This window comes from Thalassoroseus sp. (assembly GCF_984380535.1).
Window position 1 is genome coordinate 57,672 of the sequence record NZ_CFHRBF010000010.1, and the last position, 57,671, is coordinate 115,342.

Here is a 57,671-nt window from a genome sequence, read left to right on the forward strand (position 1 = left end):
GATTTTGCAGTTCTTGCAAAAGCCCAAGTTGATCCGTTTAGGGGGTTACGGCGACGAGATTCTAAAAATTATCAGTGAACATTCCGGCGTGCCGATCGACGGTTTTACGAGGTTATGACTGTTCGGTTGTTGTAAGTTGTTTACTGACAATTGTTTGAGTAGATGTGCTTCGTTGCAACTTCTGTTGGCAGCCCTAACGGGAACTCATGAACGTTATGCGGTCGAAAATTTGAAGATAATTGTAAGATTTTCTTTGGCGCGCTAACTTTTTGGCTCGAAACCTCGATTCTCTGCAAGACATATGGACACATGACCTTAAACTTTGTCTATATGCTCAGGCAGTTGCAGCTTACCTTCGTTCACATATTTGCAAGGTCTGATTCGATCGATGCTACCAGTTCGCTGGGCAACCAGCCGTCGGGAGTCCAACCTCGTTGCGTGTTGTAGGTTTCGATCAATGCAGCAAGTTGATCCGCCTGCAATTGGGCGCCTGCACTGGCTCCGTCTTCCAAAGGTTTTGTTAAGAATCGCGCGGGGAGCGTGTCCTCAGCGGGCGTCCAGCCTTGCCGAATGTTGTAGAGCTTCTTTGCACTCACGATTCGTTGCGCGATTTGCTTCAGCTCGTCGGCTGAGATCTTCCATCCAGTCACAGGACGTAGCAGTTCCGCAATTTCTTCGAGCCGATCTTCGAAGATTCCTCGAATGAACTTGCAAAGAATTAGCGAGTCGAACACGGCAGCTTCGTCTTCTGTTTGAATCGCCGGTTCAACCGCTTCTGAACCGATATGCATTCGTTCGACCTGCGTCGAAAAGTCGACTTGATATGCCCCGGAACGGTTGTGGTCGGCTCCCCGTGTGCCGACTGCAAATCCGAGCGCCATCGTTTGCATGGCTCTGGGCTCGTAACCGGGAATCTCCAAACCTTTCACGTGGGGAGCAAATTCAATCGCTTCGGGACCGATGGATTCCGCAAGGTCTCGGGTTCCTCGTCCCAATTCCTGACCGATACCGGTTTGCCGTCCGATGTCGTGAATAGCGGCAATTAAAGCCTCTCCATTGCCGAAGCGAAGTTCCGGATGAGTCCACAATCCGCGTTCGGCACACTCCATCGCGAAGGCGATTGTGCCGCCGGTGCTAATGGTATCTAAGCCGTATTCATCACATAGTCGCGAAGCTTGAAGCACAACTTCCGGGTCGGAAATTCCGCACAATGGACCCAAAGCAAACAGGTTTTCGTACTCCATGCGGACACCGGGATCTGTGTCTTCATCGCTCTGTGTGCGGTAGATATGTTCGCAGCCGATCGTGCATGCCGCACAACTGGCCTGAGTCTTTTGACGGGTTGCGTTGATCGTTTCCGGAGCGAGTTTGACGGATTCAGGAAACGTGCCCGATTGAAAATTCCGCGTTGGCAACATGCCCAGTCGATTGAACGTCAGCAGATTGGACACAGTTCCCAACTCCCGGTATTTCGCGGTTGCCGGGCCAAACGATCGTCGCGATAGTTCCCGACTCAACTGGATTAGTTCCTCCGAGTTCGCCCACGTGGTGAGCCGATTTCCACGAACGCCGATGGCTTTGATCCGTTTCGAGCCCATCACCGCGCCGAGTCCGCCACGGCCGGCATGACGGCCTTCATTTGAGATCGTTGCAAACGGCACGAGGTTTTCACCGGCCGGACCGATGGCAGCAAATCGCCATGTGGTGCCGAATCGGTTAGCAAGCATCTTCTGTGTATGTGGCAGTGATTGCTGTGTAAACTCTGGCACGCTTTCGAATCGGACGCCAGATGAGTCGATCAAAATTGTCGAAAGCGATTCCGCCTGCCCGACAAGCACAATGGCATCGTACCCCGTTTTCTTGCCAGAGATCGCAAAATGTGAGGACGATAGAGAGTCGTTGATTCGATTCGTCAGCGGCGATTTAGCGAGAACCGCAAACTTCGCGGATGTCGTCAACGGGCTGCCCACCAACGGGCTGAAAACGAAGATCAACGGGGCGGTCGGCCCGAGGGGGGCTTGATTCGGCTGCGACTCACGCAGGAGTAACCAAGTTCCCAACCCCACTCCGCCGATATACCGTCGCAGCACAGCCAAGGGGATTGGAAGAACCTGCGTAGATTGTCGACTTACGTCAATTCGCAAGTATCGACCGTGATAGCCAGGGATGCTTGATGTCATATGACGATTGTAGCAGATCGAGGTCATCTGCACGCCAATGACGCAACGCGCGAAACATGTACCCTCGACTTTTCGATGGTGCGACTTTTCAGATGCGGAGCCTCGGATGGCTTGCAGAAAAAGCCATCCTGTAAAGATCCGCGGGCAGTTTAAACGACGTTATTTCTGTGGTTTTCTAGTTTTGGTGACCTGGTAAAGTGACTCGCCTTCGTCGTTTCGAAAGTCGATTGTCAGGGCTGGTGTCGGGGCAATCTTGACGTAGAGAAAGCCGCCTGATGGTTCCGCGTAGTGAAAAGGTTGCTTGATCTTGCCTTCGGGATCCGTGCTGTTCTTCGTGCCCGGCCACGAACCGCTAATGGCGTTTTCATCGTTAAGGGCCCCGCATGAGAACTCTTCGATTCCTTGCGGGTGAATACTGTGGTACTGCCAATGTCGATCGCCACAGAATACCATCACGTTTTCAAGTCCGTTGGACCGTAGCCATTCGAAGAACGAATCTGCTTCATGACGGAAACCGCCTAAGTTTGCATGATTGTCTTTTTTGTTTTTCGAGTCTGGGCCAACCATCGGCGTCGGGGAGATCAGGATTTTCCAGGTGGCATCGCTTTCCAGCAGTGTTCGCTGCAGCCAGTCCCGTTGTTCTTTGCCCCAAATGGATTTCTCAGGGCCATCCTCCATACGGTTGGGCGAACGATAGTCACGTCCTTCGAGAAACCAAAGTTGCACATGTTGATGAACGCGGTGAGTTCGATAGGTCGGTGTGTCTAAGTCGCCAGCTGGCAGGATCGGCATTTGTTCGCGGAACATCGCAATCCCCGTCTCTGGCGTTGGCTTGCGATCGGACCTCAAGTCGGAGTCGTTAAAGCGGTAGTCATGGTCGTCTTTGGACCAATACGCCGCTGTCTGACCATAAAAGTCGACGAGTCTCGGCAAGCGAAATTGTTCGTGCCATTTGCGTCGCAACTCCGGTAGTGTTTTCGCAGCTGTCGTTGCGGGGTGATCGTAATAGACAATATCACCCGTCCCGATGAAGAAGTCCGGCTTGAGTTTTCGCATCTCTGTATAGGCTGGGTAACCGAGCTTGCGGTCTTCCGCAGGAGCAAGCTGACTATTCGAGTTTTTGCCGTACATGAAGAACGCATAGTTCTGACAGCTCCCCATGATGAACGAAGTTTGCACATTCGAGTCGACTGATGGAAGTGTCTTAAACTCGCGAATCTCACCGATCTTAGCCGTGGATTCATCGGACCCGAAATGCAGTCGGTAATAGTATGTTGTTCCGGGTTCCAACTGTTTGAGCTGTGTCCGGATAATATAGTCATTCTTAGCGGTTGCTCTTAGCCATGGTGTGCGTTTCGAGGGTTTGAAGTCACGGGATGGGCTCCACTCGAAACAACCCACACCGCTAGCACCTGGGATGTCTCCGGTTGGGTCAAGATCTGGTCCTGGAATGGCAGTAAGACGAGACTGCAATAGGACGGTTGTAGTAGTAGGCTCACCGGCAAACTCGCCTTGAGCGTGAAACACGTCCGCAGCAAACGCAACTGATGTCTCAAACCCAAGCAAAATTAGTAAGTAAACAATGTGCTTCATTGATGTTTCCTAGTTGACTCGTTGTTTCGAAGATGTATCGAGTGAAATAGAACTAGCAGATCGCGTTTAATTGATTCGTTCGACATAGACGTAATAGGCACCAATGAGCGGGTTGTCGTCGGCATCTAGTAACCAGGTTTGCAAGGTCGTTGGTCCCGCGTTCAAGTTGAGACGGAAGTTCACAGATTTGCCATCAGGTTGAGGTTTTGCACTTTGATCGACGCCTCCGATCTCGATTCTAGCAGATGCAATCGGCAGGGCTTGTCCTTTGATATATTGTCCGTCGGTCACTTTGGTCGCCGGGACGCCGGCGTCCAGTTGCAGGCCACTTTCGCGTGGCCAACGTCTAAGCTCAAACTGATAAGTACCTGGTTCTGCGACCGTGAGTTCCCAAGCACCGTTCTTGCGAACCCCACGCCGGATTTGAATTTGCTGATCGACAAAAACATCCAGCCATTCGCATGCAGTTAGCATCATCGGGTTCTCAGCTTCATGACCGATGATGACCCGTTGCGGTTCGAGCACATCGTCCTTAACTTCATCCCACCATTTGTTGAGATGCCCTCGCATCTTTGCGACCACTTCGGGATGTTCGGCAGCAACATTGACATTCTGGTGCGGGTCGGTCCGCAAATCATAAAGACGTTTGTTTTCTAAGAATCGCCAATGCTTCCATAAGACCGCTGCACCGTCCCGGTGCGGAATTGCCGGGTTCCCTCGTGTGTATGACACCCGAAACTGCGGCATTCGACTGTAGTTGATTACTAACATACGGTCTTTGATATTGTCCTGCTGATTTCTGAATAACGGTGTCAGAGTGACTCCATCAAGTTCGTGAGGAACAGACTCGATTTCCGCGAGGTCTGCTAGTGTCGGCAATAGGTCTTGCACATGCGTTAGTGTATCGATGTTGCGAGGATTACCTAGATCACCGTTCGGCCAACGAATGAAGCATGGCACTCGATGACCGCCTTCCCACAGTTGAGTTTTGTGTCCTCTCAAACCGGCATTGAAGTAGGAGTCGCCGAAAGTGCTGCCGTTGTCGGTTAGGAAAACAACAATCGTATTGTCTAATAGATTATTCGAAGTTAGAAACTCATCGAGTTTTCCGACATTGTCATCGATGTTCGCACCCATCGCCAGAAAACTAATCAGAGATGCTCGTCGATCAGGTGTTAGATCTTTAAGCACCTCAGGATTACTAGCCAGAACTTCGCGAACAGAACTCCGATAATGGTCGGGAACGAAGTGCGGCCAATGGGCTGCATTTAACGGAATGTAAGCGAAGAATGGTCGGTGCTGATCCGACTCGCTTTTGATCCATTCCATTGCTTCGCGGAAAAAGACATCGGTGCAATACCCTTTGAATTTCTTCCGTTTGCCATTTCTGATGTAGGTGTCGTCAAAGTAATCGTTGTTCCAATAGTCTGGCACGCTATTGATATGCGATGATGCAAACCACAATGCCTCCTCGAATCCGCGATCTTCGGGGCGGAATGGGTAGTTGTCGCCAAGGTGCCATTTGCCAAAGATTCCCGTTCGATATCCGGCAGACTGAAAAACATTCGCGATAGTTTTGAGTTCCGGTCGCAATAGAGTCCGTCCACTACTCACGTTGATGGCACCGTTGCGAAAGGCATCCAATCCGGTGAGTAGCTGGCCGCGCGTAGGGGTACACATTGGCGAGACGTGAAAGTCCGTCAATCGGATGCTTTGAGAGGCCAGTTGATCAATGTGAGGCGTCTGGGCGATCGGATTTCCATGACAGGAAAACTCCCCGTAGCCTTGGTCATCCGTCATGATCACGATGACATTCGGACGACCGTGCCCATCGGCAGAGAACACGTCATTCGCAGGAAGCGCGAATAGCACGGTCAACGCAATAGCGGAAGCGAGCATAACGAACCCGTATGACGATCGCGGTGTTAGGGCCGATTTTGGCGGGCGTTTACTGGGACACATTGGCGGTTCTCCGTGGCTGCGTAAAGTGTGGGACCACAGTATCAACGGAACCGAACGGGAGTTCAACATCACCCTCTGATCAGAGTGACGGCACGAACCGGTAAGCCGGCGAAGCGGCATCTTTGATCAGTAAGCGCTTGAAGAAGTCGCGCAAACACACTTCATTTTGGAAGTGGGGCGGGATCTCCAAGAATCGACAAGGTCTCGATGCGAGCGATTAGTCGTCGCTGGGAAGTTCTTCGATGATAATGGATTCGTTCGTGAATACATCGATCTCGGCGGCGATACGCAGGCCTTCGCGAACGATTTCCGCGGCTGGTAGTTCAGTGTGACGATCAAGAGCGCGGGCGGCTGCGGTTGCGTATTGTCCACCAGAGCCAATTCCGACGATTCCATCGGTTGGTTGCACGACGTCGCCGTTGCCGGAAAGCAGGAGAGTCCGTTCCTTATTCGCGACGATCATCAACGCTTCGAGACGCCGCAGTGCGCGGTCGGTCCGCCAATCACGGGCCAATTCGGTGGCAGCCCGGGTGATGTTGCCAGGATAATCTTTCGCCTTCGTTTCGAAACGTTCCAATAACGCAAACGCATCGGCAGTCGATCCGGCGAAACCGACGAGGACGCTTCCATCGAGCACTCGGCGGACTTTCCGTGTGTCGGACTTCATTACGGTGTTGTTAAATGTCACTTGACCGTCTGCGCCGAGTGCGACCACTCCGCCGCGTCGAACCGACAGGACGGTCGTCGACCGCCAGATATCTTTTTGTTTCCGCCGTGAATCGTAAGACATGAATGTGTCCTGCCGGTGCGATGCGATTTCGTTTGTTCCAAACTAGCGATTTGCATGAGCCTCGGCAACTAACGAAATTCAGCCTGCAAGGCGATCGGAGGGAGGAAAATCGTTCGGACCGGCGATCGAGGAACGACTGGCCCTTGGACCATACCGTCAGCCTGCCTAGAATGCAGACATGCAGAACAATCAATTAGCGAATCCTATTGAACGAGATCGAATTGCACCCATGTCGGATATGACAATCGAGGAATTAATCGAGGAATTCGAATTCCTGGGTGATTGGGAGGAGCGGTGCGATTACCTCATCGATATGGGGTTCGAACTGCCCGAAATGCCTGCGGAAGCGAAGACCGAACAAACTCGCGTGCACGGGTGTCAGAGCAACGTCTGGTTGATTACCCGAGTCCGACCGGATGGCGAACGCAAAATTATCGATATCATCGCCGACAGTGACGCGATGATTGTCAAAGGCCTAATTGCCGTACTGTTGACTCTCTATTCCGGCAAGACCGCAGAAGAGATTCTTGCGATTGAGCCCCGCGATGTGTTCCGTCAATTGGGTTTGGATCGTCATTTGAGTTCGGCTCGAAAAAATGGATTGAACGGAATGGTTCAGCGAATTCGCGAGCTGGCTACACAGGTCGTGGCATAGTTCGGTTGCGAGTGTCAGGCGACTTTTTCTCCTCAATGTCAATAAATATGTCCTCAATTACGTCTGCTGATCTCGATATTGATTCGATTCGAGCCGAGTTTCCGATCCTGGGAAAGCCGCTGCCGAAAGGCATGTTGCCGGTCTATCTCGACAATGCTTCGACGACGCAAAAGCCGCGATGCGTGATCGAGAAGGAACGAGAAGTCCTAGAAAACTATTACGCGAATGCGTATCGCGGCGTTTACAAGTTTGGGGCTCTTGTCGATGACGAATTGGAAGCCACGCGCGAGAAAATTCGACAGTTTATCGGGGCAGACGATGTTTCGGAGATTATTTACACCTCCGGGACGACCATGGGAATTAACCTGGTGGCCAACGGATGGGGGCGGAAGTTCCTGAAGCCCGGTGACGAAATTCTGCTGACAGAAATGGAGCATCACGCCAACCTCGTGCCTTGGCAATTCGTTGGTCAAGCAACGGGAGCGACCGTCAAGCTGGCGTCTTTGACAACGGACGGCCGAGTCGATTTGGACTCGTTCACAAACTTGCTTAGCGAACGCACGAAGGTGGTTTCCATCACTGGTATGTCGAACATGCTAGGGACGATGCCACCAATCGCGGAAATCACAAGGAAGGCTCATGCGGTCGGGGCGGTCGTCTTGGTTGACGGTGCCCAAAGTGTTCCGCACGGAGCAACTGACGTGCAGGCATTGGGAGCCGACTTTCTGACCTTCTCCGGGCACAAGATTTACGGTCCTACGGGAATTGGCGTGCTCTATGGGCGACGAGAGTTGCTCGACAGCATGGACCCGTTCCTCTGTGGCGGACACATGATTTCCCAGGTCTTCGACGATCACAGCACTTGGGCCGAACCCCCGGCAAAATTCGAAGCCGGTACCTGCCCGATTACGCAGGCAATCGGGCTAGGGGCGGCGATTGATTTCGTTGAGAAGATTGGTTTCGACGCCATTCATGCACACGAGCAGGCCTTACTCGAATACGCGACCAAACAACTGAATTCGATTCCTGGAATGAAGATCTACGGTCCGTCACCAGAACACAAAGGCGCGATTTGCAGTATGACGGTCGATGGGATGCATCCCGAGGACATGGCCAATCTTTTAGATCGGAAAGGCGTGTTCGTCCGACATGGGCACCACTGTACGATGCCTCTGCATTCGAAACTCGGTCTGACTGCAACGACTCGGGCGAGTTTTGCGATCTACAATACCAAGAGCGAAATCGACGCGTTAGTCGACGCGATTCACTTCGCTCGCAAACGCCTGCGATTGACCGACTAAACCGTGTGCCGCACGTTCACAAGCCAGACACGCTAACACGTCAAACACGAGTTGCGACGTCTTGGCTTGTGGTGGGAACTCTCAATTTCCGATCGTGTTGGCCGGTACTTGATCCACCGTCTTCGGTGGTGTCGGGATGGCTTCGAATGTGTCGAAGCGATTGTCGTCGTTGCGATTATCCGAACGCCGATTCTTTGGTGGAGTGGACGGTTGGAAGTCGTGAGTTGGATTGTCCTGTGGTGGAAGAGACTCGAAAGTACGACCATTCGGGGCAGCGGGTCTCGGGGAATCATGACCAGAGGTCGCCGGAGTGTCGTCCTGATAGGTGGGAGTTCCACTTGGGGGAACCGGTGTGAGCCTCCCTGGCGGATGCGGACGATGTGCTCGCAAGTTGCGGATTTCTTGTCGTAATTGTTCGACTTCATGTCGCAATTCTCGGATCACTTCGATCAACTCACGCTGCGACTGTTGCGGACCAGGGAAGTGTTCCTCACGAAATTCTGGGCGAGGATGATCTCCCGTATGCGGCCGGTCCGCACGTGGCGGATGTTGATCGTCCCGACGTGGCGGTTGTTGATCGTTCCGACGCGGCGGATGTTGACGGTCAGCGGAACGCCGCGGACGTCTCTCCCGATTTCCGCGTCGGCGTTGGTCTTGGCGGTTTCGATCTCGACGCGGCTCACGATTGCGGAACTCTTCCGCCTGGAGGGAACGGGTATTCCCGCCACTCAGCGGCAGAACACCCAATGTCGTTACCAATCCGATGGAAATCATCACTGTCAGCAGGAACGACCACGAACCCATTCGTCCGTATCGTCGACTCACCAAATTCGAACGCAGAATCTGCTGTGTTGAGTTCATGGTCTCTCCGGTTACTAGAAATGAAGGTGGTTGTGTTCCTGAAGGCCCAGTTACGATCGCATGTGGGCGATCAATGACCTCCGGTGGAATCGGTTGCAGGTTCCGCAGCGGTCGTCGATTCCGCGGATGGCGTGGGTGCAGGTTTCTTTGGGTGTGGGATGTTCATCGCCACAATCACGATGGAAATAATCACGCCAAGTGTGCCGATCCACATCATCGGGCTGGGTTCGGCTTTCCCTCGATAAATCCAAGCGCTGACCAAGGCGTTGATCGAGACGGCTCCACCGAACACAATTGGCATCACCAATCGAGAGTCACCCTTGGAGATCACTAACGCACTCGTCAGACACAAAGCTCCGAAGGCGCCCAAACAACCTGCCAGAAAACCCCATTGCAGCGAGGGCCATTGGTCCCCTTTGAAGGAGAAGTTGTCGCCCTTCATCGACATCACAATCGAGCCACCAATGATCGCGATGACTAAGTAAGCCAAACCGATGCCCAAGTAGGGTTTGAATCCGCTGTATGCACCGATCGGGCTCCTGGCTTTGCCCAAAGTCGGCCCATAGATCCCCCAGAACAAAGCGGTTCCCATAGCGAAAATAATCGGGTACTTCATCGAATGTGTTCCTTCGGTGTCCGGTCAGGCGGGAAGTCCTGAGTCAAGAATCATCCCGCCAAGTTGAGTTTTTCCGCGATATCGTATCGGTTTGCAAGGGGATCGACTAGTGTCCTACGCACTCGGACGCCAGTCCGGTTCGAGCGATTGATTGGATTTTCCGGGATTTCCAGAATCCGCATGAGGTTTCCCGTTCGCCACACGCGGTTTCCTTTTGACAACGACACGTCGGCGTGTAGGTTTGCGCAACGACTTCGAAATCGGTGTGACCGGTCCGACAGGAAACGGTTACGTTGCCCCGCCAGGTCTCTCGGAAGGATTCCATTGATGGCTACAAGTCCATCTCGTCGACATCGCGGATTCACACTGGTGGAGGTCCTGATGCTCACGGCGATTTTCGGTGTCTTGGCTGCCGGGATCCTGCCTCAGGTCGCAAGTCGAAAGTCCGACGATCTCGAACAAGCCGCCAGGACGCGGTTGCGTGTGCTCCGGCAACAGATCGAACTGTATGCCCAAGAGCATCACGGGAAATACCCCGCACAGTCCCGCGTCCGTCCAAGCGATTTCGAAGACGCTCTGCTCTTCTCGAGCGATGCGGATGGAAATCTGGGAGCGGTTGGCACAAAGCCATTCGGTCCGTATTTTGTGCACCACGTGCCCGCGAATCCGTATACGGATTCCAGTCGCGTGAAGATCGTCGACGACGTTTCGGCAGCACGCTCCGACGATAGCCCGCTCTACGGTTGGTTCTACAACCCCAAAACCGGCGAGATCAAAGCCAATACCACGGCCACGGCCGACGATGGCACACCGATCGACGAACTATAGTTGGTGTGCGGTGGGGCGAGCGTTAGCCGAAGGCTTCGTCGGCAGTAATGATACTGCTTGCGACCTCAGCGAGTCGCTGACGTTTGCTGCTCGCGAGCTTTTGGAGTTTGCGGTAGGCTTCTTCTTCCGAAAGCTGACTGCGACGCATCAAAATTCCTTTGGCCCGTTCGACGGTTTTTCGATCGACAAGTGCTTGCTTCAAGTCTTGAACTTGGCCTTTGAGTTCCTGAAACTCTCGAAACCGCCGGATGACCAAGTGGATGGTCGGCTTGAGCTCTTCCTTGCAAATCGGCTCAACGAGATACGCCATCACATGGTCTTGCAAAGCCCGTTCGACGTCTTCCACACCCGTTCTCGGAGTCACCAATATCGCCGGAAATTGCTGGTCGTTGACTTCATTGCATCGAATGAGGGCATCGACGCCGTTCATGTCGTCCAACTCGAACCCGGCAAAAACGACATCCGGGGCCTGAGAGGACTCTCGGCACAATTCGATGAGTTCGCTGCCACGCGTGACAACGCCGATACACTCATGACCCGATTCCCGTAAGCCGGCGTCAAGGAGGTCTCGCGTGTCACCATCGGAATGGGCGACCAGAACTTTGAGCGAGCTGCTCGTTGACTTTGAACGGTCTTGAGTGAGAGTTGTCATGGGCAACCGGAGTAAGGGCTCATTTTTTGACAGATAGTAACAATTCCCGCCGCGCTTGGTATAGTACCATGAGAAAAATCCAAGCGGCAATGTTACCGTGAAAAGTCATTCCGCCAGATTGCGGTCGGTTTTGTCCTTACCAATTACGAACTAAGCGATCTTTTCGCACTCCCGCAGGACCAGCAATATATGTGGGACATTTTGTATCATGGTCTGTCTGAGGTAGACGCCAAAGCTGTCCAACGGAGTGTGGCGCCACCGCAGGGGCTTCCGGTTCGGTTGGAGTATTGTCGGACCTGGGAGGCGGTCGAAGCGCTTTGCGAACGTGAGTTCGAGTTCGACGTCATGATTTTGGACAGTCGCGTTTCGGAACCGAAAGTCATTTTGGAGCGGCTTCTTCGTTTGCAGCCTGGTTCCTCTGTCGTTGTCGTCAGTCATGAGACCGATCGGAACCACGCGGCCGAGTACCTGCGAATCGGCGCTCATGAAGTAGTCCATCAATCGGAGCAAACGGGTTCGTCGTTGCAGCGGGCCATCAATCAAGCGATCGAACGCAGTCAACTCCAACGGGAATTGCAACATCTTTCTTCAATCGTCGAGGCGACTTCGGATTTCGTCGGGACCTTTGATCTTTCCGGCCGCATCATCAGTTTGAATGAAGCGGCGAAGCAAATGTGTGGGATCGATCGTCAGTGGAATGTCGCGCGAATGCGGATTGAGGACTTTTATCCGCAGTGGGCATTGGATCAACTTTTGGAGGTCGGAATTCCAACAGCGAAGAAGACCGGGCTTTGGCAGGGAGAATCGGCGTTGAAGCGTCCGAACGGTTCCGAACTGCCGGTCTCGCAGCAGATCATCGCCCACCGGTCCGCGAACTGTCAGGTGAAATACCTCTCCACTGTGATGCGTGATGTCAGTCAATTCAAGGCGGTGGAAGCCGACCTAAAACGGGCCAAGGCACAGGCAGAAGAAGCGGACAACGTCAAATCGCAATTCCTCGCTCATATGAGTCATGAGTTACGCTCTCCATTGACGGCAATTCTTGGGTTTTGCGATGTGCTGCAATCGCAAACCGATATGAGTCGCCAACAGGAAATTGCCGCGACGATCCGTCGGAACGGAACGCATCTGCTCGAGATCATCAACGACATTCTCGATCTCTCGCGGATCGAAGCCCAGATGCTGACAATTCGAGTCGAAGAAGTGTCGACGGTCCGACTGGTTCAAGAACTTTGCAGTCTGTTGGATATTCGTAACACGACCTCGCAGGATTCGTTTGCGGTCGTGATCGAGAACCCGGTTCCTGGCCGATTGAAGACCGACCCGCTCCGACTGAAACAGATTCTCGGGAATTTGCTCGGGAATGCCTTCAAATATGCGGCTGAGGGACGGAAAGAACTTCGCCTACGAACACTCGAAGATGGTCAAATTGCGTTTGCGATCCGCGACCACGGGCCAGGTATCCCCGAGGCGGAGTTGCAGCAGATTTTCGTTCCGTTCTCTCGGCTTGAGCAACACGAGGAAGGTTCGGTGTCGGGCACTGGGTTAGGACTTGCGATCGGTCGTCGACTGGCGACTCTATTGGGAGGCGAACTAACGGTCGAGAGCCAAGTCGGCGTCGGGACGACTTTTACGCTGGTCTTGCCTGCCTCGTGTGTGGGAGAAGGTGAGACCATTGATCATATTCCCACCGAAGTCGCTCCACCTCGGGAACAACCAACGCCAGCACCAACGATCAACGAAAGTCAGGCGATGAGCAGAATCCTCGTCGCCGACGATCGACGGGATGTCTGGCGTGTCGTCGAACACTTCCTGAAAAAAGCCGGTTTCGAATCGGTGATAGCGGCGAACGGTCGCGAAGCGATTGAGAAAATTACAGTCGCTATGAGTGAGAATCGCGGCTTCGATGCGGTCCTGATGGACATGCAAATGCCTGTGCTCTCAGGTTACGACGCCGTCCGCGAGTTACGGTCACAGGGCTTTCGCCAACCGATTATCGCATTGACTGCCAGTGCCATGAAGGGCGATCGCGAGAAGTGTCTGGAAGCCGGTTGCGACGACTATCTTGCCAAGCCGATCGACGGACCGGCTTTGATGGAGAAAGTCCGTCAGATTCTCGATTCCGCACGTGCCGAATAACGTCGCTCAACATTCGCGACTCGGTGTTTACTCGCATTCGATTTGCAGAAGTTTTCGACAGATCCCAGCGACATCCACCGACCGGGGTAATTCTGGAAATTCAAAGTCAGCCGGAGCACCGGCAACGATCAGCGGTGAGGTCGAATCACCGGCGTGAAGGGTTCCATGGGAACCACCGGCATGTGGCTTGACGCCGGGCACCGTGAATTCCCACCCCGGGCTGGCGGTCACCCACACATCGCCGGTCTGCTCGAAAAATGCTCCGGCGATTCGTTCGAATGCGTTGGGATAGTCGCGGAACCCAAGAAGACCATCCTCACGGACCATCCCATCAACGGCGGTGAGGTCGCCTTCCCAACTCCACTCGCTACCACGCTCGTCCTGTCCGGATTCCTGGAACAGCGACGGGTCCGGTGAGAAAACAAGTGGATCGCACTGCGGGCTGTGAACATGATAAACCCATCCATCGTTCTGCGACGTTCGCCATAAAATTTGATCGATTTTGGGACACTGCTTCAGCGAACGGACAACTTGGGCGAGGTGGATGTCATCGTCATGGTGAGGTTGACGAAAGTAAATCTGGGCAGCGCGAAGATTCGTGCACACCATCAGATCTTCATGAGACTGCCAACTTCCGCCGGCCCGCACGAGCGAGAAGTCTTTGAGGACGTCATCGAGGTCGATTCCCGCTCCATCGGTTGACAGCGTGGACTGTGAGTGGTCGCCGGTCACTACGACAGCAACTTCTTCAAGCATTTTCTCCATGTCACCGTACTGAGCGAAGACCTGCCCGACCAATTCGTCGACGCTTTCTACGGTGTACACGGCCTCCGCAGGACCGATGGTGTGACTCTTGAAATCATTCTCCGGGAAATAGGCCAACGTAAAGTCTGGTAGACCAATCTCGCAAAGTTGGAGCAGAAATTCCCCGGTGGTCTCATCGCCCATGCCGAACTTATGCAGCGGGCCACTTGGCCCCGTCAATTTGCGATCCGTGTTCGGAATCGGTGATTGGACAAAATCCCCGAGATAACAAATCGTCGGTCCCGCAATCCGATCTTCCGGTTTCAATCCTGGGACGAGATTAAACAGAAATGGCGTGGCGAACTCGTGCGCAACGTCGCCGTGGAACCACATGTAATTTAAGCAAGCTGCCGTCAGGCCTTTGCGTTCGACTTGCTGATAGAGAGTTAGCGACTTGAGATGCTCGTGGTTGAGACGGAACTGGAAGTCTCGGAGGTATGTCGCCATTCCTTCCTGCCAAATCGCTTCGATATCGGAACCGAAGTAATTGATCTGTTCCGCCTCGCGGTCGTACCAGTACGCACCGGATATCTGATGTTCGCTCGGATACTTGCCTGTGATGAGGCTTGCCGTGGCCGCAGGTGTGATCGACGGAAAAATCGAAATCGACTGCCGATGCCAGCCGACTTCCGCAAGCCTCCGGAGGTTTGGCAACCGATTGTCTCGCCAAGCATCTTCGACAATGTTCGAACTCAAGGCGTCGATGACGACAAACAAGACCTTCTTTCGCATTGTTGAAAATCGCATTCTGACGAGACAGTTGAATGAAAATCAGGAAACAAGAAGCCCAGCCTCCGGTTTCCTGATGAAGGTATCAAACAGTCGCAGTCGTTGCACGTCCTACTGCAGATCGCGGATCACTTCCGCGACTTCCTCTGGATGAACGATCCCACGACACATGATTTCCAAATCATCTTGACCGGAACTTGAAATTGCCAAGTCCCCGACACCGGCGAGGCGTTCGTACATATTTTGGTCGACTTGGATGTTCCTCACATCGTCATGCTGAACTTCCGAGGTTTCTCGTGAGACGATGCCTTTCCGCATGATGGTTCGCTTGCTGGTTACGATCAGAGTCGTATAACGAACCTCCAACCACCATTTCAGGAACAACACTAACCCCGCCAACGTGATGGCCAAACTGATCACCCATTGGAACCAGTGAGTGAAAGTTAGCCAGCCACCAGCCGCAATCAAATCTCCGTTGAATAACGTCGTATTCACAATCCCAAGCGTCCCGACGACAACGATCGCAGCGTAGAATATGTAGCGGATCGGGTGTCGACGAAACATCGCCGGGTGAAGTTCTCGAAGCACGTTTTCTTCGCGTTCTGAATAGTCGACTCGCGGTGCCTCTGGAGTCGGCACATGGTCGACTTGGTGGGCTACCGGAACTTCAATTTGAATGGGGCTATCGCAACTGGGGCAGTCGACCACGGTTCCAATGACGTTATCGGCTACGGTAATTTCGTGGTGACAGACTGGGCATTCGTACGCGAAATCGGTTTGCATATCTATGGCTCCTGGTGCCGACTCAGGTCGGAAACGGCTCGAAAGTGCATAGGGCACTCAGCGAACTCAGCTTGTTGGCATGTAGTCAAGGCCACCAGTAGCGAATCCCGCGCCAAACCCTTGATGCGTGAATGTGCTTTTAGCGTTACCGGTTTCACAGTAACGGCTTACGGCGAATGATTCAGCGTCTCGCTTTGGTACGGCACAGGATGTTTGACCGAGTTTCGTTCGGGCTGGTCGATCATCGACCGTGTCGATCTACGACACGAAAATGCATGGCCGGCGGCTTAGAAGCATGAGAATCGTGGACCGACCGTCAGGACCCGACGTTCCACAACGGCTCAACATCGACAGAGACCTTCAAGGTATGTGGCCCACCGCCAATGTAGACACCTTTGACGGGCGTGATATCGCTGTAGTCGCGACCGTAAGCGATTGTGACGTGATCGTTTCCGACAAACACATCATTGGTCGGGTCTGCATCGACCCACGCCAATTCCTGGCCACACCACACGGAGACCCATGCGTGCGAAACGTCCGCACCCACAAGCCGTTGTTCTCCCGGAGGAGGAGCGGTACGCAGATACCCGCTCACATAGCGAGCCGGAAGTCCTAACGAACGTAGAATAGCCAGCATGACGTGAGCAAAATCTTGGCACACACCACGACGACTTTCGAAGACTTCATCGACTGTAGTACTCACGTGGGTCGCTTTGGTATCGAAGGTGAACTCTTCGAAAACGCGGCTGGTCAATTCCCGCAATCCGTCCCATAGCGGACGATTTGGTGTGAACGTTTTGGCTCCATATTCCCGAAACTTGTGGGCCTTAGAAACACGGGGCGACTCGAACACGAATTGGTAAGCCTCCAAAGCTTCCGGGGACTCCGCCGCCGCAACTTTACGCACCACCGCTTCCCAAGTTGGTGACGGAATCGGCGTCTGGGCGGCCGGTCGCATGACACGCACTCGACTTTGTGCTCGCACGGTCAATTCTTGGAAACCATCATGAAATGAAAAATGATGAATTTGATTGCCGAAGAAATCGATACGCTCGCTCATCGTCGCCGGGGGCGGATAAACACGCAGCCGACTCGATTCGCACGTTTGTACCGGCGAGGTTCGTGGAGTCAGGCACGCTTCGTTATGGCAGACCGACACCGACTGCGGATACGAATAACGCGTGATATGAGTGATTTGATATAGCACCGTACGGCTTTCCGAAGATGACTGACGACTTAAGACACAGGGCCCACGAATTCCTGCAGATGACGTGGCGGACCGGAGTGCACCAGGTACCGCCGAGTGAGCAGTGTCGACAGCGTCATCAGCTCATGTTCGACTCGCAAGAGCAGTTGGTTCAGTGAACGAGCCTGACCATCCTTCGATTCGCCCAACTCGTGGACGTCGGCCATACGGATGTGATGCAAAGCGGAAAGCACTGATTTTTGCTCCGCCGTTCGCGTCGCCTGTTTCCGATCTTTCGGAAGGTGGTCGACGTGTTCTTCGAGCATCATCAGCTGAAAGCCCAAACTACGCGGGTTGGTCTCGTCCGTCATGAGCAAATCGAGCACCGGCACGCGACGGATTCGCGACAGGTAACGTGTCCGATACGTCACGGAACTGTCTGCGACATCCAACACCGATTGCAGCAAGGGAACGAATTCTTCGGTGTGGTGAGCAAGCGTTTCTCGCAGGAGGGTCACCATTTGCAAACCGCGTTCGATCCGCCGCCCGATGTCCAGAAACCGCCAGGCTTGGCCACGGGTCATGCTGTCGGTCGCCAGACCGTAACACGATGCAATGTCGAACACCAATTGATTGAGATGGCTTAGCACATCGCCCAAGTCACGATCGGAATCAGTCGGGACACGACGAAAATGATGTTCCATGCGGTTCACCATTCGCCATGTATCGAGAGAAACACGATCCCGAACCAGTGACGCCAACCGTAACGTCCCCCGGACCGTCTGTCGGAGGCTCATGCGTTCTTCGTCCTCGTAGACGGCATTGAGCAAAACCTTCTGCAGAGCCGGCAACGTGTGGCTAAGCTCTTCGACGGCATATCCGGGTTCGATGAGTCCACGTGTTGCTAAGACTCGGACCCAGGCCGAAATTTCGATGTCGTTTTCCACACTGGCTTCCACTGTCAGCCGGTCGACAAGAAATCGAACGATTCGCGCGGAACTGTCGACCTGTTCGAGGTGCCGACCGAGCCAGTACAGATTGTCGGCAACGCGACTCGGCAACGCCGCACCGATACGTTCAAGCGGGATCTCCGTGTCGAGTTGGGGCAGTAGGGAAACGTGGGGCACGGAATGATCCGACAAAACCCAAGCGTCTTTGCTTTCATCTCCTGCTGCGATCGAAAGTTCGATCGGGTCGGGTGTGGACGATACACGAATAAGCCCGCCAGGCATGACGGAAAAGGAGTCCTCCGTCCGCACACCGAAAGTCCGCAACGCGATGTGTCCTTTGGCGAGTTGGCCGTCCCGCCATGTGGGAGCCGTCGATCGGACAATAGTCTCCTGAGCGACGAACTTGGCCGGGCTTTTCTTGATGCGATCGCGGAGTTGTGACTTCTCGGTCTCGGAAAGCCGGTTGACAATGATTTCCTCTCCGCCGCTCGGATCGAATGCCGGCTTGATGACAAGATTATCGAAATGATCGAGCACGTATTGGCGTTCTTTCACGCCATTACACCACCAAGTTGCGATTGATGGGAGCTTGAGTTCTTCGCCAAGCAACTCTCGGCACAACTGCGGTAGAAATGCCATGAAGACCGGCGACTCGACCAATTCGCTGCCGATCGGATTGACAATCGAGACGGTGCCTTTTCGGACACACTGGAGAAGTCCCGGAATGCCGATCGTTGACGTCCCGTCGAGTTCCAATGGATCGAGTTGCCGCTCGAAGACTCGACGAAAAATCACATCAACCGGCATCAGGCCGCCAAGAGTCTTCAGCCACACCTTATCGTCGCGGACAGCCAAATCGCCGCCTTCGACCAACGTGTACCCGAGATATCTTGCGAGAAACGCATCTTCAAAATAATAGGGGTCATTCGGGCCGGGGCTTAGAAAAACGACGTGGGGATTGTCGAGATTTCGCGGCGAGAGTCGCAGCAGTGTGCTTTGAAGTTGCCGAAAGAATGAGGCCAACCGTTGTACATGACAGTCTTGAATAAGCTGCGGCCAAGTCTGCGAGATAACCGTTCGGTTTTCCAAGGCATACCCACATCCGATTGCGGAAGCCGTTCGATCGGCCATGACCCACCAATTGCCACCAGAACTCCGCGCGAGATCGGCGGAATACATCGGAAGCGTCCAGGGGCGTGCGGCGGTGGCCATTCCGACGGCGGGACGTAGAAAATTTCGGTTGGCATACACGATTTCCGGCGGAAGGAGCCGACGATGCAGAAGTGAGCGCGGCCCGTACAAGTCCGCTAAAATCAACTGTAGTAGTTGACCACGTTGCTCGAGTCCGTCGCTCAGGGCGGACCAATCACTCTCGGCAAAAACCACCGGCAAGACGTTCAAAGTCCACGGCCGAATTCGGTCGTCTGAGTCGGGACGCACATTGAACGTCACGCCGTTCTCGTAGACCAGTTGATCTGCCAGCAGTTGTCGGCGGTCCAACTCTTTCAGCGGTTTCTCTTGCAGCGATTCCGACAACCGCTCCCAGTGGAGACGCAATTCCGCGTTAGCCGTCATGAACTCGTCATAGACGCCCGCTACGGATCGGTATTCACGAGACAGAAGGTCTCCGACAGCCGAATGTTCTGTCAGAACCGGCGAATTCATCGAGGTCTCATTTGCTCTGCGATTTTTGCTGGGCATGTCTTCGAGAGCGTTTCACACCAATGAGACCGGAGGTCAGACCGTTCGGCGAAGATCGAGCGTCAGCGGGAAATCCGGTGTACGTTCTACCGGAGGTACAGTGATTATACCCGGTGTGTGTCCGGTGCGGAAGAACCGGGCGCCCCGCCGACTTTCTGCTTCGAGCGCGTTGACGGGGAACGTGGACGGATTCAATCCGCCAGGGTGATCGACATGATAACGACACCCCCCTAACGAGCGTCCCGTGCGAAGATCGACAATGTCAAACCGAAGTGGAGTGTGTACTGGAATCGTGGGATGCAGACAACTCGGCGGTTGCCACGCCCGATAACGCACACCGGCCACGGCCTCTCCCGGTGAGCCGGTTGGATGAAGTGGGACGCGTCGACCGTTGCAAAGTATCGCATGTCGCGATTCCACCAGTCCCGTGACTTTGACCTGCAACCGTTCGACCGAAGAGTCCACATACCGGGCGGTTCCGCCACCCCCGGGTTCCTCGCCCAACACGTACCACGGCTCGATGGCCTGACGCAATTCGAGATGAATGCCCTCGTACTCGACATGCCCTAAGACCGGACAACGGAATTCAAAGTGCGTGACAAACCAATCTGGTCGCATTTCGAATCCCGAGTTTCGCAGTTCCCGAATGACATCGTCGAAATCATCCTTCAAAAAATGTGGCAGCATGAAACGGTCATGAAGTGCGGTGCCCCATCGAACCAACGGTTCATAGGAAGGTTGTTCCCAGAATTTCGCTACTAACGCCCGCACGAGGAGTTGTTGAACCAGACTCATCCGGGCATGCGGCGGCATTTCAAATGCACGGAACTCCAGCAAACCCAGACGTCCGGTGCTGGAATCGGGGGAGTAGAGTTTATCGATACAGAATTCAGCTCGGTGTGTGTTACCCGTCAGGTCGGTCAGCAAATGCCGAAAGACACGGTCAACCAACCACGGCGGACATTCTCCGAACGAGCGATCAGGAATCTGTTGAAACGCCAGTTCCAACTCGTAAATCGAATCGCGACGACCTTCATCGACCCGCGGTGCCTGACTCGTTGGTCCGATGAACATGCCGGAAAACAGATAAGACAATGCCGGGTGATTGTTCCAAAACCCGAGTAGACTTTTCAGCAAATCGGGACGACGTAGGAACGGACTGTCACTCGGCGTTCGTCCGCCTAGCACGAGGTGATTTCCACCGCCCGTACCAGTGTGCCGACCGTCGAGTTGAAATTTTTCGGTACCGAGTCGAGATTGGCGGGCGTCTTCGTAGACGTTCGTCGTAATCTCGACGAGTTCATTCCAGTCGTGCGCTGGCTGGACGTTGACTTCGATGACGCCCGGGTCAGGTGTGACTTTAATGACTTTGATGCGGGGATCTTCTGGCGGTAAATATCCTTCGATGACCAACGGAAGATTCATCGACTCCGCCGTGCCTTCGATAGAAGCCAGAAGTTCCAAGTAATCTTCCAGCCGTTCCGTCGGCGGCATAAATACATGAAGCCGCCCGTCACGCGGTTCGACACACAACGCCGTACGGATTGTGCCCTCTGGCACCGCATTCGGTTGCAGTTTCTGTCGACGTTCGGCTCGCTGCTCCTCGGTCAATGTTCGTTCGCCGTAACGTTGTTGAACACGCGGACCGTCCACGCCGGTTCTCTCTTCCGCGGACGGCGGTCGAGAGTGGAACATATCTTCGTGTCGCGGCAGCGGTTCACGATCTTCAAACGGGTCTTGCTCGAAAAACGTTGGCGGTGCCGTGCTGGGCACAACCGGGAGCGTGTCCAACGGTAACCGCAATCCGACAGGCGAATCTCCCGGAATCAGAAACATGCGATTGGAACGTAGCGGCCACGGACCGCTCACCCAACGGCCAATCGCTTTTGCTTGCCACCATTGCCGACGCAACGGCAACACGAATCCGGTCGGCTTACCGACTTCGTTATTCAGAACACGTGCGAGCCGTCGTCGTTCCTCGGGATCATCGACATTGGATTTCAACGGATCGACATTGACCGGTACGCGTTGCTCTTGACGAATCGTTTCCCAAATGTCTTCATAGGCCGAGATCACCCAACAGGGATCGACGCCTAAGTTTTCTGCCAGAGTCTCAGTGAATGTTTCCGCATCTGCAGATGTCGTCGATTTGGGCGCGGCATCGTCTGCCAGTAACTTTACGTTCTTCCAAAGCGGTTCGCCGTCGGTTCGCCAGAAGCATGACAACGCCCAACGAGGCAGCGATTCCCCAGGGTACCACTTCCCTTGACCGTAGTGCAGCATTCCGCCGGGCGCGAAACGTCTTCGCAGGCGACGAATCAAATCTTCGGCCAATTGACGTTTCATCGGACCGACCGCGGCGATATTCCATTCATCGGCTTCCATGTCGTCGATCGAGACGAATGTGGGTTCGCCACCCATTGTCAGGCGGACATCACCGGCTTTGAGTCGTTCATCGACCGCATCGCCAACCCGCAGAATCTCTGCCCATTCATCGTCCGAGTACGGTTTCGTCACACGGGGATCTTCATGAACCCGTTGCACGTCCATCGAAAAGTGGAACTCGGTTTCGCACGGTTCGACTCCACCTTCAATTGGTGCCGCGGAACTCGGAGCCGGTGTGCAAGCCAGCGGTATGTGCCCTTCCCCAGTGAACAACCCGGAGGTCGGGTCCAACCCCACCCAACCGGCACCCGGAAGAAAAACTTCGGCCCATGCATGTAAATCGGTGAAGTCTGCAGGCGGTCCGGCCGGTCCTTCCAACGGTTTTTCGTCGGCTGTGAGTTGAATCAAATAGCCCGATACAAACCGCGCTGCCAATCCACAATGCCGCAACGCCTGTACCAACAGCCAACTCGTGTCGCGACAGGAACCGGATTTGAGGGTGAGTGTTTCCTCTGGCGTTTGCACGCCAGGTTCCATGCGAATCGTATAGCTAATAAGATCTTTAAGTTGCTGATTCAGGTCGACCAAGAAAGTCGCAGTTCGACGCTTCGACCGATCTACCGTCGTCAAGAACTCTTGCAATCTCGGGCCGGCTTCCTCGGTTCGCAGAAAGGGACGGAGATCCTCGCGAAGATGTTCTTCATACTGAAACGGGAAATTCTCGGCGTAGTCTTCGACGAAAAAATCGAAAGGGTTGATGACGACCATTTCGGCTTTCAGGTCGACCTCGACGGAAAACTCCCGCGTCTTCTTTGGAAACACTAGGCGGGCTTGGTAGTTTCCGAATGGATCCTGTTGCCAATTGATGAAATGATCACTTGGTTCGATCTTGAGCGAGTAATTCAAGATCGGCGTGCGACAATGGGGAGCAGGTCGCAAACGGATCACTTGGGGCGACAATCCAACCAACCGGTCGTACTGATAGACGGTTCGGTGATTGAGCGAAACGTGGATGGGCATGGCCGAAAAAATTCGTACGTTCAGAGGGAACTGGAAACTATGGTGATCAACCGCGAATATCAGCTTCGTTAGGGTTCGACATTGAAGAAGCTCTTCTCCACTGCTTCGCCAATTTGATTGAGTCGCGTTTGGAAGTCATCGATGAATTGATGCATTCCGTTTTCGATCACATCATCGACACTCGTGTAACTGAGTTCGGCCGTAAGTCGCCCGAGAAGTTGCTCCGCGGAATTGCAGTACACTCCTTGCGGCGAACCAGTGATCGAGTGAATCGATTGTTCGGCTCGGATCAGGCAATAGCCCATGGACCGCGGAAACTCTCGGTCCAAAATCAGAAACCGAGCGACCTTCCGAGGGCGAATGCGACCGTACCGCTTGCGGTACATCTGCAACGCACTCGTCGACTCCAGCAATGCCGACCATTGCACCACATCGAGTGGCGTGCCGACGTCACTCGGATCGGGGAGTAAGATGTAATACTTAACGTCCAACATCCGCGAGGTTTTATCGGCTCGTTCGAGCATGCGGCCGATGCTGTAGAAATGCCATCCCTCGTTGCGTGACATCGTGGAACGTCCAACACCGCCAATCAAATGGCTGCGTCGTTTGACTTCATCGAGAAAATCGTACGGTTGCCGAAGCATATGGGGCCGATCCGCTGCTTCTCGAACCATGAGGTAGAATTTGTTGATCTCTTCCCACATCAAGGCCGGCAAATTGTCGCGAACTCCACGGGCGTTTTCCCGTGCCAACGTGAGACACGACAAAATCGAATTTGGATTCCGTCTGTCGATTGTGAGAAACTTCAGGACGTTCTCTTCGGTGAAGTACTCGGTACTCTGTCCGACTTCTTCTTGGCTTTTTCCTTCGAAATACAACTCGGCGAACTTGGCATCGTCACCGGTTGTATAGACGAGCGGAGCCCATTGGGGAGTCAACTCGCCTTGTGATCCCAACGTGAGCGTCTGGTTGACATCGACAAACCGTGCGACGTTCTCGGCACGTTCAATGTAGCGACTCAACCAATAGATGTTTCCGGCAGTACGACACAACATGCGTTAACGCTTCCGATCAAATATCCAACAACCGATGATGTCTCTGTTTCAAACCGACCGTCTAGTTCTGTGATTGGCTCATACCGCCCATCGTTTGCGACTGTGAAGGACTTGGCAGGTCCGGATCCGAATTATCCACGTCATCCGTTTCTTGCCATGCAGATGTTGCAGTCGCTGAACCGATCACCCAGGTGTCTTTACTCCCGCCACCTTGCGAGGAGTTCACGATCATGGAACCTTTTCGCAACGCGACCCGGGTCAATCCGCCTGGAAGCACATACGTGTCTTTGCCGGTGAGAATGAACGGTCGCAAGTCGACATGGCGTGGTTCGAGTTGGTCACCGATGAGTGTCGGCACGGTCGATAACGTCAGCATCGGCTGAGCGATGAAGTTGCGTGGATTCTCTAGGATTGCGTCGGCACAGGTTTCTTGCTCGCTTTTCGATGCTTGCGGCCCCAGCATAATCCCATAACCGCCGGATTCGTTCGTCGGTTTGACGACCAACTCTTCAAGATGGTCCAGCACATATTGCCGCTGCTGCCGATCGGAGCAGAGATATGTCGGCACATTGTTCAGAATGGCGTCTTCACCGAGGTAGTATTTGATGATTTCCGGCACATAAGCGTAGATCGCTTTATCGTCGGCAACTCCGGTTCCCGGTGCGTTTGCCAAGGTCACACGCCCCGCGCGACAGACTTCCATCAGCCCGGGCACACCCAATGCAGAATCGGCTCGGAAACACTTGGGATCGAGAAAATCGTCATCGATCCGTCGATAAATCACGTCCACACGTTTAAGACCGTGGGTAGTTCGCATAAAGACGTAGCCGTCTTCGACCACAAGATCGCGTCCTTCAACCAACTCCACGCCCATCTGCTGGGCAAGAAAGGAATGTTCGAAGTAGGCGGAGTTGTAAATACCGGGAGTCAGCACGACAGCCGTCGGTTCGTCAACGCCGTCGGGTGCCGTATCTTGCAGAGTGGAAAGCAACCGTTCCGGATAATCTTCCACCGGTGCCACAAATGCTCCCCGGAAGACTTCGGGCATCGTCCGTTTCATCAGCTCGCGGTTTTCCAACACATACGAGACGCCAGACGGACAGCGGAGATTGTCCTCAAGCACATAAACCTGCCCATCCTTATCACGGACAAGGTCGGTGCCGGTCACATGGACCCAAACATTTTTCGGGGGCGTGAAACCTTCGCATTCTTTGCGGTAAGTCTTCGCCGTGGCAACGATCTCCTCCGGTAGCACGCCGTCTTTGATAATCTTCTTATCGTTGTAGATATCGCCGACGAATAGATTCAACGCTTGGATACGTTGTTCCAAACCTCTTTCGATCGAACTCCATTCCGTGCCATCCATAATTCGCGGAATGAGATCGACCGGCCAGACTTTCTCCGTGCCCCGGTCGTCGCCATAGACGGCGAATGTAATTCCAAGGTTTAGCAGCAGGGCTTCGGCGCGACGCTGCCTGAGCCTCAGTTCTTCACGGCTCAGACCCTTGAGGTGCTCGACCAAAACAGGCAGACGGGGCGCCCCTTCTGTCGAGAACACTTCGTCAAAGAAACCGTCGCAACAGTATGCATCGAACATAACACACGATACAGAATGGAGAAAGCCGCAAGGACGCGGCTAAGACGATAGAACGTACCGCGAATTTCCATCCTGCGACGGTCGAGAGAATCGTTTCTCGAACGACACGGGACAGAACCCGCTACGATCAAAATCAACTAGTCTAGTAAGTTTGTTGGTCACCACTGACCAACTGCAAATACTGCGCCATCGAAGACGAACGCCAAATCGACAACGCAAATTTGCTTTTGCGTGACTTCTGTGCCAGTTTCTCGCGCTTCATTGCCCGATTCGTTGGCAAGTTTGTCCAATGTAGACACCTCAAGTTGCTTCTCGGCAGCCCATGGTTAGCAAAACATTCGCCCAAAGCGACTGATCTGCTGTTTGAATTGTCAATACGTGATCAGGAGACTCAACGGCTTCGTAGAAACTCCATTTTTCGATGGGTTCGAGTGACAACGACGAGCCGGCATCCTTAAGGACATTCCGGTACTCCGCCCACACCGGCGGTTCACCGGCATGAGCGTAAGGATCGTCCGGCGGGATTCCCATCGTGTTCACGGCATCGAGCGGCACTGCCGAAAGCAACGCTCTCAATGTCTGAGACACCGTGACAACTCCCGGTGATAAATTGAGACTGACCAACGTCGCATTCGGGCCACGCTTGGTAGACGCCGGGTAATTGCCGTCGGCAATCAGAATCTTCGAATGATGTCCCGCTCTCGCGAGGACAGCATTGATCTCCGGATGAATCAGTTCATGTTTTAGCATAACGATCGATTAGTCCCGGAACCATTTTTTGAATTCGGTCATTGTCTGTTCGGCTGCGGAATTCGGGTCTGGCCACGGAAATGCCTCGGCGGACGCATATCCCTGGTAACCGATTTCCTTCAAAGCCGCCGCGATGGGTTCGAAATTCATGTGACCGTTTCCGGTCGGACGACGATTGGAATCGACGAAATGAACGTGCCCAATGTAACTTCCGCCGGCACGCAGAGCATCGGCAATGTTGGCTTCCTCGATGTTCATATGGAACAGGTCCGCCAGCAGTTTCACATTATCGGATTTCAGCGTCTTCAAAAACGCGACGCCATCCGCAACCGTGTTGATCAGATTCGTTTCATAGCGGTTGAGGGGTTCGTAGATTAAGCGTGTGCCATGCTGTTGCGCGTCGGCACCCAGACGATCTAACGCATCACGCAATAGGTCCAACGCTGAATCTTTACTGAGGCGGTTTCCCCATTTGCCTTGCATCGAGCCAATAATCGCGGGAGCACCGAACTCGGAACCGAATTCGATCATCGAACGCACGAATTCAATGGCAATTTCTCGGCGAGCACGATCGGTGTCAATCAGGCTCAAGCCGTCGATCACCATTCCTGCACCGGTTCCGACCGCTGCCAGTTTCAGCTGATGAGTTTCGAGCAAGGTTTTCAATTCGCCGGAGTCTACCGCATTCGGAGAGGGGGCGAATAATTCGATGGCGTCGTAGCCCAGCTTTGCGGCCAACTCGCAAGCGGCTGACAGATCATCCCACAAGACAAACGGCCCACCACGGGCTTCTTCGACAAGGCTGACGGTAACGGCTGACTGAATCATGTTGACCAACGCATTGAGTTTTTGCAAAAGTTGTCCAGAAACGAGCGACATTCCAGACCGGATAAACGCGAAAACGCATTTGCCGCCGGACATAGTGTAGCGACAAATGCGTTGCGTGTCTTGTTGGTCAACTTCGGCCGGGGCGTTTAAATCCGATCCAAGAGATCAGCCCAGACCGCGAGTGTTTCCGCGGTGGTCTTCTCCGGGTAGGTCCCGTTTTCGAGTCCTTCCACTTCATGAAGAGTGGCGGGGAATTTCAGTTTTCGCAGCGCTTCGACAGAAGCGTTGACGCGAGGCTTCAACGGGGCGTTCGCGCCGACGACGAAATGGAACTGTTGGCGAAACTCAGGATCGTTTTCTGGAAGTTTTCCACGCAAGGGCGTGCCGATGCCGCTGAATCCGGCGAAAATATCCCGATCTTTCGTGACCAATTGGAGTGCAAACGGACCACCCTCAGCCATTGTGTGAACGAAGACACGTTGCCGATCGATCGAGTAGTCTTCGATGAACTTCTCGACAAGCTGCTTCACGACCGCTGTTTCCGGAAGCGTCCAACGCGAAATACTTTCCGCCCGCGGTGCCAAAATGATCACGCCTCGTTGCTGACAAATGGTTTTCCATTTGTTGAGGACCGCTGCCTCCATCGTGTCACCGTGCGGGTGAATCCAGACCATCAATCCATAAGTTGCCGCGGGATTGTAGGTTTCGGGCACATACGCCCAATAGGTCATTTCTCCATCGGGAATCGTTCCCGAAAAGTGGCCGACTTCCGGGCGTTCGACCGCATCATCCGCTGGGACTATCGGCACGCTTCGTAATTCGGTCGGAAGTTCGCTGGGAATGGCCGACAATTCGACTTTCTGAGTCTCTTGTTGACCTTCACGAGACCAAGTAACGCTGACTTCCTCACCCGGTTGAACGCGGCTGACAAGATCCAGCAGTGTCGCAGCATTGGGAGTTGGCGTACCTTGGAATTCCACGATTCGATCACGATTCTTGAGGCCCAACTTCGCCGCCGGACTGTCTACAAAGACATGGCGAATACCCACTCCTTCTTCGTCTGTTGGCTCGCGGGTCGGGAGAATTCCTAAGAATCCCGATTCGTAAGGCGTGAGTTCCGCCACAAGATCCACTTCGGCGGAAATCTCCTTCTCGCCACGTTTGACGACGATCGCCAATCGATCTCCCGCGTAATACTTGCCCATCGCGTGTTTGATCTCTGACTGCGTTGTCACCGGAACATCGCCGACTTTCGTCAGGACGTCGCCCGCTTCGATCCCGGCTTTGTCGGCCGGCGAGTTCACGCGAACGCGGTCAATTGTCGGATCGACGCCCAGAAGACCAGAGGCTCCTGGGAAACTGACGCCAAGCAGTCCGCGATGCAGGTCTTCACCTTTCTTCATTCGGTCCAAGACGCGTTGGATATCCGCAAGCGCGATCGCAAAGCCGATGCCGCCGTCATACCACTCGACTCCCGCCGCCTCGTCGGTCCCTTGCGGGGAAAGTGGCACGATGATGCCGAGTGTTCGCCCCTGGATATCAACCAACGGCCCACCGTAGTTTACGGGCGATGTTTTGGCATCCGTTTGGATCGCCTTGCCCCAGATTCGATCGAGTGCACTAACGATTCCGACCGAGACGCTTGGCAATTGCTCGTCGAATGTCCGTCCCATGGCAAGCGCCCATTGACCGACTCGCACTTCCTCTGCAGGTGCGGCGACCGCAGGGGTAAGATCATCAGCTTCTACTTTGAGCAACGTGAGCATCTTGGAATGATCAGTTGCGACAACCGTGGCCGGCAATGGTCGTCCGTCCGGGTGTCGCACGACGATTGACGTCGGCTGATTCACGAAGTTGAACGAACTCGTAATGATATAACCGTCCGCGGATACAACGACACCAGTCGTGGGACCCTCTGCAGCCAGTATTTGACCGACCCGGTCAAGACCGCCCACCGTTTGGATTCGCACGATCGACGGTTCCGCAAGGGCAGCTGCCTCCCGAAACGCCTTCTCTTCCGCTTCTTCCACGTCGTCGGCAAAACTGGCCGAACATCCCAGTACGACCAAAGACGCAAGGATGCAAACACGATTTCCAAGCGATGCCATAATCTGTCTCGCTGCCAGCAGTGGAATCATTGATCTGTTTTCTTCGGTGCAGTGAGTTGGATGGTGATCAACCGATTTTTTCGGCGGACAATCATTTCGAACCGGTCACCGGATTCCAGTGCGCCCAAGGCCCGCTTCAACTCACGAGCCGACTGTACAAGCTCGTTGTTAACGAACAACACCAAGTCATCAGCCTGCAACCCCTGGTCCGCCGCAGCAGTGCCAGGCAGAACATTCTCGATATACGCGGGGGTACGGAACACAACGTCCGGGATCATCACCAACCCAAAATCGAGTGGTCGGTAACGTTCGGGGGCATCTTCATCGGGTTTCTCATCTTCGACATAGGTGCCGGCGATGATTGCCTCGATCGTCTTTGTCAGTTCGGGAATGGGGACGGCATAGTTGACCCACGTATTGCTCAGAGAGTTCCGAACTTCCTTGCCGATCACGCCGACCAATTCTCCGGTCCGTGTCATCACGATCCCGCCAGCCGCTCCCGGATTGTTCGTGATGGCATCCATGATATACACGGGGCCGTCATACGGGATTTGGAAGGCTCCGCGACGGGCCGCAAGATCCGTTTTCGCAGATACCACACCATGCAGGACCGAGACCGGTTCGTCGCCCGCGGCTACGTTGAACATATTGCTGAACGCCAACACCCGCTGCCCGACCGCGACGGACTTGGCGGATGAAATCTCGAAGAACGGCAGCTCGCCAGTGAGATCTTCGATTTTGATCACGGCAATATCGAGTTGAGGCTCGGCCCCCACGAGTTTGGCTTCGTATCGCCGACCATCGTTCAGTACGACAGTCACGCGGTCCGCATCCAAGATGTGGCTCCACGCCGTCGCGATATGACCATCTTTCGATACGAGAAACCCCGTCCCGTAACCGGCCAACCCACGCAAACCGCCCGCGCCGAACAATTTCACGACGCGAGGTAATGTATACTCGATCGTTTCCCGCGTCGACATTGCAGCGACGTCTGCTTCCCGACCGAAGCAGCACAACATGAGTAGGAGTGCAATTCTCAATCGCTTCATTTCTCACTCCCGGTCGTCGCTAGATCGACATTCGAGACCTCGTAGGTCGTCACCACTTCACCCCCATGACGGACTTCGAAACCCGTCGGAAACTGCCTTCCGTCGACATCACGGAGTTCCGGAATTCGCACTTCACACGGAAGCGAATCTTCGGACAGAAACGTGTCGAAGCCCAATAGACGGCCATCCTGTTGATCAAAGTACCAGCGAATGTCTGTCGTGATCCATTTAGAAACCAGCACATCCACGCGAGGGCCGTTACCGTCGAGTGGCTCGGCTCCTAGGTAATAGGTGTCGCTGAACGGTTTTTTTCCGCCGGTGAGCAACAGTCGGTATGCCGCCAACCCTGTCAGCAAGCCACCACTTCCGGGGGGCTGATCGGACGGTGAAGCATCCAACCCTAGTTTCTGCACAAACTTTTCACCACCTTGCTGCAATTCCACCGATTGGTCTTCAACCACCACCTTGAATTCCTGGCCGTCACCGGTCTTACCAGACATTGTCCATGGGCCAGCAAGGCTGGAAAAGTCACCGGTGGCTCTCAGTGACTTCAGCAGCCGTTCTTGTTCTTGCTCGTTGAAGTAATAGTTCGCAAACCCGGTTTTCTTGACCAACATGTGGGCATACTCTGCGGGCGGCTTAGGTTTCTCATGCCCAGGGATCTGAGGCATTTCTGGTTTTTCCGGGTTTTTCGGATCTTCTTTCGGTCCGTCCGGTTTTGGGCCATCTGGTTGTTGCGGCGGTTCGACGGGCTTTTTATCAAAGACCATCTCCGAAGCCCGGTGCAACGCTCGCAACCGAGGATGGATCGTCCGACGCTTTTCGTCTTGTCGGAATGTTAGGGGGAGTTTCCAACCCTTCGGGTAAATCCCCAGAACGTTCTTGAACTGATTCACACTTCGGATCGGACGACCCGCAAAGGAAATCAACTCGTCACCAGACCGGAGACCGAGCTTGTAGGCTTCCGAGTCTTCTAAGATGTCAGCCACCATCACCGAGCCGTCTGTTCGCGTTGTGACCGTGGCTCCTAGTGTCGCGTGGTCGACGATTCGGCCGCTCTTGAGGTGTTCCAAGAAATGCTTGATCTGGTTGATCGAAATTGCGTAACCCGCGCCCGAATTCACCCGCCCGCGTTTTTCGAACGAACCGCGACCGTTGATTCCGATCACTTGACCGTCGTCGCTAAACAACGGACCACCGGAGTTCCCGGGGTTGATCGACGAATCGACTTGGATGCAGTCGGTGTACTCAAGAAAGTTGTTACTTGCTGGTTCCTGATAGCGATGCACTCCACTGACGATCCCGTAGGTAATGGTCGGTCGGAAGTCGGTGGCGAGCAGAAACGGGTTGCCCATTGCGTAAGCCCAATCACCCACCTGAACGGTGTCGCTGTCGCCGAGCGTGGCCGCAGGAAAGTCGTCTCGACCGAGGAGTTTGATGAGAGCAACGTCACCGGTCGGATCAATGCCGACGATCACCGCATCGTATAGTCGGCCGTCGTTCAGGCCACACTTCATGAAATCGCCAGCACCACTGGTGACGTGGAAGTTCGTGAGTGCGTAACCATCGGGGGAAATCAGCACACCCGATCCCCCGCCGCCACCACTCGCACCGAAGATTGCGACAACCGTTTTGGAAACGCGTTCGATGACGTCGATCCGGCGTTGTTGGGCGTCGAGTACCGACTGATCGACTGCGTAGGAATTCAGCGGAAAGCATCCAAGAATGCTGGCCGACATGAGAAAGATAAACGAACCGAGTCGCTTCACAATTGCAATCCTCCCCTGCTCCATTTCCGTCGCAGGCATGGCGAGTGGTTGTTACTTGATGACACGAGCCTCTGCCAAATCGAGCCAGTCACCCATGTCATAGTTGCCGGCTTTATCGTTGAAGCCAACGAAAATCTCGAAATTCACTACGTTGGTGACATCGAGTTCGACAGCAACCGGTTCGTCGAGACCAGTGACAATCTGGTTTAACAACTCTTTTCCGTCTCCACTGATGATCACCTCGACATTTCCGATCCCCCGCCGCGCGACTTCCTCGTCGATTCCCATCACCGCTTTGAATTGGGTATAGTCACCGCCAAGACGATAGGTCAGTCGGGTTTCTGAATGAATCCATAACCCGCGTTCATAAACTTTGCCACCGAGCTTCAGCGGGTTGCCGTCGAAGTTCCGATTGCGACGAATTTCGAACATTCGATCGAAGTAAGGCGTGTACTCGACTTTTCGGGGCTCCATATCTGCGAGGTAACGAATCTTTCCGAGACTAAAATCGAGTGTTTTGACGGACTCCCACGGAATCGAAAAATCCGATCCGCCGAGCAGTTTGCCCGTCAGTTGGCCGTCCTGCGAAACCAGTGATTGCACCTGGAACCTGGCGTCACCCGTCAGAATGACATCGCAAAAGGCAGCGGTTTCCGGCACCTCGCGATTGGCGTAGACGATTCCGAACACGCGTTCCCGAGGCAACGGCACCGAACGACTACCCAGCAGGAATTTCACTTGAGCATCGGTCACTTCGCTGACGACACCTTGGACGAAGTCGAGTTTGTCGCCTTTGCGGATGATCAGCAGATCACGATCCGGTCCCCGGCTTTGCAACTCCTGCCAAGCCGCACCGACTTTCGAATCCAACGCTCCGAAACGCACGGTACTGACTGACGGCAAATTGAGCTCTAATTTCCCAAGTTCGGAAGATTCGACGGTGGCCTGTTTTCCCGAGGTTTCATAGTTCGAGGCGGAAAAGGAGCTGCCGTCGGTCAAGCGAATCGCAAGTTCCTCTGGCATGGAGATGGAGTCGGGCACCTCGGTTTTCGGGCGGACCGTCATTACGCCTTTCAACGGGATGACTTTTTCCTGGCCGGCTACATCGAGCACGATGTTCGTCGCATCGAGCGATTGCATTTCGCCTTCGAAAGACTCGCCACTCAGAAGGGTGATTTCAACGGGCGAAGCCGCCAAGCCAAGCGATAATACGGCCGCGTAAATGAGTGAAGTCATGTTGCTCGTTCCTGGTCAGGAAGTCCGTTTCCAAATTCACGCACGACATTCTATCGAGCGACGTGTCGATCTGACCAGACCGACACGAGTCATCAGCGGGTTTACTTGTTGCGGCCGGTCGCGAGATTGTAGGTCGCTTCCTGAATCCGGCGTTGTCGTCGGGATAGTTGTTGAAGTTGGTCGACGATATCGGGATCATCCGCCAACTCGCCGTCCGGAGCCGCGACCATACGACTGAGCCGACGTGTCATCCGGTTGATCCGAAGTTGCAGCGAACGCAGCATCTTCAATTCCGCCAACTGATCGACCAATGGCGGATCAGATGGTTGTCCTTGCTGCTTTTGTTGCTGTTTCTTCTGTTCTTTGAGTTTTTCCATCTCTTTCTTGAGCGCTTCAAGCACCTCGCCGAGTGCCTCGATGATGTCTTTCTCGATGGCTTGGGTGAGTTCGCCAACCTTGGACTCGTTGAGTCGGCGAGTCACGTTCAACATGTCCTCGCGGAGTTGTTCGACGGCTTCAGGAAAGGCGACCGATGAGCCTTCCTGTTTGAGCAATTCCAACGCTTTCGCCGCTTCGAGTGCGATATCGTTTTCGTCGCTGCCTAGACGGGTTGCTTCCGCCCCATGACGATTTTCGTCCCATTCGGTGACGGAGCCCAACCCCACGGTGCCCTGGTAGACCAACTTTTGCATCGCGAGCATCCGTAAGAAACGGGCTTCCAATGCCGCCAAAAGCATCTCGCGTTCTTCTTCTCGCAGTTGGCGAAGAATTTCCTCGAGCTTCTCTTTGGCTTCGATCAGCTTTTTGAGGGCTTCGTCTTGCTCCTTCGATGCACCGTCCCGATTCTTCTTTTTGAGTTCTTCGATCGCACGTTCCATCGCGTCCCGTGCTTGCTCGATTTCTTCACGACCGGGAGTTCGGTTGTCTTGCGGTTGGTCTTCGCCCGGTTGGGACTCATTGTCGGAGTTTTCACCTGGCTTCTGTTCCCCAGGTTTTTGTTCGCCGGGTTTGCCTTGTTGACCGGGTTTCGGTTTACCCTGCCCTGGCTTGCCCTCGCCTGGTTTTCCCTCACCGGGTTTCTGTTCCCCTGGCTTCTGCTCACCCGGTTTCTGTTCGCCGGGTTTTTGTTCTCCGGGTTTTTGTTCCCCCGGTTTACCTTCGCCTGGTTTTTGCTCACCGGGTTTCTGGTCTCCCGGTTTTTGTTCGCCAGGCTTTTTGTCTGGATCATTTTCACCAGGCTTTTTGTCGCCGGGTTTCCCTTCACCTGGTTTCCCCTCGCCCGGTTTGTTCTCGCCTTGATTGCCGTTCTGTTCGGCATTCTTCTCGGCGTCTTGTTGATCGATTTTGTCGATCAACTCTTGCGTTTGTTTCGCGATCTTGCCTTGGGCCTCGGCCAACCGTTCCGCGTCTTCGCCACGTTCAGTTTGGCTGCGAATGTGAAATTCTTTGTCCGCGATGACCTTCAAATCTTTGAGCAAATCCTTGATGCGTTCTTGCTCAGCTTTGATTTCTTCGCTGCGATTTTCGCTGGTGAGCAGCTTTAACAACGCCTGCATTTCACTCAGCACGGAATCCTGTCGTTCGATGGCTGGGCCGAACTGCTCGCCTTCGAGCAGATCGACAATCGAACCCATTTGGTCCGAGATGCGTTGTTCACGACTCATCTTGATCGCGCGAATCAGCAGTTCCGCCCGATCGGGATCGGTGCGACGCAGGTATTCCGACATCTTGACGAGTGTCTTGTCGAACTGGCGATAACGAGCGGCAACGGAGCGTTGTTCTTCCAGGGCTGACGCATCTGCTGCGGCTTTCTCCGCCGCCGCGTCGGCAGCGTTGTCGTCTTGCGACCAGGCCGACGTCCACAAACCACAGACCAACACGACGGTGGCAAACAGGCCGGCTTGCCACATGCGGGTTCGCTGTTGGGATAATGTCATGGTTGTACTCCGAAGGTCGCGGTGACGTTTCCTAATTAACCAATGTGACGAATCGGCTAGTCCAACAGTTCCAAGACTTTGTTCAATTCGTCCACCTGTTGTTCCTCGGCGAGTTCCTTCGCCTTCTTGGTGGCTTCAATCATTTGTTGAAGGTTGCCGACCAGTTCTTGATAGCTGGCGAGTTCTCGCATTTCCTTCAGTACCGCCCGCAAATCTCGCAACAACACCTGGGTTTCACTGATGCTGTCAGCGATCGCGGTTCGCGAATCGGCCTGCTCTTGCTGAATGTCTTTGAACTTGAGAAGAGCTTGATCGACCGCAGGAAATCGGCGTTCGCTGATTCGGTCCAGCGGTTCGATGATCAACTCGCGCAACGACTGCACCATCTTGGGATTGGCAATCCCGTTGTTACCAAGTTCTTCGAGGATCTCCTCGAAGTCTTGCTGAATGCTACGGGTATCGCTGGCGTCTTTACTGATCTTCTGCAGTGATCGCGTTGCGATTGATGTCAGCTCCAACCGTTTCTCTCGCACCGATTCACTGTCGGCTGCGGAATCGGATGCGATCTCGTTGGCGAGGCCGGCCGCGGTTTGGAGTTCCGCCAACACGCCAGTGGCCGGTTTGTTGGCATCGGTGCCGCCCACCTCATCGATGACTTGCTCGAATCGCGCGAGCAGCCCGAGTTCTTTTTGGTAGAGAATCGTGAGCAGTTCTTCTTGGCTTACCACACGGAACACATATTCGGGTTTTGGTTGACCACGAGTTCCGTGCGGGCCGTTGATATCGTCGCCGTCTTCCGCGTAAATCGAAAGGTGCAACACATCGCCGATTCGCAACGGACGCGGACCAGTGTCATCGTTGATTAAGACTTTGGATACATCGAATCGGATGGCCGGTTGATCTTCCGTTTGGAACGTGAACGTTGATTCCATACCGCCGGGTGGGTTTTCGAATTCGCGAACTTGCCAGCCGGGACCGGTGAGAAATTGTCCTTCGGCCGTCGCGACGCGGTACTCGAAGCGAGCCGCGGAGACACCATAGTCGTCTCGGATTTCCCCGGTGACCGGAATGCTGGCCTTCGCCGTGATGAACTCCCCGATTCCCCGATACTTAGCTTCGATTTCTGGCGGCTGATCGGCGATGCCATTGATCGTCAACCGCGACGGATCCAAGCTGACGATTCCATCGGTGTCTTCCAGATACACCCGCAATAGTGTGTTCGCCGATAACGGAACCGCCGCAAGCGATTCGGATGCCCAATTCGCCGTCGCCCTGGCCCAGGACGCGGATGACATCGCTCCCGCCAAACCACCGGAGAGAATTGGAGCGGACAGCGGAGGCGATAAAAGTTGATCCGCATTGGCATTTAGCGCCAATGGCAAGTGAAGTTTATCCGAACCGGCTAACAGCACTTTCTGAGCGAACCCTTTCGCGAACGGCAGCTCCACGTAGGGAAGACCATCTTGCGAAATCAAGGACAGTTTCGCTGATCCTGGTTTGATCACTTCGCCTTTTGCGTCTGTTTCATCGGCACGCACAGTCAGGAAGAATTGATCGGTCTCGATTCGCAGTCCGAGGAGCGGTTTGTTCGCGGTCGCGTGCATGACGAGTTGGGTTTCCATCGGCAACGACACCGAAGTGCCCCGCACGAGTTCTTGCAACTCGCGTTGCTTGCGTTCGTCTTCGTCTTTCGGCGGACCGGTGTAGTTCAATCGCGTGTAATCGGGAAATCGGCGTTCCAACCGGACTTCATCAATGGTGGGAGGATCGACAACCAATACTCGGTACCGGAGACGACTGCGATAGTCTCCGCCGAACACGGTGAATGACATGCCGTCGAGCAAATTGCTGACCGTTTGACGAAACTCCCGATCGGAACCACGTACCGGGTTCATCAAGATTTCCGCACCGCCGCGTCCGCCGTCGAGTTCGTAATCCCAGAAGACCTCCTCCGGGACTAACCATTTTTTGCCCGTGGTTTTATCTTCTTCGGGGACGATCACGGAGAGAGTAAAATCTGCTCCGCGAGGGTGTTTGTAAACGCGTTCCTCCCCGAACTCACGGACGTCGTTGATCGCAGCGCTGAACACACGCGGAACTAGCAGTGTGTCGCGATCCCAGTACTCTTCATCCAACCCCACGAACGCCCGGTACCAGTATCCGACCGCTTCAGAATTGAGCACACCGAACGTGATGACCGAGGCCAACACGAGTATGGCCAATGTGGCTGCTAACCCCAAGGGGCGTCCTTGGAAGACGTCTTGTAATGGGAGCCGTTCGGTTTCGCGGCGGGCTTCGTCAACGGTTCGCTGACGCAATGCGAGCGTGAGTTCCGTCTCGTAGTTCTCCGGCCGGTCGGGAGTTTCGACCGCTGTGATGAGACGGTCATCCAGGTTCGGGAAACGACGTTCCAAGACGAGCGCTAATGCTTTCGTGCGAAGTTGGCGGAAGAGTCGCCAGGCGAGCAGCGCCAGCAACACCGCAACGATCGACAACACCGCGGCCATGTCCAACGCGATCCGGAACCACCGAGGAAGTTCCAACCGGCTCAGCTTGAAATACCCCCAGTTCAAGCCAAGGGTGATCCAAAAAACGACCCCAATGACCACAAGGACCCAAGCTACGCCTTCCAAAAACACGTACAGGCGAATCCGTTTCCGCAGCCGTCCGAGAACTGACTGAATCTCGGACGGAACAGAAGAAGTCGACGACTTGTAATTTGATTCTGGTGAAGACATGGTTCGGCGATTGGTTCAATCTGGTAGACGTGATGAATTCGTTATGCCAACCGGAGCAACTTTCGAGTGAGCCATTCGACGGACAACAGCCCGACGAGCAAGTAAAGAACCCACTTCCGATCCCACAATGTTTCAATACGTTGATGTCTCGGGACAGTACGAGATTGATCGGGCAACAGCGACGGCAATTGCTCGACCGCATCGGAAATCGCCATGTACTGACCGCCTGTTTGCCGAGCGACTTCCGTCAGCAGCCGGACGTTCTGTTCAGGATTGATGTCCTCCAGACCCGGGAACACCACCTCGACTGTTTCCTCGCGAACTTTATCTTCCGTTCCGGGAACCGGCAGTTTCAGCGTGTACCGACCAGGCATGATCGCACGGAAATCTCCGACGAATTCGCCGGGTTGTGCGTCGCTCGCAAATAGTACCGGTTCCGGAAAGACTTCTTCTCCATTCGGGGCAATGAGCCGTAACGTGACAGACTCCGCCGTCGAAGGGACTAAGTCGCCACTACGATTATCGAGAAGAATGGCACGCACGACTACGGTCTCACCAAGCATGACTTCCCGCTTCTCGGGCAACAGTGTGACGGGGGAACTTCCGCGACTCCGGCGACCTTGGCCGACTTCGCGAATCATTTTTGTCCACAGTCGCTCGTGATAATCGACCGACATCTCCCTGAGACGCCAGGTTTCACCACTGCCGAGATACATCGTGCGACCGGTGCCGTAGATTTGCGAAGCCAGCAAGATCGGACGACCGTTTTCGTCCATCATCCGAGAGTCGCCGAAGTGGGCATACACCGTTGCACCCGCCTTCGCACCGGCGGTGGGATAACACCGGTAGAAACCCGGGAAATCGGTGCTCCAAAGTTCGATGGATTCTTGCGGCGTATCCGCGACTTGTAGGAAGCCGGCCGATTCGCCGGCTGGCTCGAGTAGCATCGGCCACGATTGCGTCGAGGAGTTGCTCAGTTCCAAATCGAAAAACAGACTCGGACTCAGGAATACCGGGTAAAGTGCCTGAACCGGTTCCAAGTTTTCACCGGCGGTCGCCAAATCCGGCGTGAAGACATCACCGGCGACGAAAATTGCTCCCCCCGAAAACTCGCTGACCCACCGAGCGATCAATTCGACAGCGTCTGGCCGAGTCGCTGCAAGTTCCTTCCAATCGGGATCGAAGAACACAATGACATCGTAGCCAGTCTCGTCGTCTTCACGAGATGGATCACCGTTGAGTTCCTGCATTGTGGCAGGGAAATCGGTTAGTAATTCGTCAACGTCTTGACTGACACTTTCGATCGTGCCGGGATCGATGGACTGCAAATACGCATCGACTTTGATGCCCTTGTGCCGCATCAACATTCCCGAGAGAAACCGATAGTCCCGCATGGGTCCGCCAGCCACGAGCAAAACGCGAGTCCGTTTTTCACTAACGGTAACGGTTGCGTCCTTTTCGTTGTCGTCGTCCTTAAGTTCCGCGACAGTCTGCGTTGGTCGAGCTTCAACAAGATACCGCACGGATTGTGGTTCATCCCACTGTTGATCAAAGATGACTTTCGTCGGGACGCCGTCTTCGCCGAGCGTGATCGTTTGCCGATCTCGTTCTTCCGGTGGAAGTTCCTGATCGCCGACCATTCGCTGAGCTTTCAGCACCACTTCGACGTTTTCCCCCTCGAAGTTTTGGCCTTGAACGTAGGCCGCGATCTCGAAGGAATCTTTGGTATGCACCAACGTTGGAGTCTCCAGACTCGAAACCGTCACGTTGCGTTGAGGATCAGTACTACCGACTCCAATAGTAAAGATTTTGACGCCATCCGGTCCGCGAGCCGCATCGATGGCACTCGTGTAACCAAGGCCTGCATTCGAGGCTCCGTCCGAGATCACAACGATCCCGGATGCAGTCTTGTTACGAAACTCGCGGAGAACTTCGACGAGTGATTCTCCGAGTCGGGTGTCTTGATCCGTTTCGGTGGGGGTGACAACATTCTTCCAGAAATCAACCCGGGCAGCTTGGACGTCCGTTGGATCGGTTTGCCCCTCCCGATAAATCTCCGGTCGGTCAGGTTGTGCTCCCTCATTGTCGCTCGCGGCATCGGTGTTCTTGTCATCCGGGCTGGCTTGAACGGCAAGTTTTTTCGGGCCTTCCTGCAACTGTCGACTAAACACGTAGAATTGCACTTGGTGCGTTTTTGAGAGTCGATCCAACAACGGTGTGTTGGCGAGGAGATCGACCACGGCTTCAGTTCGCGTTTGTCGCTGCCGAGCCGGTGAGGACGAATCGTCCAAGTTGTCGGCTGGGAATCGCATCGAGAGCGATCGGTCTAGCAGGATCGCCACTTGCGAAGGCTTGTGAGCGAATGTTTGCCGACTGTTGTGCGGATTCAAATAAATGATCGCGATGCCCACCAAGACAGCGAGCCGCAACAGAAGTAGCCACACGGTCCATACAGGTGAGAGACGTTTGGTGTCTCGAAGATACATCCAAACGACGTACGCGATCAGCAAACCAGCAACGCAGACTAAGAGCAGCCCGTGTTCGAACGTCTTGGGCAAATCGTATTGCAGTTTCTCCGTCGTCACGGAGACGCGTTCGTCCGTGGCGGCTGCGAATGCTGAAGCGATCCAATAGTGACTCATACCAATTCCATCGGGAGATCAGCGTTTGCTGCCGGTCTCCGGGTGATAACTTAAACGATACGCCAGCGACTGTTCGATGATGAGAAGTCCGATGAGCAAATACAGAAGATAGTTCCGCATTTCACGACCGGGATCGACGCCTTGACTGATGTAGTCGGTTTCGCCGTACTCGCGAACGAATACGTTGTCGGTTTCCCCGATCGTCTGTTGAAGCTCTTCTGTTGTTGCAACGGACGTATAACCTTCCCTGCGTGAAACATTATAGGCGAAAGCACCGTCTTTCGGCAGGTTGGGCAAACGTGGACGAGCCCGATAACCGTAGATACCTGGCAAATCGGTGCCCAGGTATTCCGCCACGAATCGGTCGGAGTTTGGATCCGCCTCTGCGGTCGCTTCCGCCGGATCTTTCTCACTCGGAGTCGGTGAGACGCGTTTCATGTCGTACTCGACAGCTCGACCTTCACCGCTGCCTGGCAAGAGGAAATCGATTTTCTGATCGTAATCGAGCGCTGGGAAATCAAGACGAATGGGCACGCCGATTTCCCGCTGTCGAAGAACTTCATCCGGTTTGGCCACGTATTTCTGGATTTGTTGAATCAGCGGTAAGAAGGCCAACCGCTCGGCGAGATTCGTCCATGGAGGACCGGCAGACGTCAACAACGTCACCACCCGACCCCGGCCAAACTGGTGTTCGAACAAGATCGGCTCACCGTTCTTGAGTCGCCCGATTGTCGTGACGCCATCCAAACGGACATCGTCATCCCGCTCCCAGTTTTCAGCGACAGGGATGTACTCGTCGATTCGCACATCCGTGAGCATCTGGCTCTCACTATCGGCGATGTTCTCGCTGATGGGATGAGGCTCGAGTAGCAAGTCGGGCGATGTCGAAGTTGGATCGTTATGCGCAAGTCCGGCACTCGAATCCGCTAATGGCACCGGGAATAGCGATTCAGCGTCTCGAACATAGTTTCCCTCGTTGTCGAGCGTCCACTTCCCGACGATCGTGTTGAAACCGGTGGAGTTGACGTTCAATCCCTTGGCCCATACCAAGCCGCCGCCGTCGCGAACATAGGCTTCGAGTTGTTCGACGGTATCTGCTGGCAAAGCGATCGGCTTGACGTCGCTGGAGCGTTCCATGTCGTGATCCAAAATGTAAATGGACCGGAACGAGGACAGCGGATTCGTGCGTAAAAAGTCGGGTGTTTCCACACGCGGGGAAATCCCAGTCAAGGCTGGGTCGGGAGCCAATGCAAACCGCAGAATATCTTCTGCTTCGCCATCGATGTGATTGCTGATGATCAAGACGTTGTTCTGCAGCGGTACGTTGATGGTCAGGTAGCGATCGTTATCGACCGACAGCGAGTCGCTATCGACATCCGCACGGATTCGGTGCAAACCACCTTCTTGGAACGTGATGTCTTTGACTTGCGTGACGGTTTCGCCTGCTTCGATTTTGTCAAACGCGACTGCCAGCGGAAGTTTTTCACCATCGACGTTCAGAGACAACCGAACGTCTTCCACGACCTGATTACCATAGTTTTGCACGCCGATCGTAAACCGTACCGGAACTCCCACCGCGGCAGCTTGCACATCCGCATCGAGTTGCACGATCCCCAAGTTCGCGGCCGACTCACCCGTTGCACGAATCAGGTTTACCGTCACGCCTTCATCACTGAGGCTCTGCACGGCCTTCCCAAGTGACGGGTCCCCTTCCCAATCGTTCGAACGGAAGTCGGACAAGACATGCAGATGCTTGATAATCGCTCGATCGCTTTTCAATTTCTGGCCGGAGACTTCGATGCCCTCCTCAATGTCGAGCCGACGAAAACTGCATTCGAGTGAGTCTAATTTGTCTTCCAAATCACTGAGCAAATTCCCGTCGACGTCTTGCTGAGCGATGTAGAGTGCGTCGAGTTCGGATAGCAGAATCATCGAGAATTGCTGCGTCCCTGGTCGGCGGGATCCTTCTTCGACCAATTGCCGAATCACTTTCTTGGCTTCTTCGAACGCGGTGGTGTTCCCGACTCGAGTTCTCATTGAAGCACTGTCGTCGAGCAATACCAAATGATGGGCCTTACCATCGCCGCTGAAGACCGACATCCGGGCGTCCAGAACCAATCGCCCCAGCAATGCTGCCAATGCCATGACGATCAAAATGCGAAGCAGAAGCAGCAGAAGTTGCTCCATGAGCAGTCGGCGTCGATTCCGTTGTTGGGCTTCCAGAAGGAATTCCATGGCCGCAAATTTGACGCGACGGTACCGGACCCGATTGATCAGATGGATGATAATCGGCGAAAGCACCAACAGACCGCCAATGGCGGCGATCGTCGGATTCAGAAAAAATTGAGCGAGAGACGTCATCGTGATGTCTGTTTCATAAGGGCGAGGGGCAAGAGTCGAGGGGCCAGGTTTGGGATTCGAAAACTCATTGCATTCGTTGTCTTCTCTGGCCTCTTGTCCTTTGCCTAAAGCTTAATTCCGCACGGTCTGCCGCATGCCAATTCGGTGATTCAGGTAGTGAGCCAACGCCGCATCGAGGTGTTCGCTGGTTCGCACGATTTGGTAATCCACCAGACTGCGAGCACAATGATGCCGAAGTTGATCCAAAAACTTTTGCAATGCTTGTTGATAGGCCTCCCGCAAGGAACGGGGATCACACACCAATTCGCCTGCATCTTCGAGACCTTCAAATTTCGTTGTGCCCGCGTATTCGAAGTCGAGTTCCTGATCGTCGAGTACGTGGAACAAGAGAACGTCGTGCCCGCGATGCCGCAGCAGTTTTAGTCCTTTGAACAAACCCTCCCGATCCGCGAACAGATCGGAAATGAGGACGACCAAACCTTTCTGCGTTTTTTCCTCTGCGACATATCGCAACACGGAATACATATCCGTTTTTTTCGACGGATTCTCGGCATTGAGTGACGTCAGTAAGGCGTGCAGATGGTTCTGGCGACTTCGTGCGGGGACAACAGTTCGGATGGCTTCGTCAAACGCGATTAAACTGACGGCGTCTTGCTGTTTGAGCAGTAGATAGGCCAGCGAAGCGGCGACCGTGCAGCCGTATTCGTACTTGTTCATCGCGCCGCTGCCGAATTGCATCGACTCACTGAGATCAACAAGGAGCGTGGTCCGCAGATTCGTATCTTCCTCAAACAATTTGAGGTAGTACTTGTCCGTTTTCGACCAAACTTTCCAGTCGATCCGGCGGATATCATCACCCGCGACGTACTCGCGGTGCTGTACAAATTCAACCGACTGACCGAAGTACGGGCTGCGGTGCATACCGGAAAGAAACCCTTCCACAATATGCCGAGCCCGAACTTCCAGCCGCGAAATTCTGGCTAATGCCTCAGGAAGCAAAAATCTTCTGTAATCGGCTGTCATTGGTCAATCCGCCTTCTTTGGAGGGTGTTTCCTCGATCAACCGATCGATCACACGGTCGGGGGTAATGCCTTCACTCTCGGCCGCGAAGTTCGCCACGATGCGGTGTCGCAGAACCGGTTTCGCAAGAGCAGCGACGTCGCCCGTCGAGACGTGTCCTCGACCATTCAGTAACGCGCGAGCCTTTGCCCCAAGAAGCAAATTCTGAACCGCACGCGGACCGGCTCCCCAACTAAGCCACTCTTCCACGAAATCTGGAGTACCTGGCCGTCCGACACGCGTTTGCCGCACCAAGGCAAGAGCGTATTCAACGACGTGATCCGTCACCGGAACTTGCCGAACGATTTTCTGCAGTTCCAACACGTCTTTACCGCTTAACACAACGTCGATGTCGTCGGACTGAATCGACGTCGTTTGCTTCGCGATTTGCTTCTCTTCCTCGAAGGTGGGGTAATCCACCAAGACCTTGAACATGAACCGGTCTTGCTGAGCCTCGGGCAACGCGTAAGTTCCTTCTTGCTCAATCGGGTTCATGGTGGCCAGCACGAAGAACGGGTCGGACAGCACATGCCGAGCCTGGCCCACCGTGACTTGTCGTTCCTGCATCGCCTCGAGCAATGCCGCTTGCGTTTTTGGCGGCGTTCGGTTGATTTCGTCCGCCAGAACTACGTTGTGGAACAACGGGCCGGAGATAAACCGAAATTCTCGACGACCCGTCTCACGGTTCTCTTGCAGCACATCGGTCCCGGTGATATCCGCCGGCATCAGGTCTGGGGTGAACTGGATACGGGCGAACGTCATCGAGAGGGAGCGGGCCAACGTGCTAATCATCAAGGTCTTCGCGAGCCCTGGCACACCCTCAAGTAGACAGTGACCACGACTGAACAATGCGATCAGCAGTTGCTCGACGACCTTTTCTTGGCCGACGATCACGCGTGACATCTGCGAGCGGATTGCGTCGTAGGCGCTATTGATCCGCTCGATCGATTTTTCGACATCCTGTGGTTGCGACCCGGATGTTCCGGTCTGTGAGTCTGTCATAGGGCAATCAATCCTTAGACGAGTTCAGGGTCTTCTGTATTCTCGGCGTGTGTATTGTTTCGAGTAAGTTGTCCGAACTTCCTGCATGTTTGGTGCCAGTTCCTCGCGCAGCACACAAACGACTCATCCAAGAGCCTGCTCCCATAGGGACGTGGTTTGCACGCAAACCTCACCCGTTTTTTTCGACCGCTATTCGAAATTCGCGATATTCCTGAATGAGTTGCTCGACAACCTCGGGTTGTTGGCGAGCAATATTGTAGATGCCATGCGGATCATCAGGGAGTTGAAACAGCATGGCATCGTCTTCCCAAAAATCAGCGCCCGATGCCTGTATCGCCAAGTGAAAGTTCAATGTGCGGACCCCAAATCGACCAGCGGCCGATCCACCAAAAAAGGCCGTTTCGCGATCCCACGGGAACTTGGCATGCGGGTCTGAGCTTAAAAACTCTCCCAGATTACGCCCTGGCCAACCGCTCGGACTGGGGGTATCTGTTAATATTTTTAGCAAGGTTGGTGCGAAATCAACCGGCTGAGTCAGTTCGCTGCGACGAACCGCCTCGGAAATGGAGTTGCCGGCAATTATGAACGGCGTTTGGACACGAGAAGTGGATTGTTCTGTTGGGCATTCGGGCAGGAGTGATGAAAATATTGGCATCTCGCCGTTTGCGGCGGTGATGATCAACGTGCCATTCGCGGTTAGTGTACGCAGTTCATCGGCTAGCTTGCCGATTTGCACATCCCATTGAGTGACACGGTAACGCTGGAGTGCCCGCCAATGCTCGACTTGCGTCTGACTCCACGTCTGGGCATCTCGAGTGTGTTGTTCAAGCGTCCTGGTTGTCTCCTCATCGAGCCCGCTCTCCGGCGGGAACGGGCCCCATGTTGCGATGTCTGTGGGGTCTGCGAATCCGGGGACGTGAACCCATAAAAGTCGTGGAAAATTGCTCGCTTCATCCCGCCAAACTCGGAGTTGTTCCGAAGCCTTACGGAAAATGTGGTCGTGAATATCCCCTTCTTCGATCTCATGACGCTCGATTCCTTCGCGATCCGGCCAAGGAACAGACGCATGTGGCCCGCAAGAAATCACCCGGTATTCCACGCCGTTCGTGGCGAGAAAATCGAACAGGTTCGGCGATGATGAAGAATCGGCCGTGAGGTGCTCGTAGTTTCCGGTCCACCACGCATGTTTCGAGTCGTTCGGGTCGAGATTCTCCAACACATGTGCGTCGAACACCACACCCGTCGAGGCCAGTCGATCCAAATACGGAGTTTCCGCGGAGATACCCCCGTAGCAACTCAACGCAGAAACTGGGAGTCGATCAAACGAAACGACCAAGACAAATGGGGAAGTGCACACGATGAACGACTTTTCCAATTGTGAGTAGGAAGCGGAATCATAGCGACCAGTCCCATCCAATGCACGAGACTCGGCTTAAACTCATGTCGCGATTTCAGAAAATGCAGATGCATTGAACTCGCCCACTTGACGGATCTGACCAAATGGCCAAACAATAGAGAATTGAATAACACTCGTTGTCCGCCACGGAGTTGACCGATGCCGACCGCCCGAATGTCCCGCTGGCTCTTGTACTCTTTCGCTGCGTATGCGTTTTCATTAACGCTGCCTGCTGTTGGTTACTCGGCTCCTCCCGCGACCGTTGAGACCGAAGTCGTCGAGAACGTCGAGGCGGCGACGGAGACAGATCAAACTGAAACCGCGGACGAAAAACCGGCGGATGAGGTCGAATCGGCGGAGTCTCGCTATATCCGAATTCGACGCAACGACGACGGTGAGCCTTTGGGATTGGAAACGTCCATTGTGCGTTTCGTTCCCAAGTCAGGAGAAGATGGCGTCGTGCTCGACCTCATCGGAGCCGTTCACGTCGGCGACACTCCGTACTACCGAACTTTGAACAAAGAGTTCGAAAAATACGATGTCGTTTTGTACGAGTTGGTCGCGGAAAAAGGCACTCGCGTTCCGAAAGGTGGGCGTAAGGGCGGCGACATGTTCCCGGTCGAAATGCTCAAAAACATGCTGAAATTGGATTCGCAATTACGCGTGGTGGACTACTCCAAAAAGAACTTCAAGCACGCGGATATGTCCCCGGCGGACATGAAGAAGGCAATGGAGAAGCGGGGCGATACCGGCTTTTCTCTGATCCTGGGCATCTTGCGAGACATGATCCGCGAGAGTAACCGGATGGCCGCCAGACAAGCTGCGGACCCAAACTCCGTTCCACAGATTTCGCTGATGGACTTGCTCTTCAATCCTGATGGTGGCAAGAAGTTGCGACGGATGATGGCGATGCAACTCGGGGATCCGGCGGCATCGAGCGCGCTCGGTGAGACACTCAACACTTTGCTTGTCGAAGACCGCAATCAAGCCGCCCTCAAGGTTTACCAGGAAGAACTTGATAAGGGCACAAAGAAAATCGCCATCTTTTATGGTGCCGCTCATATGCCGGACTTCGAAGAGCGACTGACCACGCAATTTGACATGAAGATCGAAAGCGTGCGTTGGATCGAAGCTTGGGATCTCGAATAGGAACTTCAACTTTCCGTCGACATTTGCTATAGCACCATTCGGATTGGTTCACGTCTTCCCGATTGGTGGTGCAACGATGTCTGGTCTTGTCGCAGTAGTTTTGGCCGCCGGAAAGAGCACGCGGATGAAGTCCGCGGTTCCGAAGGTTCTTCATACGATTTTCGGTCGTCCGATGATCGAGTACGTGCTGGACGCAGCGCGTGGCGCGGGTGTGGAGCGAGTCGTTGTCGTCGTGGGGCATAAAGCCGATGAGGTGAAGGCAGCGTTGTCGCACCATGAGGACGTCGAGTTCGCGTTGCAGACCGATCAAAAAGGCACCGGGCACGCGGTGATGATGTGTCGGGAAAGTTTGGTGGACCATACGGGCTCCGTTTTGGTCCTCGCCGGCGACACACCCTTGCTTCAAAGTTCCTCCTTGAAAGGACTTCTCGAAGTCCAGGCGGAGAAACAGGCGGCGTGTGTCATCGGCACAGCTGACACCGAGGCGAATTACGGTCTCGGCCGGATTGTGCGAGACGACACCGGCGGTTTCCTTCGCATCGTCGAACAAAAGGATGCCTCCCCCACCGAGCAGGAAATCACCGAAATCAACACCGGCTGCTTTGCATTCGATTGCCAAAAACTATTGGATTCGTTGACGAAGCTCAGCACAAATAACGAGCAGGGCGAATACTACCTCACAGATTGCCCGGCCATTATGAAGTCGGAAGGCGAGTCTGTCGTTGCGAGTTTGCAGTTTCAGATCTCTGAAGCGATTGGCGTTAATACTCGTGCCCAACTGGCGACGGTTCGGCAAGCAATTCACTCGCGATCTCTCGAAGCCCGAATGCAAGATGGCGTGTCGATTCTCGACCCCACACTCGTCTCGATTGATCCCCGTGCTCGAATCGCCGCGGATACCACAATTCATCCCTTCGTAGTCATCGATGGTCAAGTTTCCATCGGCGAAAACTGCGACATCGGCTCGCATAGCGTGTTGCAAGGGGCCGTCACTGTGAATGCTGGAACTAAAGTCCCACCGTTCTCGAATCTATCCTAAGCCATCCGAACGCCCCGCTTTCCGGGGACTGCCCTGGCAGTACAAAACGGTTTTCGGAATAATCCAAGCTGATGGACTCGCATACGAACCCTACGGAGTTTCAAGTGATGACACGACGAATTGCATGCGTCTGCGTTTTGTGGCTAATGAGTTTGCTCGTGGGCTCGCCGACTTTTGCCGGAGTGGTCAAACCGCTCGAAGACTGGAAAGGCGTGTTACGCAGCAATGAGAAGCGAAACGTCGCACCGGAGTCCGGCTTCATCACGGACCGGAAAACTTGGACGAAAGTCTGGAAAGCCTGGCGAGGCAACGCGGAAGTGCCAGACGTCAACTTCACGCGTGACATGATTATTGTGTCGACCGTCGACGGACCCAACCGGATTCTGATGGCGATGGAACTCGACAACAAAGGCAATCTCCAGGTGCGAGCCGCTTCCACGAAGATCGGCGGCCCTGGTTTCGGCTACGCACTTGTCAAAGTTCTCAAGGCGGGAGTTCGAAGTGTGAATGGCACCTCGCTGAACCCAGACGACGAGTTTGGCGACGTTGGCGATCGCATCATCGTCGACATTCGCGGAAAACTTCAGCACGGAGTCGTTCAGATTGGCGCCGAAACGACTGGCACAACCATTCAAGTTGACGGCATCACTTGGGAGCTCGACTTGAGCGCCAATGAAGAATGGACCGCCGGTGCCGACCAACTCAGCGGTAAGACCGTCCGCGTGCGAGGGCGTTTGACGAAAAAGGCCGGAGTGGAAGTCCCAGATCGTTGGATTGTGAAAGTCGAAAAACTCGCGCCGTCATGGAGCGAATAATCGCGTTACCGACTTCCTATCGATTCTGAAAATCGACGCGTGTGTAAATCTCAGCCATTGAGAGTTCACACGCTGGTTCTTCCAATCGGATCGTTTCGTCTGGACTGGTCCGCATTTGCAAGTTCCAGCCGTCTTCCGATTTGCGGTGATAATGATCGATTCGCACCTCGTTCTGCGAGACGAGCAGGTAATCGGTCAATGATGGAATCCGACTGTAATTGTGAAGTTTCTCGCCCCGATCGATCGCCTCGGTGGACGGGGAGAGAACTTCAAACACCACAAGCGGATTGAGCAAAACGTCGTGAGATTCGTCCTCGAGTTGCGGTGGATCCGGCGCTATTGTGACATCGGGGTAGTAATACGCTCGATCCGGAATTCGTACCTTGAGATCGTTGGCCAAGGCTACAAATGCCGAATCTCTGAGAGCAAGTCCCAATAACTGGATTAAATTCGAAACAATAATATTGTGTCGCCAGCTTGCGCCAACCATTTCACGGAGTTCTCCCTCGATCCACTCGTGTTTCGTCTGCGATTGCCGCTCTTGAGAGAGGTAATCTGTGACGCTGTGTAGCATCATCGAACTCATAGTGGGGCTCCGAAACACTGATTGATAAGCAGATGTCAATGCGGGCGGAAGACGTAGCCTTCCGGGAGTTGAGCCTCTTTCTGTACGAAGATCACGCCATCGCGTACGACGACTGGTTCCGTGAAGTCTTCGTTATCTGACATGTCGGGACCAGGTTTGATGGTCACATTGCGACCGATTCGGCAGTTCTTGTCGATGATGGCTCCTTCGACGTGACTGCCAGACCCGATGTTCTCCGACTGCATTTCCGAAGCACCGTAGGCTCCGCCGTACTCGTAGAAGTCGGCTCCCATGAGAATCGAGTCTTTGATAACGGCATTCCGCCCGATCCGGCAACGCAAGCCGATCACACTGTTTTCGATGACCGTACCTTCGCCAATCTCACAGCCGTCGGCAATCATACTGTTCCTAATAGTCGCCCCGGAGATTTGTGTCGGTGGCAGAAAGCGGGCGTGAGTGTAAATCGGTTCGTTACCGGCTACAAATCGGAAAGGCGGTTTGGGTTGGGCAAGTGCCAAATTCGCTTCGAAGAACGCCTTCACCGTTCCAATGTCTTCCCAATACCCGTCAAACAAGTGGGCTTGGACCTTCTTCTCTTTCAGTGCTAATGGGAAAATTTGCTTGCCGAAGTCTTCGTAGTCGTTGCCTTCGAGCAGTTCGAACAGCACGTCTTTCTTGAAGAGGTAGATCCCCATGTTCGCTAAGCAATCGCGACCGCGACTTTCGAAACCGAGTTCGTCGATCTTTGCGGGATCGGTCCGCGCTTCGGCCAGGGCTTCTGGCGTCTTAGGCTTCTCGACGAAATCAACCACGCGGAAGGTCGGGTCGAGTTTCATGATCCCAAAGGCGTGAGCATCCTCACTGGCGACCGGCAACACCGCGATCGACACGTCCGCATTGGCCTCTTGACAGGTCTTCAGCATGTCGGCGTAGTTCATGCGGTAGAGCTGATCGCCGGACAGAATCAGAATGTAATCGATTCCCGGTTGATCGAAGTACCGCAACTGCTTGCGAACGGCGTCGGCGGTCCCTTGATACCAATCGGTCCCGCGGTTGTTCGTTTGCTGAGCCGCCAGAATCTCGACAAACCCACCCGAGAAGTTATCGAAGTTGTAGGTCTGGCGAATGTGACGGTGCAAACTGACCGAGTTGAACTGTGTGAGCAGGTACATCCGGTTGATGCCGCTGTTCATACAGTTCGAAATCGGAATGTCGATGAGTCGATACTTCCCCGCCAACGGGACGGCCGGTTTCGATCGGTAGCGAGTGAGTGGAAATAGGCGGGTACCTTTGCCACCACCCAAGATAACGCTCAAGACGTTTCGCATGACAGGATTTCGACTCAGTATCAAAGACAGAAATACGATGGGCCGACCGGGATTCCAAGCGAGTGTTTCGTCAGTTTCGCAAAAGCGAGGATTGATCCGAAGCGCACGGAAATGATCGGTGAGATGTAGATCCATAACCTACACCGACACGCAGGAACAATCAACGATGTAATCACCCGGTTGTCAGCGGTTTGTTCGATCGGCTAGAGTGCTGTACTTGCAATTCCTACCGTCCGGAGGTTCGATCGTTGAAGACTCATTTACCCATCTTCCCCCTGCTAAGTGGTGCGGCTCTTTTGGCCCTGTCCGCATGGACCCAATCAGCCGCAGATGATGCCTATAATCCCCCAATTGCCACCGCTTCGAACGAAGGTGAGCAAGCCATTGAAGGCTTCCGCATTCCCGAAGGTTTCCACGTGGAACTCGTGGCCGCCGAACCGTTGCTGGCCAATCCCGTCGCCTTCGATATCGACGAACAAGGTCGATTCTATATCTGCGAAACCTTCCGCCAGCAAAAAGGCGTCGAGGACAACCGCAGTCATATGGATTGGCTGCACGACGATCTGGCGGCTCAAACCGTCGAAGATCGTTTGGCCTACATCAAAAAACATCTGGGCGAGAAAGCCTCGGACTACGCGAAAGAGCAAGACCGCATCCGTCTGCTGACCGACACCGATGGTGACGGCAAAGTCGACGAATCGACCGTCTATGTCGATGGCTTCAACGAAATCGTGGACGGCACCGGAGCCGGCGTGCTGGCACATCGTGGCGATGTCTACTACACCTGTATTCCCAAGCTCTACAAGTTCCGTGATTCCACCGGCGACGGCAAGACCGACACGCGGGAAGTCCTCAGTGATGGTTACGGCGTGCGATTTGCGTTTCGTGGTCACGATATGCACGGGCTGACGATCGGTCCTGATGGCCGGTTGTATTTCAGCATCGGCGACCGGGGATATCACGTCATTACCAAAGAAGGCACGAAGCTGCACGGGCCGGATAGCGGTGCGGTGTTTCGCTGTGAACTCGATGGATCAGACCTGGAAGTCTTCGCATATGGTTTGCGGAATCCGCAGGAACTCGCCTTCGACGATTACGGTAATCTCTTCACCTGCGACAACAATTCCGACAGCGGCGACCAAGCCCGGTGGGTACATATTGTCGAGGGGATGGATGCCGGTTGGCGGATGTATTACCAATACCTGCCCGATCGCGGCCCGTGGAATCGGGAGATGATGTGGTATCCACACGACGAACCGCCGCTCGAAAAGGAAGGCCCCGGCGGTGTGCCGAAGGGGACGGTCGCGAAAGATGTCCAACCCGCGTACATCGTGCCGCCGGTGGCGAACGTCAGCGATGGTCCCAGCGGGTTGGTGTACTATCCCGGTGTCGGTTTGCCAAAGGAATACAACGGCAATTTCTTCCTCTGCGACTTCCGCGGCGGAGCCGGTCAAAGCGGCATCCGAGCGATCGCCGTCAAACCGAAAGGCGCGAGTTTCGAACTCGTCAAGAACGAACAATTCCTCTGGTCCACCCTCGCCACCGACGTTGACTTCGGCTACGACGGCAATATGTACTGGACCGACTGGGTCAACGGCTGGAACGGCGAAGGCAAAGGCCGGTTGTATCGGCTGACGAACGGCGAAAGCGAAAAAGCGGCGGAAGTTGCGAAGTTGTTCCGTGAGGGTTTTGGCAGCACATCCGTGGAGCGACTTGTTGAACTGTTAGGGCACGCCGATCAGCGCGTGCGGTCGGCGGCGCAGTTTGAACTTGTCCAAAGAGAACCGAAAGGGGGAATCCTCCAGATACTCCACCCGGTTTCTCAATTAGCACGAATCGTGGAAAACAAGGAACTGTCAGAATTAGCTCGATTTCATGCCATAAGCGGCTGTAGTCAGACGGCTCGAAGTGCCCCAACTGAATTTAAATCGTTTTTCGCTGCTCTGGTCGGATATGGCGTGACATCTCACTCCAAGCCGAACGAGAAATGGGCGAAAATTGCCTCATTGCGAACAATGGGTGATGTGATTGGCCGAATTCAATTTCGTGAAGTCGATGGGAAGTTGATTGCAGGTACGGATAAGAATCAACGATTTATCGATAAATCCGCGCTCGATAAGTTCGAAAGCGATTTGCTCTCTGAGACCACTGATCCAATGGTGCGTGCGCAACTGGCGTTGATGGTTGGGAAGATGGGCGCGAAGCGATTTATCGCTCCCCTGACAAAGCTTCTTACTGACTACAAAAAACTGCATCCGGTGTTACGTCATTCAGTTTCCTATGGTCTCGTTTTGCTTGCGAAGCGACACTACGTGGATGTAGAACTCGCGATTTCCGACGTACCGGAAAATGCCCGCCTTGGAGCAGTTGTCATTCTTCGTCGACTAGGATCTACAAACATTCAGCGATATTTGAATGATGCCGACGGTGCAGTCGTGTTGGAAGCGGCGCGAGCGATCAACGATGTGCCCATTGAATTTGCACAATCAGAACTTGCAAAACTTGCCGGGCGGCCTGGCATGAGCGAACCGCTCTTGCGGCGGGTTTTAAATGCGAATTTTCGACTCGGTCAGAAAGACCATGCAGCGGCGGTCGCGAATGTGGCGGCGGATGCGGCGGCGAGTGAAGTGATGCGGGTGGAAGCGCTCGAAGAGTTGTTGATGTGGGAAGCACCGTCGCCGACCGATCGCGTGACCGGCATGTGGCGACCACTCGAACCGCGTGAAGCACCATGGATGGCGGACGTGCTGCGTTCGAAACTCGGCGGGATGCTCAGTGGTTCACAAAAGGTGCGGGAGTTGGGGATCAAACTCGCCGCGAAGTACGGCATCCAAGATGTCGGTCCGACACTGCAAAAACTTCTGGCGGAGACCGATCAACCCGGCGAAGTGCGAGCCGAGGCGCTCAAGGCGTTGGAGTCGCTGAAAGATGCTACGCTGCGAGAACAAATCACTTGGGCTGTGTCCGACGTGGACCCGCTCGTACGAGCCGAAGCGTTACGCATTCTGGCATCACTCGAACCGGAAGCCGCTATCACAAAACTCGAAGCAGCCATTGCGGACGGTGAAACAGTCGAAGCTCAAAAAGCTGTCGATGTGCTCGCGGGCATGAAACTTTCCGCTGCGGAAGAAGTTTTATTACGGCTTATGAAGCAACTTCAGGCGGGCGAGTTGGCGGCTGCGGTCCAATTGGACGTGCTGACCGCTGCTGAAAAACGCGGTTCTTCCAAGTTACGGGAAGCCATCGACGCGTTCGAAGCGTCGCGGCCGAGTGACGATCCACTGGCGATGTACTCGGAAACGATGCAAGGCGGTCATGCGGGACGAGGGGCGGATGTCTTTTTCGGTCGCAGCGAAGTTTCGTGTCGTCGGTGTCACATGATCGGCGGTAGCGGCGGGAACGTGGGGCCCGATCTCAGTGAGATCGGCAAGCAGAAAGATCGACGTTACATCCTCGAATCGATCGTCAATCCGAACGCGCAAATCGCCAAGGGATTCGAAACCGTGTTGCTGGCAACCGATGAAGGAAAAGTTATCAGCGGTGTGATTCGTGAAGAAAATGACGACACGATCCAGCTGATGGACAAGACCGGTGCCATCATCCGTGTGCCGACGGAGACCGTTGTCGACCGCGCCAAAGGCAAAAGCTCAATGCCGGAAGACATGATGAAGTACCTCAGCAAATCCGACCTGCGTGATCTGGTGGAGTATCTTGCTCAGCAGAAAACGCCGCCGAAAAAACCGAGCGGTCACGAGGAGTAATTCTTACGCTGACTTGATTCCACTGGCCGTCCAGTGACGGTCGGTGGTTTGCTGAACCCAATTGGCAGAGCAACCGAGTGTCCGCAGTATCTCGCGGACTTCCTCGACGGTTAAAGCCGCGTGAAGCGAATCGCGGAACATTTGCCGGGCGTGCTCCGCTTCGTCACCGGCGTACGTTTCGACGAGCTGATCGAGTGTTGTTTGATCCGCTGGTCGCATGAGGTCACGAACGAACAACAAGCCACCGGACTTTAGCACACGCAGCATCTCCCGGAAGACATCGAACGGTTCCGGAATGTGGTGCACGATACTGTTCGACATCACGACATCGAACGACGCGGCATTGTAAGTGAGAGTCTTCGCGTCCGCATGTTCGAGCGAGATTCGGTCGCTGAGTCGGGCTTCGTCGACACGTGTTGCGGCCAGGCTCAACATTTCCCTGGCCATGTCGATTGCGGTAATCGTCCCCGCTCCGCCTTGACGACAATATTCAATCGGAATCAGAGCAGTTCCGGTTCCAACGTCGAGAAGCGTCATATCCGCGGAAGTTACTAAGTTACGTTGCCGAGCGGTTGCAAGAAGATCCTCCACAAATACCCGATTGACTTCGGAATGATCCATGGCGTCATAGTCGATGGCTTCTTCAACACTGTCCATCACTTCGGGTTCGAGAATGCGTATGAGCATTGGTATTTCTTCCTGGAAATTTCACGAAAGCGTTTTGCTCGGGCTCAACTGTTCTGGTATTTTGGAATGCCCATTCATCGAATTCCCAAAACATCACATCAAACGGTTCTCGACATGGCAAGTGGGTGGTATATCAGACGGGGATCGAAGCTACACGGTCCCGTTTCGACGGAACAACTGAAGAAGTTGGCCGCAACCGGTAAACTCAAGCCGGACGATCAACTCGCTCAGAGCAAAGCCGGTCCATACCGAACGGCTGCGAAGGCAAAAGGGCTGTTCCCGGCTCGGAAAAAAGCTAAGCCGGCCGAAGACGAATTCGTCGAAGCCGTTGTGATTGAAGAAGATGAGTACGGCTCGTACGACGATGCTGTCGACTATGACGCCTACGGTGCCGTCGACGATTATGATGATTACGACGACTACGAGGATGTCGTCGAGGAACCGCCGCCTAGCCGTGGTCGTCGGAGTCGATCGGCCGCCGCTGCCCCACCGAAACCGAAATCGTCGAAGGCTAGCAAATCCAAACCCAAGAAATCGAAAACCAAAGCGAAGAAGAAATCGTCCGACGACGATGACGAGGAAGAAGACGGCCCCTGGTGGCTCAATGCACTTTGGGGAACCGGGTGTATTGCCGTCGGGATTTTCCTCTGTGTGATGGCTTTGAACAAAGAGGCGGCTGGTGAGGAAGTCAGCTTTGGTCGCAAAGGTGGCATCTTCAAGCTGATTTACAGCATGCTCGGTCCCTGGGGATTGCTAGGTGTGCTGTGTCTGGCGGGTTGCGGATTTTATTACGCGGCTTACGACAGTTATCAGAAAGAGAATTCGTAAGTTCGAATTGCCATTCGCGGTTTACAAATCGATGCCGAGTTCTTCGATCTTGCGGTACAGGCTGGACAATCCGAGTTTCAGCCGTTTCGCGGCCTGACGTTTGTCGGGATATTGCCGAAGGACTCGGACGATGTGTAAGCGTTCGTAGTGTCGCAGGGCACTTCGAAGATCATCAGTGTCTGGCAGCGGCGAACACAAACCTAAGAGTTCCGGCGGCAAATCCTGCGGACCGATGCGGTCGTCATCGCACATCATGACGGCCCGCTCGATCGCATTGTCGAGTTGTCGAACATTGCCTTTCCACTCAGCCGACATCAACACGCGAATCGTTTCGCTCGTCGCACCGGAGACTCGTTTCCCCATCGATTGAGAATGTTTTCCGATAAAGTATTCGACGAGTTCCGGGATATCATCCAAACGTTGTCGCAAAGCGGGAATGTGCACCTTCACACCGTCGAGGCGGTAGAACAAGTCTTCTTGGAAGTTGTTTTCAGCGACTTCCCGCAATAGGTCGTGCGTGGTCGAGGCAATAATACGGGCTTCGATCTTGACCAACTCGGACCCGCCGACCGGCATGATTTCCTGATACTCGATTGCCCGTAGAAGTTCCGCTTGAATTCCACCAGGAAGCAGCGTGATTTCATCGAGGAACACCGTCCCCGCGCCGGCATTCTTCAAAATGCCGGGTTGATCCACCGTGCGTCCTGAAACGGTCCCGCCGCGAGCACCAAACAGTTGTGTTTCTAGAAGTTCTACCGGTCGAGTACCGCAACTGACTGCGAGGAACTTCTCCTGACTATTGGGACCAGCTGCGT

At 54.3% G+C, this 57,671-nt stretch carries 40 protein-coding genes (1 of these 40 only partly in view); 9 read left to right on the forward strand and 31 right to left on the reverse strand.

Going from position 1 to position 57,671, the window contains the following annotated elements; translation table 11 throughout:
- Window positions 1–359 precede the first annotated feature (359 nt).
- The 4 genes from AC5DDB_RS15105 to hslV all read right to left on the reverse strand — a co-directional run bounded on the left by AC5DDB_RS15105 (window position 360) and on the right by hslV (window position 6,525).
- Window positions 360–2,180, reverse strand: coding sequence for an aldehyde ferredoxin oxidoreductase family protein (locus AC5DDB_RS15105; RefSeq protein WP_491740567.1), 1,821 nt, complete (start codon window positions 2,178–2,180; stop codon window positions 360–362).
- A gap of 159 nt (window positions 2,181–2,339) precedes the next feature.
- Window positions 2,340–3,773, reverse strand: coding sequence for an alkaline phosphatase D family protein (locus tag AC5DDB_RS15110; RefSeq protein WP_491740568.1), 1,434 nt, complete (start codon window positions 3,771–3,773; stop codon window positions 2,340–2,342).
- A gap of 66 nt (window positions 3,774–3,839) precedes the next feature.
- Window positions 3,840–5,672: an arylsulfatase gene (locus AC5DDB_RS15115; protein ID WP_491740569.1), complete on the reverse strand. Its 1,833-nt coding sequence runs from the start codon at window positions 5,670–5,672 to the stop codon at window positions 3,840–3,842.
- Window positions 5,673–5,952: 280 nt separating this feature from the next.
- Window positions 5,953–6,525: an ATP-dependent protease subunit HslV gene (hslV, locus tag AC5DDB_RS15120; RefSeq protein ID WP_491740570.1), complete on the reverse strand. Its 573-nt coding sequence runs from the start codon at window positions 6,523–6,525 to the stop codon at window positions 5,953–5,955.
- 229 nt (window positions 6,526–6,754) lie between these two features.
- Between hslV and AC5DDB_RS15125 the strand changes: the two genes are divergently transcribed.
- Both AC5DDB_RS15125 and AC5DDB_RS15130 read left to right on the forward strand, forming a co-directional pair.
- A complete protein-coding gene (locus tag AC5DDB_RS15125) occupies window positions 6,755–7,180 on the forward strand; it encodes a SufE family protein (protein ID WP_491740571.1) in 426 nt (141 codons plus the stop codon).
- Window positions 7,181–7,227: 47 nt separating this feature from the next.
- A complete protein-coding gene (locus AC5DDB_RS15130; RefSeq protein WP_491740572.1) occupies window positions 7,228–8,481 on the forward strand; it encodes an aminotransferase class V-fold PLP-dependent enzyme in 1,254 nt (417 codons plus the stop codon).
- Window positions 8,482–8,562: 81 nt separating this feature from the next.
- On the opposite strand, the gene AC5DDB_RS15135 is transcribed toward AC5DDB_RS15130, so the two are convergent.
- Entirely contained in the window at window positions 8,563–9,342 is a 780-nt protein-coding gene (locus AC5DDB_RS15135; RefSeq protein WP_491740573.1) for a hypothetical protein, read from the reverse strand.
- Window positions 9,343–9,412: 70 nt separating this feature from the next.
- On the reverse strand, window positions 9,413–9,958 hold the full coding sequence (locus AC5DDB_RS15140; protein ID WP_491740574.1) for a hypothetical protein: 546 nt from the start codon (window positions 9,956–9,958) through the stop codon (window positions 9,413–9,415).
- 327 nt (window positions 9,959–10,285) lie between these two features.
- On the opposite strand from AC5DDB_RS15140, the gene AC5DDB_RS15145 reads away from it, so the two are divergent.
- Complete coding sequence (locus AC5DDB_RS15145) at window positions 10,286–10,786, forward strand: type II secretion system protein (RefSeq protein ID WP_491740575.1); 501 nt, start codon at window positions 10,286–10,288, stop codon at window positions 10,784–10,786.
- A gap of 22 nt (window positions 10,787–10,808) precedes the next feature.
- Here AC5DDB_RS15145 and AC5DDB_RS15150 read toward each other — a convergent pair whose 3' ends face one another.
- Window positions 10,809–11,438, reverse strand: coding sequence for an ANTAR domain-containing response regulator (locus AC5DDB_RS15150; protein ID WP_491740576.1), 630 nt, complete (start codon window positions 11,436–11,438; stop codon window positions 10,809–10,811).
- A 189-nt stretch (window positions 11,439–11,627) separates the two neighbouring features.
- On the opposite strand from AC5DDB_RS15150, the gene AC5DDB_RS15155 reads away from it, so the two are divergent.
- Window positions 11,628–13,577, forward strand: a complete 1,950-nt coding sequence (locus AC5DDB_RS15155) for a PAS domain-containing sensor histidine kinase (protein WP_491740577.1) — start codon at window positions 11,628–11,630, stop codon at window positions 13,575–13,577.
- Between the two features lie 27 nt (window positions 13,578–13,604).
- Here the strand turns inward: AC5DDB_RS15155 and AC5DDB_RS15160 are convergent, their stop codons facing one another.
- The 20 genes from AC5DDB_RS15160 to AC5DDB_RS15255 all read right to left on the reverse strand — a co-directional run bounded on the left by AC5DDB_RS15160 (window position 13,605) and on the right by AC5DDB_RS15255 (window position 46,624).
- Window positions 13,605–15,113, reverse strand: coding sequence for an alkaline phosphatase family protein (locus AC5DDB_RS15160; protein WP_491740578.1), 1,509 nt, complete (start codon window positions 15,111–15,113; stop codon window positions 13,605–13,607).
- A 108-nt stretch (window positions 15,114–15,221) separates the two neighbouring features.
- A complete protein-coding gene (locus tag AC5DDB_RS15165; protein ID WP_491740579.1) occupies window positions 15,222–15,893 on the reverse strand; it encodes a PH domain-containing protein in 672 nt (223 codons plus the stop codon).
- Window positions 15,894–16,209: 316 nt separating this feature from the next.
- Window positions 16,210–17,100, reverse strand: coding sequence for a transglutaminase family protein (locus AC5DDB_RS15170; protein WP_491740580.1), 891 nt, complete (start codon window positions 17,098–17,100; stop codon window positions 16,210–16,212).
- A gap of 29 nt (window positions 17,101–17,129) precedes the next feature.
- The gene (locus tag AC5DDB_RS15175; protein WP_491740581.1) at window positions 17,130–19,694 is read right to left on the reverse strand and encodes a circularly permuted type 2 ATP-grasp protein; all 2,565 of its coding nucleotides are present in this window, start codon (window positions 19,692–19,694) and stop codon (window positions 17,130–17,132) included.
- Between the two features lie 72 nt (window positions 19,695–19,766).
- The gene (locus AC5DDB_RS15180; protein WP_491740582.1) at window positions 19,767–23,135 is read right to left on the reverse strand and encodes a transglutaminase family protein; all 3,369 of its coding nucleotides are present in this window, start codon (window positions 23,133–23,135) and stop codon (window positions 19,767–19,769) included.
- A 68-nt stretch (window positions 23,136–23,203) separates the two neighbouring features.
- The gene (locus AC5DDB_RS15185; RefSeq protein WP_491740583.1) at window positions 23,204–24,190 is read right to left on the reverse strand and encodes an alpha-E domain-containing protein; all 987 of its coding nucleotides are present in this window, start codon (window positions 24,188–24,190) and stop codon (window positions 23,204–23,206) included.
- 61 nt (window positions 24,191–24,251) lie between these two features.
- Window positions 24,252–25,787 (reverse strand): circularly permuted type 2 ATP-grasp protein, encoded by a 1,536-nt coding sequence (locus tag AC5DDB_RS15190; protein ID WP_491740584.1) that lies wholly within the window; start codon window positions 25,785–25,787, stop codon window positions 24,252–24,254.
- 300 nt (window positions 25,788–26,087) lie between these two features.
- Window positions 26,088–26,537, reverse strand: a complete 450-nt coding sequence (locus AC5DDB_RS15195; protein WP_491740585.1) for an RbsD/FucU family protein — start codon at window positions 26,535–26,537, stop codon at window positions 26,088–26,090.
- A gap of 9 nt (window positions 26,538–26,546) precedes the next feature.
- The gene (locus AC5DDB_RS15200) at window positions 26,547–27,365 is read right to left on the reverse strand and encodes a TIM barrel protein (RefSeq protein WP_491740735.1); all 819 of its coding nucleotides are present in this window, start codon (window positions 27,363–27,365) and stop codon (window positions 26,547–26,549) included.
- A 146-nt stretch (window positions 27,366–27,511) separates the two neighbouring features.
- Window positions 27,512–29,503: a trypsin-like peptidase domain-containing protein gene (locus AC5DDB_RS15205; RefSeq protein ID WP_491740586.1), complete on the reverse strand. Its 1,992-nt coding sequence runs from the start codon at window positions 29,501–29,503 to the stop codon at window positions 27,512–27,514.
- On the reverse strand, window positions 29,500–30,522 hold the full coding sequence (locus AC5DDB_RS15210; protein WP_491740587.1) for a S1C family serine protease: 1,023 nt from the start codon (window positions 30,520–30,522) through the stop codon (window positions 29,500–29,502). Before AC5DDB_RS15210 ends, AC5DDB_RS15205 begins: the two co-directional genes overlap by 4 nt.
- A complete protein-coding gene (locus AC5DDB_RS15215) occupies window positions 30,519–32,330 on the reverse strand; it encodes a S1C family serine protease (RefSeq protein ID WP_491740588.1) in 1,812 nt (603 codons plus the stop codon). The genes AC5DDB_RS15210 and AC5DDB_RS15215 overlap by 4 nt, the downstream gene beginning before the upstream one ends.
- 12 nt (window positions 32,331–32,342) lie before the next feature.
- Complete coding sequence (locus AC5DDB_RS15220; protein WP_491740589.1) at window positions 32,343–33,527, reverse strand: NPCBM/NEW2 domain-containing protein; 1,185 nt, start codon at window positions 33,525–33,527, stop codon at window positions 32,343–32,345.
- Window positions 33,528–33,628: 101 nt separating this feature from the next.
- Window positions 33,629–35,464 (reverse strand): hypothetical protein, encoded by a 1,836-nt coding sequence (locus AC5DDB_RS15225; protein ID WP_491740590.1) that lies wholly within the window; start codon window positions 35,462–35,464, stop codon window positions 33,629–33,631.
- A gap of 56 nt (window positions 35,465–35,520) precedes the next feature.
- On the reverse strand, window positions 35,521–38,202 hold the full coding sequence (locus tag AC5DDB_RS15230) for a hypothetical protein (protein WP_491740591.1): 2,682 nt from the start codon (window positions 38,200–38,202) through the stop codon (window positions 35,521–35,523).
- Window positions 38,203–38,243: 41 nt separating this feature from the next.
- The gene (locus AC5DDB_RS15235; protein WP_491740592.1) at window positions 38,244–40,844 is read right to left on the reverse strand and encodes a VWA domain-containing protein; all 2,601 of its coding nucleotides are present in this window, start codon (window positions 40,842–40,844) and stop codon (window positions 38,244–38,246) included.
- Window positions 40,845–40,862: 18 nt separating this feature from the next.
- Complete coding sequence (locus AC5DDB_RS15240; protein ID WP_491740593.1) at window positions 40,863–43,205, reverse strand: BatA domain-containing protein; 2,343 nt, start codon at window positions 43,203–43,205, stop codon at window positions 40,863–40,865.
- Window positions 43,206–43,316: 111 nt separating this feature from the next.
- Window positions 43,317–44,228 (reverse strand): DUF58 domain-containing protein, encoded by a 912-nt coding sequence (locus AC5DDB_RS15245; RefSeq protein ID WP_491740594.1) that lies wholly within the window; start codon window positions 44,226–44,228, stop codon window positions 43,317–43,319.
- The gene (locus tag AC5DDB_RS15250; protein ID WP_491740595.1) at window positions 44,194–45,267 is read right to left on the reverse strand and encodes an AAA family ATPase; all 1,074 of its coding nucleotides are present in this window, start codon (window positions 45,265–45,267) and stop codon (window positions 44,194–44,196) included. The genes AC5DDB_RS15245 and AC5DDB_RS15250 overlap by 35 nt, the downstream gene beginning before the upstream one ends.
- A gap of 169 nt (window positions 45,268–45,436) precedes the next feature.
- Window positions 45,437–46,624, reverse strand: coding sequence for a sulfatase-like hydrolase/transferase (locus AC5DDB_RS15255; RefSeq protein ID WP_491740596.1), 1,188 nt, complete (start codon window positions 46,622–46,624; stop codon window positions 45,437–45,439).
- 198 nt (window positions 46,625–46,822) lie between these two features.
- Here AC5DDB_RS15255 and AC5DDB_RS15260 point away from each other — a divergent pair, with 198 nt between their 5' ends.
- The 3 genes from AC5DDB_RS15260 to AC5DDB_RS15270 all read left to right on the forward strand — a co-directional run bounded on the left by AC5DDB_RS15260 (window position 46,823) and on the right by AC5DDB_RS15270 (window position 49,666).
- Entirely contained in the window at window positions 46,823–47,812 is a 990-nt protein-coding gene (locus AC5DDB_RS15260; RefSeq protein ID WP_491740597.1) for a hypothetical protein, read from the forward strand.
- 76 nt (window positions 47,813–47,888) lie between these two features.
- On the forward strand, window positions 47,889–48,851 hold the full coding sequence (locus AC5DDB_RS15265; RefSeq protein WP_491740598.1) for an NTP transferase domain-containing protein: 963 nt from the start codon (window positions 47,889–47,891) through the stop codon (window positions 48,849–48,851).
- 107 nt (window positions 48,852–48,958) lie between these two features.
- Window positions 48,959–49,666: a hypothetical protein gene (locus AC5DDB_RS15270; RefSeq protein WP_491740599.1), complete on the forward strand. Its 708-nt coding sequence runs from the start codon at window positions 48,959–48,961 to the stop codon at window positions 49,664–49,666.
- A gap of 16 nt (window positions 49,667–49,682) precedes the next feature.
- Here the strand turns inward: AC5DDB_RS15270 and AC5DDB_RS15275 are convergent, their stop codons facing one another.
- Window positions 49,683–50,252: a Uma2 family endonuclease gene (locus AC5DDB_RS15275; protein WP_491740600.1), complete on the reverse strand. Its 570-nt coding sequence runs from the start codon at window positions 50,250–50,252 to the stop codon at window positions 49,683–49,685.
- Window positions 50,253–50,287: 35 nt separating this feature from the next.
- Window positions 50,288–51,580 carry a glucose-1-phosphate adenylyltransferase gene (locus AC5DDB_RS15280; protein WP_491740601.1) on the reverse strand — a complete coding sequence of 431 codons (1,293 nt, stop codon included), beginning with the start codon at window positions 51,578–51,580 and terminating at the stop codon, window positions 50,288–50,290.
- A 248-nt stretch (window positions 51,581–51,828) separates the two neighbouring features.
- Here AC5DDB_RS15280 and AC5DDB_RS15285 point away from each other — a divergent pair, with 248 nt between their 5' ends.
- The gene (locus AC5DDB_RS15285) at window positions 51,829–55,341 is read left to right on the forward strand and encodes a PVC-type heme-binding CxxCH protein (protein ID WP_491740602.1); all 3,513 of its coding nucleotides are present in this window, start codon (window positions 51,829–51,831) and stop codon (window positions 55,339–55,341) included.
- 3 nt (window positions 55,342–55,344) lie between these two features.
- On the opposite strand, the gene AC5DDB_RS15290 is transcribed toward AC5DDB_RS15285, so the two are convergent.
- Window positions 55,345–56,028 (reverse strand): class I SAM-dependent methyltransferase, encoded by a 684-nt coding sequence (locus tag AC5DDB_RS15290; RefSeq protein WP_491740603.1) that lies wholly within the window; start codon window positions 56,026–56,028, stop codon window positions 55,345–55,347.
- Between the two features lie 66 nt (window positions 56,029–56,094).
- Between AC5DDB_RS15290 and AC5DDB_RS15295 the strand changes: the two genes are divergently transcribed.
- Window positions 56,095–56,856, forward strand: coding sequence for a hypothetical protein (locus tag AC5DDB_RS15295; RefSeq protein ID WP_491740604.1), 762 nt, complete (start codon window positions 56,095–56,097; stop codon window positions 56,854–56,856).
- A gap of 21 nt (window positions 56,857–56,877) precedes the next feature.
- Here the strand turns inward: AC5DDB_RS15295 and AC5DDB_RS15300 are convergent, their stop codons facing one another.
- Window positions 56,878–57,671 carry the 3' portion of a sigma-54-dependent transcriptional regulator gene (locus tag AC5DDB_RS15300; protein WP_491740605.1) on the reverse strand. The gene runs 559 nt beyond the window's last position, so 794 of the gene's 1,353 nt are visible here — the last part of the coding sequence; the start codon falls outside the window, past its right edge; it ends in the stop codon at window positions 56,878–56,880.

Bases quoted from the DNA above. Each gene is read 5' to 3' on its own strand.
- AC5DDB_RS15275 (WP_491740600.1), bottom strand. From the start codon at position 50,252: ATGAGTTCGATGATGCTACACAGCGTCACAGATTACCTCTCTCAAGAG.
- AC5DDB_RS15235 (WP_491740592.1), bottom strand. From the start codon at position 40,844: ATGAGTCACTATTGGATCGCTTCAGCATTCGCAGCCGCCACGGACGAA.
- AC5DDB_RS15105 (WP_491740567.1), bottom strand. From the start codon at position 2,180: ATGACATCAAGCATCCCTGGCTATCACGGTCGATACTTGCGAATTGAC.
- AC5DDB_RS15245 (WP_491740594.1), bottom strand. From the start codon at position 44,228: ATGACAGCCGATTACAGAAGATTTTTGCTTCCTGAGGCATTAGCCAGA.
- AC5DDB_RS15240 (WP_491740593.1), bottom strand. From the start codon at position 43,205: ATGACGTCTCTCGCTCAATTTTTTCTGAATCCGACGATCGCCGCCATT.
- AC5DDB_RS15165 (WP_491740579.1), bottom strand. From the start codon at position 15,893: ATGCAAACCGATTTCGCGTACGAATGCCCAGTCTGTCACCACGAAATT.
- AC5DDB_RS15260 (WP_491740597.1), top strand. From the start codon at position 46,823: ATGCCGACCGCCCGAATGTCCCGCTGGCTCTTGTACTCTTTCGCTGCG.
- AC5DDB_RS15125 (WP_491740571.1), top strand. From the start codon at position 6,755: ATGTCGGATATGACAATCGAGGAATTAATCGAGGAATTCGAATTCCTG.
- AC5DDB_RS15280 (WP_491740601.1), bottom strand. From the start codon at position 51,580: ATGCGAAACGTCTTGAGCGTTATCTTGGGTGGTGGCAAAGGTACCCGC.
- AC5DDB_RS15220 (WP_491740589.1), bottom strand. From the start codon at position 33,527: ATGACTTCACTCATTTACGCGGCCGTATTATCGCTTGGCTTGGCGGCT.
- AC5DDB_RS15225 (WP_491740590.1), bottom strand. From the start codon at position 35,464: ATGACATTATCCCAACAGCGAACCCGCATGTGGCAAGCCGGCCTGTTT.
- AC5DDB_RS15150 (WP_491740576.1), bottom strand. From the start codon at position 11,438: ATGACAACTCTCACTCAAGACCGTTCAAAGTCAACGAGCAGCTCGCTC.
- AC5DDB_RS15270 (WP_491740599.1), top strand. From the start codon at position 48,959: ATGACACGACGAATTGCATGCGTCTGCGTTTTGTGGCTAATGAGTTTG.
- AC5DDB_RS15215 (WP_491740588.1), bottom strand. From the start codon at position 32,330: ATGCCTGCGACGGAAATGGAGCAGGGGAGGATTGCAATTGTGAAGCGA.
- AC5DDB_RS15115 (WP_491740569.1), bottom strand. From the start codon at position 5,672: ATGCTCGCTTCCGCTATTGCGTTGACCGTGCTATTCGCGCTTCCTGCG.
- AC5DDB_RS15135 (WP_491740573.1), bottom strand. From the start codon at position 9,342: ATGAACTCAACACAGCAGATTCTGCGTTCGAATTTGGTGAGTCGACGA.
- AC5DDB_RS15190 (WP_491740584.1), bottom strand. From the start codon at position 25,787: ATGTTCGATGCATACTGTTGCGACGGTTTCTTTGACGAAGTGTTCTCG.
- AC5DDB_RS15155 (WP_491740577.1), top strand. From the start codon at position 11,628: ATGTGGGACATTTTGTATCATGGTCTGTCTGAGGTAGACGCCAAAGCT.
- AC5DDB_RS15295 (WP_491740604.1), top strand. From the start codon at position 56,095: ATGCCCATTCATCGAATTCCCAAAACATCACATCAAACGGTTCTCGAC.
- AC5DDB_RS15205 (WP_491740586.1), bottom strand. From the start codon at position 29,503: ATGATTCCACTGCTGGCAGCGAGACAGATTATGGCATCGCTTGGAAAT.
- AC5DDB_RS15230 (WP_491740591.1), bottom strand. From the start codon at position 38,202: ATGTCTTCACCAGAATCAAATTACAAGTCGTCGACTTCTTCTGTTCCG.
- AC5DDB_RS15210 (WP_491740587.1), bottom strand. From the start codon at position 30,522: ATGAAGCGATTGAGAATTGCACTCCTACTCATGTTGTGCTGCTTCGGT.
- hslV (WP_491740570.1), bottom strand. From the start codon at position 6,525: ATGTCTTACGATTCACGGCGGAAACAAAAAGATATCTGGCGGTCGACG.
- AC5DDB_RS15110 (WP_491740568.1), bottom strand. From the start codon at position 3,773: ATGAAGCACATTGTTTACTTACTAATTTTGCTTGGGTTTGAGACATCA.
- AC5DDB_RS15200 (WP_491740735.1), bottom strand. From the start codon at position 27,365: ATGATTCAGTCAGCCGTTACCGTCAGCCTTGTCGAAGAAGCCCGTGGT.
- AC5DDB_RS15265 (WP_491740598.1), top strand. From the start codon at position 47,889: ATGTCTGGTCTTGTCGCAGTAGTTTTGGCCGCCGGAAAGAGCACGCGG.
- AC5DDB_RS15140 (WP_491740574.1), bottom strand. From the start codon at position 9,958: ATGAAGTACCCGATTATTTTCGCTATGGGAACCGCTTTGTTCTGGGGG.
- AC5DDB_RS15195 (WP_491740585.1), bottom strand. From the start codon at position 26,537: ATGCTAAAACATGAACTGATTCATCCGGAGATCAATGCTGTCCTCGCG.
- AC5DDB_RS15185 (WP_491740583.1), bottom strand. From the start codon at position 24,190: ATGTTGTGTCGTACTGCCGGAAACATCTATTGGTTGAGTCGCTACATT.
- AC5DDB_RS15145 (WP_491740575.1), top strand. From the start codon at position 10,286: ATGGCTACAAGTCCATCTCGTCGACATCGCGGATTCACACTGGTGGAG.
- AC5DDB_RS15250 (WP_491740595.1), bottom strand. From the start codon at position 45,267: ATGACAGACTCACAGACCGGAACATCCGGGTCGCAACCACAGGATGTC.
- AC5DDB_RS15130 (WP_491740572.1), top strand. From the start codon at position 7,228: ATGTCCTCAATTACGTCTGCTGATCTCGATATTGATTCGATTCGAGCC.
- AC5DDB_RS15290 (WP_491740603.1), bottom strand. From the start codon at position 56,028: ATGCTCATACGCATTCTCGAACCCGAAGTGATGGACAGTGTTGAAGAA.
- AC5DDB_RS15180 (WP_491740582.1), bottom strand. From the start codon at position 23,135: ATGCCCATCCACGTTTCGCTCAATCACCGAACCGTCTATCAGTACGAC.
- AC5DDB_RS15175 (WP_491740581.1), bottom strand. From the start codon at position 19,694: ATGAATTCGCCGGTTCTGACAGAACATTCGGCTGTCGGAGACCTTCTG.
- AC5DDB_RS15160 (WP_491740578.1), bottom strand. From the start codon at position 15,113: ATGCGAAAGAAGGTCTTGTTTGTCGTCATCGACGCCTTGAGTTCGAAC.